This is a genomic window from Devosia limi DSM 17137 (assembly GCF_900128975.1).
Taxonomy (GTDB): Bacteria; Pseudomonadota; Alphaproteobacteria; order Rhizobiales; family Devosiaceae; genus Devosia; species Devosia limi.
In genome coordinates, this window is sequence record NZ_FQVC01000003.1 from 280,979 (window position 1) to 337,398 (window position 56,420).

Here is a 56,420-nt window from a genome sequence, read left to right on the forward strand (position 1 = left end):
GCGGATGTTCATTTTTCACCCAATTAATGAAAATGAGCACGATGTCGGCCAACGCCCACAGTCTTGCCGCTAAATGGTAAGCGGCGCACACGCCAAGTCGGCAACCGATATTCGGCGAACCCACTCATGTCGGCGTGCTGCCGGAGCATTCAGCACACCGCTTTCGGCGATGTCGCCATGCGGTAGGTCATGCGACGGCTAGTTCCTTCAGCAGGTTGGCATCGGCCTTTGCGCGGGCGCAAAAGCAACGCCTCATTCCCAGGATGCAACCTCTAGGCAACGGTGCCGAGGTTCCGGACCCACGACAATCAGTGCACCCTGCCCCAGGGCCGGAATGAACGCGGCATCCACCGGTCGATATCTCCGCAGGCCCTTTTGATCGTCTCTCGGTCGCGGTCATGCGTCAGGCAGTGAACGAAACGTGTGCCAAGTTGGCTGAGAACTTCTTTTCGGTACGTCCCCGGGGCGCTGGGTCGCTATCGTAGCGCGACGCGTTCGGATTGCTCCGCACCGACACCTGAGGCGACAAACGCTGGCCCGGCATCAGCTTCGGGACGACCTGTTGTCGCCAAGGCGACACCAGAAGACAATCTTGAGCTACAGCGGTGATCTCACCTCAGCTGGCTGCCCGGCCGCTGAACCGATGTGGCACAATCAAGCTTTGTTTTTTGGCACGTCAGTATTTATCGAAGGACACAGTTCCGCATTTCCGTAGGATTTCCGACTGATTTCCCTTTATCTTCAGTGCGTCTCAAGGTGAGCTAATGGTGCCTACAGCACAGACTCAGCTACAGCATTCGGGCGTACATCCGGACTGGCAGGCTTGATGGCTGAGACTGATCTCTATCTTCCCCTGAAGGCCTTCATGGAAGGCGCGGGTTATTCCGTCAAAGGCGAGGTCAATGGCTGCGACCTGGTCGGCGTGAAAGACGGCGATCCGTCCGTCCTCATCGTTTGTGAAATGAAACTGAGCTTCAATCTGGAGCTGGTCATGCAAGGCGTCAATCGCGCGACGATCTGCGACGAAGTCTGGCTGGCGGCGCGATCCTCCAAGACCGGCAAAGGTCGCGAGCATGACGCCCGGTTCCGCAATCTGTGCCGACGCCTCGGCTTCGGGCTCATTGCCGTTTCCGCATCTGGGCAGGTGGACGTTATCGTCGCCCCCCTCGCCGCGATGCCGCGCCGCGATCCCAAACGGCGCTCCCGCCTCCTGGAGGAACACAAGCGCCGGATAGGCGATCCCCAGAAAGGTGGCGGTCGAGGCAAGCCGATCATGACCGCTTATCGGCAGGATTGCTTGCTTTGCGCATCGTCCCTGCTGGCTGGCCCCCAAAGCCCCAAACAGCTCAAGGCGGTGGTGGCGCGCGCGCCGACAATTCTGCGCCGCAATGTCTATGGCTGGTTCGTCCGCGAAAGCCGGGGCGTCTACGGCCTGACCGAACTCGGCCGGGCTGCCATGGCACCCCCGCAGGGCGATACCATGCCCGGCACCGAGACCCCATAGGCCCCCTCGCGGCGAGCGTGGTCGACTACCGCACCGGCAGCTTTCGCCAACGAAAGTCCAGCCGGCCCGGCCCCGCTTCGATGACGACTCGAGACGCGTCGACGTGATCCGCCGTCAACCGGTGCTCGCCCAGCCCCGAACCGACGAGATTGCCTGCCCAACCACGTCATGCAGTCTAATCCGGAACAGGGGCAGGATTGTGCCCCAAGGGGCGGCAACACCGGCACCGCCCATCTTCCCTGGGGCGGCGCGTCCAAACAAAAGCCCGCAGCAACAGCTGCGGGCTTTTTCATTCTTTGTCCACCGCCGCTAGAGCAGCGCCTGCTCATTCCGCCCCATGAAGCGGAACGCGATGTAAACCGCAGCGCCACTGAGCACCAGCAACACCGTCGACAACGCCGCGGCCGTGCCGAAATCACCATCCAGGATCAGCAGGTAAATGCGCACCGGCATGGTCATGGTACTGCCGACATAAAGCACCAGCGACGAGGACAACTCGTTGATCGCCGTCACGAAGCTCAGCATGCCACCGGCAATGATCCCCGGCACGATCATCGGCACGGTAATCCGCAGGAAGGCCTGGAACGGGCTATAGCCAAGGGAAACCGCCGCCTCCTCCATGCTCGGCGAGATTTGCCGCAGCGACGAGGCTGTCGTGCGCACCGTATAGGGCAGACGGCGGATGAAGATCGACAGGATGATGATCGTCGCCGTACCCGTCAGCACGATAGGCCCGGTATTGAACGCCGCGATAAAGGCGATACCGATGACGATGCCCGGCATCACATAGGGCACCATGAACGCCCCATCGAGCAGCGCCGTGTTGAGATTGGTGCGCCGCGCCACCAGCACGCCGACCACGGTCCCCACCAGCACGATCAGGATCACCGCCGCGATCGAGAAGGTCAGCGAATTGCGCACGACATCACCGAGATTGAACAGGATGCGCTGATAGCTCTGCAGCGCAAAACCCTCCTGGAACACCGGCCCATTGGTCTTGCGGAACGAATAGATCACCGAGACGATCACCGGCATGGCGCCGCAAAGCCCGATGAAATAGACGCCGAAATGCGCCAGCCAGTTGCGCCAGCCATTCAGCTGGATGCGGGTCGGCTTGTTGATCATGTTGCCATGATAGACGTTGCGCCGCGACATGTAGCGCTGCAGCATGACAAACACCATCGACACCAGGATCAGCACCACGCTGATCGTGGTCGCCATCGACATGTTCGATCCCACCTCAGCCGAATAGAGCGTGAACGCCTCGGTCGCCAGCACGTTGAACCCACGGCCCAGCAGGCGTGGGGTACCGAAATCGGCGATGGCGTGGATGAGCGCCAATAGCCCGCCCGCCGTCAGCGCTGGAAACACCATTGGGAACGAAATCCTGAACGTGCGCTGCCAGGGCGTCAGTCCCAGCCCCTCGGCGGCCTCTTCCAGGGAGCGGTTGACATTGCTCAGTGCCCCCGAAACCATCAGGTACACATAGGGATAGAACTTGAGCGAGAACACCACGAGAATGCCACCGACGCCATAGATGGGCGGCATATTGATACCCATGTCACGCAGGAAACCGCGCACCACCCCGCCCGCGCCGAACAGCACGATCCAGGAATAGGCCCCGATGAACGGCGGCGACACCAGCGCCAGGATCGCCAGCAGCGACACGAACTTGCCGCCGCCAATGACGAAGCGCGATACGCAGAACGCCATGATCGAGCCCAGCAGCAAGGCGCCCGCCATGCCGCCCACGCCTACGATCAACGTATTGAGGAACGCCACCCGGAACCGCGGCTCGGTCAGGAACTTGGCGTAGTTGGCAAGCGTGAAATTACCGCTCTGGTCATACAGGCTCGAGACCAGCACCGACCCCACCGGGATGAACAGCAGCACGAACAGCAGCAGCCAGGTCAGGACCATTACCACGGTCCAGAAATTGAGACGGGGCATGGCGCTATCCTCCAGTGCTGAGGCGCGCGCCATCGGCGCCAAACGCCATTGGCACGTCACGCGGCACCAGCACGCTCACCGGCTCACCGGTTTCCCGCGACGCCGCCATCCCCGGATTGGCCACCTGCACCACGATCATCCCCAGGGGAGTGTCGACCTGCACATGCGCTTCGCGACCGAGATAGGTGTATTTGGCCACTGTGCCCGGCACTGCCACCATGTCGTCGCCACTGGCAGCACCAGTTGCGTCCAGCCCCAGACGCTCGGGCCGCACTGCCCAGCTCGCCGCTCCCGGCGCGTTCAGACCCAGTTGCCCCAGCAACCCGTTCAGCGCCGCGCCTGCCGTCAGCACATTGAGCGTGCCAACGAATTCGGCCACGAACCGCGTCTGCGGATTGCCATAGATTTCCTCGGGTGTACCGACCTGCTCGATCCGCCCGGCATTCATCACGCAGATGCGGTCGGATATGGCCAGGGCCTCTTCCTGGTCATGCGTCACATAAATGGTGGCGATATCGACCTGCTTCTGGATATCGCGGATTTCCTCGCGCAGTTCGATGCGCAGCTTGGCGTCCAGATTGCTCAGGGGCTCGTCCATCAGCAAGAGGCGCGGCTTGATCACCATGGCGCGCGCCAGCCCGATGCGCTGCTGCTGTCCGCCCGACATCGCCGCTGGCAGGCGGTCGGCCATTGCACCCAGCCGCACGGCATCCAGTGCCTCTGTCACCCGCGCCTTGATCTCGGCAGCCGGCACCTTGCGCGGCTTCAGCCCAAAGGCAACATTGTCGAAGACGCTCAGATGCGGAAACACCGCATAGTCCTGGAACACCATGCCGATATCGCGCTGATGCGGTGGCACGATGCGCAGGTTTGAACCATCCAGCGTGATCTCGCCCGCAGTCAAATCGTTGAAACCGGCGATCGATCGCAACAGCGTGGTCTTGCCGCAGCCACTCGGCCCCAGAAGCGTGAAGAACTCCCCCTTCCCCACCGCGATGGAAACGCCGTTCAGCGCCATGAAGGTCGCACCGAACTGCTTTGTCGCGTTGGCGACCGTCAGATAGCTCATGCGTTTCTCCCCCGCACATTCCAGCGCCCTATATGACACCGACAAACTTTCGTATTGCAACAATTTTTGCAGTGGTTCAGGATCATTTCGATCTTGGTTTGATCAAAACCGAAAAGGGAGGATCCGAATGAACATTCGTAAGCGTACATTTCTGGCAATGTCTGCCGCACTGATTGCATCCACCAGCATCAGTTCGATTGCCTTCGCCCAGGAAGGTCCGGTGGTCATTTACACCGCGCACAAATCGTCCATCGTCGACACGCTGCTGCCCGTCTTCGAGGCGGAAACCGGTCTCAAGGCCGAAGTGGTGAAGCTCGGCTCCGGCGATATTGCCAAGCGCGCCCGGGCCGAATCTGGCGCCCCGGCCGCCGACGTCATCTGGTCGATTTCGGGCAGCCAGCTCACCGAACTGGCCGACCTGCTCGAGCCCTATACCCCACCCGAATTCGATCAAGTCGATCCCCAATTCATCAAGGATCCTTCCTGGACCCCTTACACAGCCGTGGTCTACGTTCTGGCGGTCAATACCGACATGCAGCCGCTCGATACGGCGCCCAAGACCTGGGCCGAACTGGCCGATCCGAAATGGTCCGGCCAGATCGCCAGCGCGCGCGCCGATGGGTCGGGCTCGGCCATGCAGCAGCTGCAGACCGTACTCACAGTCTTTGGTGATGAGGGCTGGAACAAATATGCCGAGATCGCCAAGAACTTTGTCTTCTCCGACAGCTCTGGCGCCGTGCCGCGCTTTGTCGCCGACGGCGAAACCGCGATGGGCCTGACGCTGGAAGACAATGCCCTTGAATATGTTCAGGGCGGCGCACCGATCGCCATCGTCCACCTGGCGGATGGCACTGCGGCTACCCCCGATGGCGTTGCCCTGGTCAAGGGTGGCCCCAACCCCGAAGGCGGCAAGGCCTTTATCGATTGGGCCATGTCGAAGTCCACCCAGGAAAAGCTGGCCAACGATATCGGCCGCCGCTCGGTCCGCCTCGACGTTGCTGGCCCCGCCGGCACGCCCAACCTGGCCGATCTGACCCTGGTCAATGTCAAACCGCTTGGCGATTTCGGCGGCGCTGAAGCTGTGCTCGGCCAGTGGCGCACTGCCATCGGCGAATAAGCTCAACTCCCTCCGAACACGACTAGAGCAGGACCAAATGAGGCAACTGGAAGCTTTCACGCTGGGTAAGAAGTTCGGTCACCCAGAGACCAATGAAGATAGCCTCGTGGTCATGCCAAACATGGGTTACGCCGTCATCGACGGCGTAACCGACCGGAATGGTACGCGCTATGGTGGCATGCTGTCGGGCCAATATGCCTCCCGCACCGTGCAGCGCGCCATTGAGGTGTTCCTGCTCGCCCAGGGTCAGCGCGACAAGCCCGAGCTGCAATTCCAGGGCGCCCAGCATTTCGTCGATTATCTCGGCGCCGCCATCCATGCCGGCTATGTCGAGCACGGCGCCCTTGCTGCCGTCGAAGCCGACTGGAAGCTGCGCGGCGGCTGCACCGTCATGGCCGCCATGCTGATTGGCGACCGGCTCGAAGTCGTGGCCGTCGGCGATAGCGGCATCCGCATCAACGGCCATGATACCCTGCAAGTGCTCAAACCCCTCGACGACGTGACCGCCATCCTGCGCCGCGAGGCCTGGCACTATTTCGCCGCGCTCGGCCATTCCATCCAGGAATGCGACAAATTCTCCTCGGCCATGACCTGGCAGGGCACCCAGAACCAGCTGTCTGGTGCCGTCACCGCCAATCCCGAGATCGTTGCGACTATAGAGACGCGCGCCCTCACCGCCTGCCGCGCCCACCTTCCCGCTGTGCCCGAGCATGAATTGCTGCTGTTGATCCAGCACGGTATCGCCCATGGTCAGGGCAAGTTCCAGAACATCACCGAGCCGGTCCTGGGCTATGGCGGCATTGATGGGTTCGCCGTCCCGAACCGCTATGTCGAATCCCGCTCCTATGCCCTGGCCGACATCGAAACCATCGAGCTATTCTCCGACGGTTACTTCAAGCCGGGCACCGGATTCGGCGTTGCTTCCTGGGAAGCTGCCTTCGATGAAGTGGAGGCCGAGGATATTCACAAGATCGGCCGCTATATGAGCACCAAGGGCACGACAGCCTCCCAATTGACCGATGACCGCTCCTATCTGGGCGTGCGGTTGAAATGAGCGGCGAAACCGCCCCCCGCCTGCGCGCTGCGGGCGATTCCGCGCCTGGCGAAGGCGGCCGGCCTGCGGACCGCCGCCAGGCTATCCTCGAGGCCGTCCGAACCCATGGCGCCGCCTCGGTCGCCGAGCTTGCGGCCCGCTTTGACGTCACCTACCAGACCATTCGCCGTGACCTGCGGACGCTGGAAGATCAGGGCCTGCTGCACAAGGGCTTTGGCGGCGCCTTCGCCTCCCCCGGCGTTGCCCATCACACCCATGACGAGCGCCACACCATCCAGGTCGCGGTCAAGCGCCAGCTGGTCGCTGCGCTCGAGGAGTTCCTGGTTCCCGGCGCCACCATCTTTGTCGGCCTGGGCACCACCTTCGATTCCCTGCACGAAATCCTGGCGCGTCATCCCGGCGTGCTGATTGCCACGCCCAATCTCGAAGTCGCTCATTCCTGCGCCCTCAAGACCGATGCCACCGTCTATGTCTATGGCGGCTATGTGCGCAACAAGGACTCCTCGGTGCTGACCATTGCGGACGACAGCCGCCAGCGCTTCAAGTTCGACGTCGCCGTCATCGGCGCGAGTGCCATCGACCGTGAAGGCACGGTGCAGGAATTCGATCCGATGGAGGTCGATCTCGTTCGCTCCATCCTGCCCCATGCCCGCCAGGTGATCCTCGTCGCCCATAGCGAAAAATTCGAGCGCCGCGCCCCCCATGTCGTCACCCAATTGGCCAATGTCGACGTGCTGATCACCAATGGCGACCCCGCCATCCGTTTCGACGACCCGGCCACCCTCGCCGCGCTCCGCGTCATTACGCTGGATTGAAGCTACCGGGCTTCCCGTGGCTGCATCCCAACCGGTTGCGGTGCGCGCGATGACGACGGACAATTAGCCCAACATCACGGATATTCCATTTGTTGCCTGCAATTCCGACCGCTACGGCTTTGCGTCATGATGCGTCCATGGGATCGATTTGATTGACAGAACAGACTGATCACACCCTCAGCAGCCTGGTCGACAAGCTCGCCGACCGCGCCAGCGCCGGCGAAGGCATCAAAGTCGCCACCATCCAGGACATTGCCGGCCGCCGCTTTGCCGGGCCCCTGCTGTTCTTCCCGGCCATGGTGGTGGTCTCCCCCCTCAGCCTGATCCCCACCCTGCCGACCGTGATCGCGGTGACGGTCATCCTGATCGCCGCCCAGATCATCCTTGGCCGCAAGACCATCTGGCTGCCGCAAAAACTCGCCAATGCCTCGATGTCACCCGAGCGCACCCTCAAGGTGGTCGAGTTCATGCGCCCTGCTGCCGGCTGGATCGGCAAGGTCAGCAAGCCGCGCCTGCGTTTTCTGGTCAATCCTCTGGGCATCCGCCTCGCCGCCGCGGTCTGCGTGCTGGTCGCGCTCACCATGCCGCCGCTGGAATTCTTCCCCGGCGCCTCCACCGGCGCCGGCGTCATCATCGCCACCTTCGGCCTCAGCATAACCATGCAGGATGGCCTGTTGCTCCTGCTTGCCCTGGCCCTCGTCTATGGCGCCGCTGCCATGTTCATCTGGCTGATCTTTTAGCCCGAATTAGCTGCCTGACATGACTGCCCCACCCACAATGTCATCCCGGCGCAGGCCGGGATCCATTCTGAAGGCCAGCCGCATCACCCAGCCTGCAAACAGGCCACAGCTTGGATTCCGGCCGGTTTCTGCCGACCTAGACGATGCAACTGCCCCCTAAAGCATCAACGGCAGCGGCCCGTCATTCTTGACCTCCTCGATCACTGCATAGGTCCGTGTTTCCTTCACGCCCGGCATCGCCAGCAGCACCTCGCCCAGAAACCGGCGATAGGTGTTCATGTCGGCCAGCCGTGTCTTGATCAGGTAGTCGAACCCCCCGCCCACCATGTGGCATTCCAGGATTTCCGGGGCCCGCCGCACCGCCTGGGCAAACATCTCGAAAGCGTCCGGCGTGGTCTTGTCCAGCGTCACCTCGACAAACACCAGGAGCCCATAGCCCAATTGGTGCGGATCCAGCCGCGCCCCGAACCCGGTGATGAAGCCCTGCCGCACCAGCCGCTTGAACCGGTCGCTCAGCGAGGTCGGCGGCAGCCCCAGTCGCTGCGCCAGCTCCGCATTCGACACCCGCCCATCCAGCTGCAATTCCATGAGGATGCGCCGGTCCGTTTTATCCAGTTCCGTCATTTCCACGCCATATCGTCGCCATTGGCGTCAAATATACGAAATCCCCTGCGATTAATCCAATGGAGATACGCCGGTAAAGCCCTAGCATGCGCTGCAATAGCGGGTGCCCCATCCGCCCCTCCTTTCAGGCCGAGATATGACCCAGTCACCAGCCCGCCCGTTTGCCGCGTTTGACCCATTCCTGCGCCAGCCCGATCCACTGCGCGACGCTATCGCCGCAGCCACGCGCCGGCCGGAAACCGAATGCGTGCCGCCTTTGGTTGAAGCCGCGACGCTCCCCGCCGAGGCCCGCGCCCGCATTGCCGCCACGACCCGCCAGATCGTCACCGCCATCCGCACCGACAAGAGCCTGTCGCCCATCGAAGGCCTGATGCAGGAATATTCGCTGTCGAGCCAGGAAGGCGTGGCGCTGATGTGCCTGGCCGAAGCGCTGCTGCGCGTGCCTGACAAGGCCACCCGCGATGCGCTGATCCGCGACAAGGTTGCCCCCGGCGACTGGGGCGCCCATCTCGGTGGCGGCCGCTCCCTCTTCACCACCGCAGCCACCTGGGGCCTGCTGGTCACCGGCAAGCTCACCGACAGCTTCAATCGCGAAGATGGCCTGGGCACCGCACTGACCCGCCTGATCGCCCGGGGCGGCGAGCCGGTGATCCGCAAGAGCGTCGATCTGGCCATGCGCATCATGGGCGAGACCTTCGTGCTCGGCCAGACCATCGATAAGGCGCTGGAGCGCAGCCGCAGCAAGATGGCCGAGGGCTTCAGCCATTCCTATGACATGCTCGGCGAAGCCGCGACCACCGCTGCCGATGCCGCCCGCTACCTCGCCGATTACGAGCGCGCCATCCATGCCATCGGCCAGTCCACCGGCGGCAAGGGCCCCTATGAGGAGCCCGGAATCTCGATCAAGCTCTCGGCGTTGCATCCACGCTATCGCCGCGCCCAGAAGGCCCTGGTGATGGATGAGCTGCTGCCGCGCCTCAAGACGCTGGCCGTGCTCTCCAAGCGCTACAATATTGGTCTCAATATCGACGCCGAGGAAGCCGACCGCCTCGATATCTCGCTCGACCTGCTCGAAGCCCTCTGCCTGGATCCCGATCTCAAGGACTGGAACGGCCTTGGCTTCGTGGTCCAGGCCTATTCCAAGCGCTGCCCCTTCGTCATCGATTTCCTGATCGATCTCGGCCGGCGCTCCGGCCATCGCCTGATGGTGCGCCTGGTCAAGGGCGCCTATTGGGATAGCGAGATCAAGCTGGCCCAGATCGAAGGCTTTTCGGGCTTCCCGGTCTATACCCGAAAGATCTACTCCGACATCGCCTATGTCGCCTGCGCCAAGAAGCTGCTGGCCGAGCCCGAAGCCGTGTTCCCGCAATTCGCCACGCACAATGCCCAGTCCCTGGCCACCATCATGGAACTGGCCGGTCCCGATTTCTTCATCGGCAAGTATGAGTTCCAATGCCTGCATGGCATGGGCGAAAAGCTCTATGAGCAGGTCGTCGGCCCGCTCAAGCGCCCCTGCCGCATCTATGCACCTGTTGGCTCGCACGAAACCCTGCTCGCCTATCTGGTCCGACGCCTGCTCGAAAACGGCGCCAACAGCTCCTTCGTCAACCGCATCGCCGATGAAGCTGTCTCGATCGAAGAACTGGCAATCGACCCGGTCGATCAGGCGCGCGCCATCACCCCACTCGGCGCCCCCCATGCCGGCATCCTCCTGCCCGCCGATACCCGTGCCCCCTCCCGCACCAATTCGGCCGGTCTCGATCTCGCCGATGAAGGCACGCTGCGCCAACTGACCAATGCCCTGCAGGACAGCGCCGCCCGCCAATGGCTGTCGAGCCCGCGTGAAGGCGCCGGCGAGGTCGTCGAAATCCTCAATCCAGCCAATCACGCCGACCGCGTTGGTACCATGACCGTGGCCAGCGCTGCGACCATTGCCAATGCCTTCCTCACCGCCTCGGCTGCCGCCCCCGCCTGGGCCGCCACTGCCCCGGCTGAGCGCGCCGAAAAACTGTTCCGCGCTGCCGATCTGATGCAGGAGCGGATGCCAACCCTGATCGGGCTCGCCATCCGCGAGGCCGGAAAATCCGCGCCCAATGCCATCGCCGAGGTCCGCGAGGCCATCGATTTCCTGCGCTATTATGGTGCCCAGATCCGTGATGGTTTCACGCCTGAGCACCTGCCGCTCGGCGTCGCCGTCTGCATCAGCCCGTGGAACTTCCCGCTGGCCATCTTTACCGGCCAGGTCTGCGCCGCCCTGGCCGCCGGCAATGCCGTCATCGCCAAGCCAGCCGAGGAAACCCCGCTGATCGCCGCCGAAGGCGTACGCATCCTGCACGAGGCCGGCATTCCCGCCGATGTGCTGCATCTGCTGCCCGGTGACGGCGCCGTCGGTGCCGCCCTCGTCGCCAATCCCGCCACCAGCGCCGTGCTGTTCACCGGCTCGACCGATGTCGCCCGCCTGATCGCGCGTCAACTGGCCAGCCGCACCCTGCCCGATGGCCGCCCGATCCCGCTGATCGCCGAAACCGGCGGCCAGAACGCCATGATCGTCGATTCCACTGCTCTGACCGAACAGGTCGTCAATGACGTGCTGGCCTCGGCCTTCGATAGCGCCGGCCAGCGCTGCTCGGCTTTGCGCATCCTCTGCCTGCAGGAAGACATCGCCGACCGCACGCTCGTCATGCTCAAGGGCGCCATGGCGACCCTGTGCATCGGCAATCCCGACCGCCTCGCCACCGATATCGGCCCGGTCATTTCGCACGAAGCCCAGCAGCGCCTGCTCGACCATATCCGCGCCATGGCCGGCAAGGGCCTGGCCATCGAGAGCCTGCCGCTCAGCCCCGAAACCGCCGAGGGCACGTTCGTCGCCCCCACCATCATCGAGCTGCGCGAACTCAGTGACCTGCCGGGCGAGGTCTTTGGCCCCATCCTGCATGTCTATCGCTTCCGCCGCGACCGCATGGAACAGCTGATCGATGACATCAATGCGCTGGGTTATGGCCTGACCTTTGGCCTGCACACCCGCGTCGACGATACCGTCGACGAGGTCACCAGCCACATCCACGCCGGCAATATCTACGTCAACCGCAACGTCATCGGCGCCGTGGTCGGTGTGCAGCCATTCGGCGGCCATGGCCTGTCCGGCACCGGCCCCAAGGCCGGCGGACCGCTCTATCTGCGCCGCCTGCTGCGCCAGGCTCCGCTGCAGCCCATGGACGTTACCTCCCTCGGCATGCCTGCCGCCTCGATCTATGCCGATTGGCTGGATCAGCACGGTCAGGCCGCCGAGGCAGAACTGGCCCGAGCCTATGCCGACGCCTCCCCGGTAGGGGGTGACCTCGACCTGCCCGGCCCGGTCGGCGAAACCAATGACTATCGCCTGGACCCACGCGGTCGCATCCTACTGCTGCCCGAAACCGCTACCGGCCTCGCCCTGCAACTGGCTGCCATCCTCGCCACCGGCAACACGGCTGTCGTCGTCGCTCCCGCCAATCTGACCGCCACGCTGGGCGCGCTCCCGGCCGAAGTCGCCAGCCAGATCAGCACCGCCGCCAGCATTGACGACGCCACCGATATCGCCGCCGCCCTCATCGAAGGCAGCGCCGAACCCGTCCGCGGCGTCGCCGTGCAGCTGGCCGCCCGCAACGGCGCCATCGTCACCATCCAGAGCGCCACCGCCGCTGGCCTGCTCGACGGCAGCCAGGCCTACGATCTGTCGCTGCTGGCCAACGAAGTGTCCATCAGCATCAACACCGCCGCCGCCGGCGGCAATGCCAGCCTGATGGCGATTTCCTGAGCGCACTCAAGCGGGCCCTCGCTCCTCCGGGAGTGAGGGCCCACCACCGAAGCGCACCACCCCACCGGCCGTATTCCCCCACGGGGTCATTCCCGCGCAGGCGGGAATCCATTCTTCCCCCTCACCACCCCAGGCGCCTCACCTCCGCGGCAATACTCGCCCCCCTCACCCAATCCATCCACCCAGCTCATCCTCGATATGGATGAGGATAATCTCGTCGAAACTCGTCTCCCCGACGAACCCCAACCGCCTCGCCCGCTCCGCCTCGAACGCCTGCGGCCACCCCGCGACAATCCCGGCAGTCGTCGCATCCGGCACCCGCTTGATCCGCGCGACCGCATCGCGCCCGGCTACCCGCTCCAGTGCCGCGATCTGCTCGCCCACTGTTGCCGCCAGTCCCGGCATGGTCAGGTTGCGCTGATTGCCCAGCAGCGCCGTGTCCATCGCCGCCGCATGCAGCAGGAAGCCCACGGCCGCCCGCGGGCTGGCAAACCAGTGGCGCACGCTTTCGGCCACCGGCAACTCCGCTTCCTGCCCCGATAGCGGCTCGCGAATGATCCCCGAGAAAAACCCCGATGCCGCCTTGTTGGGCTTGCCCGGCCGCACCGCGATGGTCGGCAGCCTGATCCCCACACCATCGAAAAGCCCGCGTCGCGAATAGTCCGCCAGCAATAGCTCGCAAATCGCCTTCTGCGTCCCATAGCTGGTTAACGGCGTCTGCTCATGGCTATCCCCGATCACCGCCGGCAGCGGCTCGCCAAACACCGCGATCGAGGATGTGAACACCACGCGCGGACAATAGGACTGCACCTCCCCGGCATGCCGGATCGCCTCGAACAACAGCCGCGTGCCATCGAGATTGATCCGATAGCCCTTCTCGAAATTGGCCTCTGCCTCTGCCGAAACCACCGCCGCCAGATGAAAGATCAGCTCCGGCTGATCGGCCAATAGCGTCTCGGCACTCCCCGGCCGCGACAGGTCCGCGGCCACGCATTTGACCGCCATGCCCGTCACCGGCGGGTCCGGCTCCTGCAGATCGGCCAGCGTCAGCCCGCTGATCGGCACGCCCCCAACCGCGCCGTCCCGCACCAGCGCCGCCACCAGCTTGCGCCCCACCATGCCGGCAGCCCCAATAACCAGAACATTCATGCCTGCTCCTCCAGGCCCCAAGCAGTGCATTGCCCGACCGAGCTGTCCACCCCGAACAACAAAAAACCGGCGCCCATTGGACGCCGGTTGAATGCTCTTGCGATGCGGGGGCCGCTTAGTTGAAGCGGTAACGCACCGTGCCGCGCACTTCATGCACCAGCACATTGTCGATATTGTAGGGTACGGTCGTGCCGGGGTTGCTGAGCTGGTTGATATAGAGCCCGCGATAGCCGAGATCGGCAACCACAGCGCCAAAATCATAGCCAACGCCGGCCATCGCCGCAGCGGCGAAGCTGGTATTGGTCGACCAGATATCGGACGGCGCGCCAGCCGGGCTGGTGGTGGTGAAATTGTTGAAGGCCACACCGGCGCCCGCGCCGACATAACCGAACATGCCGCCGCCGGCACCATAGCCGTCCCCGCCAATGCCGAAATCGTAATAGGCGTTGGCTAGCGCCACGGTCGAGCGCAGCAGCAGCTTGTGGACGCCCGGGGACAGAACCGGCGCAGCGGAGGCGGGGATGGTCGCCTGCACACCTTCATTGCTCAGATAGTCGACGGTCACGTCGAAGCGCAGGCCGGTCCCGGTTTCATAACCAAAGCCGGTACCAAACGAATAGCCATAGCCATAGCCATCGGTCGCAAAGGACGGTGGCACTACGGAGGGATGCGTCACTTCCTTGGCCCAGGCCAGGTTCACCGCGCCACTGCCGCGCAGATAGAAGGAGCCGGTATAGCCGTAGTCCACATCCGGAACATCAATGACAGGGGGATAAAAAGGCATGTCGGCGGCAAATGCCGCACCAGTAGGAACGGCGGCTCCTGCCACCAGAATCGCAGCGATCAGCTTGCGCATAATGAGTCCTCGGAATTGCCACGACACCAGTCGATTGATGGCCAATATCGGGCAATTTTCTTAAATCTCACTTAACCCTACGACTTAACCCTAACCCCAGCATAACGACAGTATTCGACGCCACCCGCACAACCCCAACTACCCCCGACTTGCGACACCTAAATCTCTTTCGCCCATCAACAAAAAGGCCGCAGCGCAAATCGCACTGCGGCCTTCGATGTCTTGGCGTTTATTAAGAGCGTCAGGCGATTTCGCGGATCGCAGCTTCGATCTGGGTGACCACGGTGTTGACCAGCGCGGCGTCATCCGCCTCGCCCATCACCCGGATCACCGGCTCGGTGCCGCTCTCGCGGATCACCAGCCGCCCGCCGGTGCCCAGCATGGCCTGGCCATCGGCAATCGCCTGGATCACCTGCTTGTGCTGCAGTGGCTTACCGGACTTGAACTTCACGCTGCGCAGCAGCTGCGGCACCTTTTCAAAGCGGGCGCAGATTTCCGAAATCGAACGTTCGTCCTGCTTCAGCACCGCCAGCAATTGCAGCGCTGCCACGAGGCCATCCCCCGTGGTGGTGAAGTCGGAGAGGATGATGTGGCCCGATTGCTCGCCGCCGACATTGAAGCCCTTGGACCGCATGGCTTCGAGCACGTATCGGTCACCCACCTGGGTGCGCTCCAGCGTCAACCCGATAGAGCCGAGATAGCGCTCCAGCCCCAGATTGCTCATGATGGTCGCGACGATGCCGCCACCGACCAGCATTTCGCGCTGCATCCAGCTCTGGGCGATGACCGCCATGAACTGATCGCCATCGATCACCTGGCCGTTTTCATCGACGATGATCACGCGATCGGCGTCGCCATCCAGCGCAATGCCGATATCGGCGCGGGTTTCGCGCACCTTGGCGGCAACGGCCTCCGGCGCCGTCGATCCGACCTTGTGGTTGATATTGAAGCCATCGGGCTCATTGCCGATGGTGATGACCTCCGCGCCCAGCTCCCACAGGGCCACCGGGGCTACCTTGTAGGCGGCGCCATTGGCGCAGTCGAGCACCACGCGCAGCCCCGAGAGGTCGATATTGCGCGGCAGGGTGCGCTTGGCATATTCGATATAGCGCGTCCGCGCTTCCTCGTCGCGGTGGGCGCGACCAATGTCACGGCCATGCGCCAGGAACCCGCTCATGTCGCCATCGATCATGCGCTCGATTTCAAGCTCGATCTCGTCGCTCAGCTTGTAGCCATCCGGACGGAACAGCTTGATGCCATTGTCCTCGAACGGATTGTGCGAGGCTGAAATCATCACGCCGAGATCGGCGCGCAGCGAGCGCGTCAGCATGGCAACGGCCGGCGTCGGCATCGGCCCGAGCAGATACACATCCATGCCCACGGCGGTGAAACCGGCGGTCAGGGCCTGTTCGATCATATAGCCGGAGCGCCGCGTATCCTTGCCGATGACCACGCGGTTGCGGTGATCGCCGCGCACAAATTTCTGTCCCGCCGCCATACCCACGCGCAGGGCCAGATCCGGCGTCAGCTTGGAGCCATTGGCCAGGCCGCGAATACCGTCCGTGCCGAAATATTTTCTTGCCATCATCCGCCTCTGTTTTACCCGGCTGGCGTCTGGTCAGTCGGCTGCAAGCATGTATTGGCGCGCAATATCGTAAAAACGCGTCAAAAAAAAGGGGCGCCGTGGCACCCCTTTCCAATTCGGTGGACGACCTTAACTGCCCGGCTGCGGCTCAAGCCCGGCTTCGGGCGGCGAATCGGGGCGCTTCTTGCCTGATTTGCCTGCCGAGGGCACACCCGACGCCTTGGGCGCCTGATCGCTATCATCGGGACGGATTGGCTGCTTGCCATCCATCAGGTCGCGCAATTCATCGCCGGTCAGCGTCTCATATTCGAGCAGCGCCTGGGCAATGGCCTCCCACTCATCGTGGTAGGTGGTCAGGATCTGCTTGGCCGAAGCCTCGCCATCCTCGATCAGCTTGCGCACTTCCTGGTCGATCAGCTTGGCCGTGTCGTCGCTCATATTGGTCGACTGGGTCATCGAATGACCGATGAAGACTTCCTGTTCGCTCGATTTGTAGCGGACGCGGCCGAGCTTCTCGCTCATGCCCCACTCCATCACCATCGACCGGGCGAGGCTCGTTGCCATCTGGATATCGCCAGACGCACCCGAAGTAACCTTTTCCGGGCCGAACTTGATGATCTCGGCTTCCCGACCACCGAACAGCATGGTGAGGCGGGCCAGGGCCTTCTCACGACTGAACGAATAGCTGTCGCTTTCCGGAAGCGTCATCACCATGCCCAGTGCCCGGCCACGCGGAATGATCGTCGCCTTATGGATCGGATCGATCCCGGCAACCTTGAGCGCGATGATGGCATGGCCAGCTTCGTGATAGGCGGTCAGCTTCTTTTCGTCTTCCGACATGGCCATGGTGCGGCGCTCGGCGCCCATCATGATCTTGTCCTTGGCGTCCTCGAATTCCTGGTGGGTGACGAAGCGCTTGTTGCGCCGCGCTGCCAGCAGAGCGGCCTCGTTGACGAGGTTCATCAGATCGGCACCGGAGAAACCGGGCGTACCGCGAGCCAGGGTCTTGAGATCCACATCTGGCGCCAGCGGCACCTTGCGGACGTGAACCTTGAGCACCTTTTCGCGGCCCGACACGTCCGGATTCGGCACCACGACCTGACGGTCGAAGCGGCCCGGACGCAGCAATGCCGGATCGAGAACGTCGGGACGGTTGGTCGCGGCAATCAGGATAATGCCTTCATTGGCCTCGAACCCGTCCATCTCCACCAGCAGCTGGTTGAGGGTCTGTTCGCGTTCGTCGTTACCGCCGCCCATGCCGGCGCCACGCTGGCGACCGACAGCGTCGATTTCGTCGATGAAGATAATGCAGGGCGCGTTCTTCTTGGCCTGCTCGAACATGTCACGCACGCGAGACGCGCCGACACCCACGAACATTTCCACGAAGTCCGAACCCGAAATGGTGAAGAAGGGCACATTGGCTTCGCCGGCGACCGAACGGGCCAGCAGCGTCTTACCGGTACCCGGAGGGCCCACCAGCAGCACGCCGCGTGGAATCCGGCCACCCAGGCGCTGGAACTTGCCGGGATCGCGCAGGAATTCGACGATTTCCTCGAGGTCCTGCTTGGCTTCGTCCACGCCGGCCACGTCCTCGAACGTCACCTTGCCATGAGTTTCGGTCAGCAGCTTGGCGCGCGACTTGCCAAAGCCCATCGCGCCGCCGCGGCCACCGCCCTGCATCTGCCGTATGAAGAAGAACCACACGCCGATAATGACGATGAAGGGGAGCCAGGAGCTGAGCAGGATGGTCCAGAACGGGCTGGCCTCGGGGGCCCGCGCCGTGATCGAGACATTTTTCTGCTCAAGGCGCGTGATCACGTCAGCGCCATCCGGCAAAATGGTTTCGAAACGCGTGCCGTCGGCCAGCGCTCCAGACACGACATTATCGGTAATGGTGACGCTCTGAACCCGCCCGGCGTCCACATCGGTCACAAACTGGCTGTAGCTCTTGTCGGCAACCGAAATCGAGCGGGTCGACGACTGAAACACCTGAAACAGGCCCATCAGCATGAAGAGAATGACCAGCCAGATGGCGAAGTTGCGGAAGTTTCCGTTCATATATCCTGTCCCGGATGGCTGGCGCGCGGGAGGGCCAGCAGTAGAGCCGAATGTATGTCCGGCATTAGGGCGTTACAAGGGCATGACCTGCGGTCCTTTTGACGCCCCGTCCAGTCATTTTGTCGACAATGGGTTAATACGCCATCACGAGCCCGTCGTTCCACGCAAAAGTAGCGGCTAGCGGGACGCCCCCAGCCCCGGCAAGGTCTGCCGCCATTGCAGCCCAAGCCCTAGTCGATCAGCAATTGCACGACAATCCGGTCATCGAATGTCCAGCCCCCGAGCGACAGCACGCCCCCGGCCGCATCGCGCACAATCGGTGCGGTGCGGATTGCCTCGGCCGGAGCCGTCACCTTGAAGCCCAGAAACTCCTGCAATCGGTGGCGCGGCAGATAATCGGCCACCCCGGCAGTCAGCCCGAGATCGTCCGAATTGTTGATGATCAGAAAGCGTTCATCCCACACCAATTGCGAGCGTGGCGGCACCACGACATCACTGGGCAGTGCCCGCCCCGGCTCGCGCGCCACGATGATGGTGCCCTCATGGGTCCGCACCACGCAGCCCAGCACGGTGACGCCCTTGCCTACAGCGTCGCCATAGAGCGCCTGTTGCAGGCGTTCCACCTGTCCCAGCGCCCGCGGCTTCTGCCGCCCGCCGACGATCTTGAGCACCCGCCCCAGGAGCCGCACAGCCACAGCCGGACTGAGATCTGCGAAAGCCGCCAGTTCCAGCCGCGCCGAGCCAAAGCCGTCGAGCCCGACCAGCGCGGTGAACTGCTCGTCGGCGACCCGGGCAATGGCCATATCGGCCTCTCCCATACGCTGGGCGAAACGCGCCAGCGTTTCGGCATCCAGCCCCAGCGCGGCCAGTTGCGGCAGCGCCCGGCGCCAGCGCACCCGCTCATAATGTTCGTCATGATTGGATGGGTCCTGCGCCGGCACCAGGCCTTCCGCCTTGACCAGTGCCTGCAGATCCTCCGGCGCCACGCTCAGCAGCGGGCGATAGACCCGCACGCCCTCGACAGTGGCGACCGGCGCCATGCCCTTCAGCCCCTCGATGCCGCTGCCATGGGCCAGCCGCATCAGCAGCGTCTCGGCCTGGTCATTGCGGTGATGGGCGGTGAGCAGCACGGGCACGCCATCCGCCGCCATCGCCGCCCCCATCAGCCGGTAGCGCGCCACCCGCGCCGCTTCCTGCACGCCTGTCTTGGGCTTGTTGCCTTCCCACCGCAGCCCAGTCGCCGCGATACCCAATGATCTGGCTGCCGCCAGCACCATCGCAACCTCGCCGGCCGCATCCGCCCGCAAGCCATGGTCCACGGAATAGACGTGCAAGCTCGGTCGCCCCGGCGCGGCACGCGCCCAGTCATGGGCCAGCAGCATCAGCGCCAGGCTGTCGGCGCCGCCAGACACGGCAAGGCCGATCGCGGGGTAAGCCGCGACCGGCGCAAACAGGCCATCTCGCTCGGCAGGATCATCCAGACGTGGTGTCACGCTGGCGGACACTCCGCCTTGGCCTTTTCGCCGGCAAGTTGCGCCAGGAAGTCCGGCGTCAGCGTCGTATAGCGCTTGTCGATCTCCGAGAATGTCCGGCAGGCGGTCTCCCGCTCCCCGGCCCCGGAAATCGACATCCCGAGCTTGAGCAGCAATTCAGGCGCTTTGGGGCTGTCGGGCGCCTTCTGGAAGGCATTGAGCAATACTTCGGCGGCTTCGTCATAGGCCGCGCGTCGGATCAGCACCTCGCCCAGCAGGTTAGCTGCATCAGGCATCTGCGCATTATCGGGATACAGCCCCAGGAACTGGCGCAACTGGTCCTCGGCAAAGCCATATTCGTTCCGGCTCATGGCCTCGGCTGCCGCGGCAAACTGCGCATCGGCATCGGGATTGCCGCTGGGCTTCTGGTTGGGATCAAAGCTCAGGTCGAGCGGCTCGCCAGTGCCCAGCGCCGCGCCGGCAACGCCACCGCCAGTGCCGATCAATGGATCGCTCGAAGCGCCCACCGCGTCGCCCGGCGTCGTGCTGCCGTCGGTGAAGGTGGGATCGAACTCGGCTTCACCGGGCAAGGGACGAACACCCTGCTCGGGAATCTGGGTCGGAGCGGCGGCTTCCATGTCCTGCGGCAACGCCTCGGGCTGCGTCACGCCGCCCGGTTGGGTTGCCGCATCAGTTTTTCCCCCAGCACCGCCTTCCAGTGCCTGGAAACGGAACTCGTTGTCTTCCGTCATGCGTTCGATCAGCGTCTGCATCTGCGTCAGCTGGAACGTCAGTCCATCCATCTGTCCGTTGAGGGTGCGGATCTGCTCTTCCAGCTGCTGGATGCGCACCATCAGCTGGGCGGCATCCTGCCCCTGGGCGACATGGATACGATCGGGCGTTGCATCGCTCATCACCGCGCCGAGCGCGGCGGGTGGCAGCATCTGGCCGGCGGCCATCGCCGCACCTGGGCTTGCCACCCCAAGCAGCAGCGCCGCTGCCAGGGCAGCCGGCATGCGCCCGGTCATTCTACTGGTCGTCAATTTCAACTTTGAGCCTCCGTCCATACCGCATCACTCGCGGGCACCATGGTCATTGAAGAGCAGCGAATAAAGCCAAATTTTGGTCAAAAGAAAGCGCCGGGGCCAATTACATGGCTCCCGGCGCTCTTGCCTCCAGTTTGCACTGGATCGATAGGCTTTCCGTTGGGGAAAGCCGCTATAGCTACTGCACGACCGTCACGGCCCGGCGGTTCTGGCTCCAGCACGAAATGTCGTTGCAGATCGCAACCGGACGCTCCTTGCCGAACGACTTGGAGCTGATGCGCTGGGCATTGACGCCGCGCGACACCAGGTAGTTCACCACGATGGAAGCACGGCGCGCGCCCAGGGCGATATTGTATTCGCGGGTACCGCGCTCGTCGGCATGGCCTTCGATCATGATGCGGTAATTGCCATACTGGTTGAGCCAGGCGGCCTGCTTGTCGAGGGTCGCCGAAGCTTCGGCGGTCAGCGAGGACGAATCGGTCTCGAAGAACACGCGGTCACCGACCGACACCAGGAATTCCTGCTGGCTCCCTGGAGCACCGCCACCGGGTCCGAGATTACCAACGCCGGTTGGCATGGTGTTGGGCGTGCGCGAACACGCCGCGATGGCGACGACGAAAAGCAGCATTGCGGCGGCGCGCAGCGCAGTACTGATGGGTGCGGTGATGGCCACTGGAGGCTCCTGAAAGGCAACAATCTTAATCACGGCATTTACCGCGCTTAATCTTAAGGCCGGGTTTTCTGATATGGTTAATTGTCGCCGATAGCGGCGCGAATGTGGCGGGAATCCGGGCTTTTCTGTGATGATGCAGAATAGCCACAAGGCGGGGCACGATCACGTTAAGGTTAAGTGCGACAACCGTTTAGCCGCCACGACCACTGCGCCAATCATCCCCACCCGAGCCTCGCCCTCGGGCTTGTCCCGAGGGCGCGTGGCAGTGGTCCAATGTGACGAAAACCCCAAGGGGTGCCCGCTTACATCCGCAAGGGCGACCAGGCTGGATCGGAGGCATAGCTTTCAGTCGGAATGGTCTGCAGGTTGCGACCCCAGATATCGACGGTCTGCAGCTTGGGGCCGTCATTGCCGCCCGGATCCTGGAAGAACATGATGACGCGGCCATTGGGCGCCCAGGTCGGGCCTTCCGCGTGATAGCTCGAATAGAGCAGGCGCTCGCCTGACCCATCGGGCTTCATGATGCCAATATTGAACTGGCCACCCGACATGCGGGTAAAGGCGATCAGGTCGCCCTTGGGGGACCAGACCGGGGTCGAATAGATGCCCTGGCCAAAGCTGATGCGCTGCGCCTGCCCACCACTGGCGCCCATCATGTAGAGCTGGGGCGAACCGCCACGATCGCTTTCGAACACGATCCGGCTGCCATCGGGCGAATAGGACGGACCGGTATCGATAGCCGCGCCCGAGGTCAGCTGGGTCGGCTGGCCGCCGCCGACGCCAATCGAATAAATATTGGTGGCGCCGTTCTGCTCCACCGAGAACGCCACGCGCTGCCCATCGGGCGAAAAGCGTGGCGCAAAGGTCATCGCCCCGAGCGAAGCCAGCCGCTGTTGCTGGCCGGTCGAGAGCTGCAACAGGTAAACCTGCGGATTGCCCTCCTCGAAATTCATATAGGTGACCATGTCATTGTTCGGCGAGAACCGCGGCGTCAGCGCCAGGGTCCGCCCGTCGGTCAGGTACTGCACATTGGCGCCATCCTGATCCATGATGGCGAGGCGCTTGACGCGATTGGCCTTGGGGCCGCTTTCAGCCACATAGACCACGCGGGTATCGAAATAACCGGACTCCCCGGCCAGCGATTCATAGATCGCGTCCGAGATGATGTGGGCGACGCGGCGCGAGCTGTTGGGATCGGTATTGTAGGACTTGCCGACGACCTGGGCGGCCTGCTGGGTATCCCAGACCCGCACCGACGAGGAAATTTGCCCGCCGCGCTCCACCGAGCCCATCACCAGCGCATCGACATTGGCGGTGCGCCAGGTGGCAAAGTCCGGGGTATTGTTGACGTCGCCCACCTGCACCGGCAGTGACGCCGGATCCAGCGGCAGGAACAGGCCCGAGCGGCGCAGATTGGCGCGCACGATATCGGCAATTTCCTTGCCGAAGGTTGGATCCGACGAGGCGAAATTGGGAATGGCGATCGGCAGCGGCTGGAAATTGGCGCCCTCCACCAGAATCTGCAGCTGTGCCATGGCCGTGTTGCTGGCCGCCAGGGCAGCGCCGCCGGCAAGTCCGAGTTTGATGGCGTTGCGCCGGGTTAGCAAAGTCATCTTTGTCTCCATCTCGTCATCCCAGCCTGAGCCAGGGGCCTGTTCATCCAATGCTGCGACCCAGGCCTAATCAAGGCCTGAGGGTAATGTCGATCTGCTTCCACTCGTCATAGGCTTCGGCCTTGAGGCTGAACGGCGCGGCCTGCATCACGGCGCGCTGCGCAGCGCGCGCCATTGCTGCACCAACGGACGAGGCGTCCTGCTCCAGCACCTGCGGCGTCCCCACCAGCGTGCCATCCCGATTGAGATTGATCCGCAGCTTGACGCTCAACCCGCTATCGCTTTCGCTTGGCAACAGGTTCCAGAATTGCCTGATCTTGCCGGAAAGCCCATCGAGTTCGGACTGGCTGAGCCGCGCAGAGGTCCCGGTTGGCTTGCCCAGTGTCGGCGAGCCCCCCTGGCCCGTCGTCGCCCCGGTGGACTGATCGGTGTTGATTATGGCGGAAATATCATCGGCCAGCTTGGCATCGAGCTGGGTTGATGCCTGTTCCCGCCGCGCTTTCTCCGCCGCTTCAGCCGCCGCGAGCTTCTTTGCCTCTTCCTCGCGCTTGCGGCGCTCGGCTTCCGCGGCAGCAAACTGGGCACGCTTCTGCTCGAGATTGGCCGGGCGCGATGCCGGCTGCGGTGCAGGCGGCTGTGGCGCCGGCGTCGGCTCGGGCGTCGGTGCCGGACTTGGCACTGGCGTCGGTGTCGGCTCGGGAGCGGGCGTGGGCTCCGGTGTCGGTTCGGGCTCAGGCGCCGGGGTCGGTTCCGGCGTTGGCTCGGGCACCGGCTCGGGCACTGGTGCCGGGGCTGGCGTGGGCTCGGGCGTCGGCTCCGGTACGGGTTCGGGCTCCGGCTCTGGCGCTGGTTCGGGACGCGTGGCCGGGGTGGGTGCCGTATTGGTCACCGGGACCGGGGTCGGGCGCTCTGCCGGCTTGGGCTGGGCCTGGTCCTGTTCGGTATTGCCGGTCGGCTGCGCCAGCTCGGGCGGAACCTCTGACTCAACGGCAGACGGGGTCTGCGTCTCGACCACTTCGCTGTCGAGCGTGCCAACGCGGATATTGGAGAAATCTTCGATCGGCACCAGGTCCACCGCAATCGATTCGGACGCTGGCTCCAAAGGCTGCGTCATCCCCAGATTGATCAAACCTACGGTCAACACAACGATGTGAGCGAGTGCCGATACGGCGAGGCCGGTGCGCATCTGCGGGTTACCCCGGTTCCCGCTCGGTGATCAGACCGATCTTGGTAAAACCTGCGCCGGACAGGATGCCCATGACGCGCATCACCGAACCATAATTGGCACTGGTGTCGCCGCGCAGGAAAATCCGCTCTTCGGTACCATTGACCGCCAACGCGCTGACCGTGCTGATCAGGTCGGCCTCGGCAACGACATCCTCGCCGACATAGATCACACCCTCTGGCGTCACGGCCACGGTGATCGGCTGGGTCTGGCTGTTGAGCTCCTGGGCCTGCGTCTTGGGCAGGTCGATCGGCACCCCCACCGTCATCATCGGTGCGGCGACCATGAACACGATCAGCAGCACCAGCATGACGTCGACCAGCGGCGTCACGTTGATTTCACTCATCACTCCGGCGCGGCCGCGACGACGGCGACGGCCACCGCCACCCCCGCGTCCACCCCCTGATCCACCCATGCCCATGCTACTTGCTCCGGGCTTCGAGCTGGCGGCTGAGAATAGTCGAGAATTCGTCGGCAAAGCCTTCCAGACGCCCGATCATCTTGCCGGCATCGCTGGAGAGCTTGTTGTAGGCGATAACCGCCGGGATAGCCGCGACCAGGCCGATAGCCGTCGCAAACAGCGCCTCGGCAATCGGGCCAGCAACCACGGCCAGGTTGGTGCTCGACGATGCAGCGATGGCGGTAAAGGCATTCATGATGCCCCAGACGGTGCCGAACAGCCCGATGAACGGGCCGGCCGAACCGACGGTGGCGAGGAACCCCAGATTCTTTTCCAGCTGCTCGCTTTCGCGCGCAATGGCCACGTCCAGCACCTTGTCCAGCCGCTGCTGCATGCCCACGAAGGAGGATGCGTTCTGCTCGTGGCTACGCTTCCATTCCTTCATCGCCGCCACGAAAACCGACCCCAGCCCGCCGCTCGTCTTCTCGGACTGCTGCTGGTAGAGTTCTTCAAGCGACTGGCCCGACCAGAACACGCGTTCGAAGCGGTTCATCTCGGCCTGTGCCCGGCGATAGTGCATTGTCTTGTCGATGATGATGGCCCAGCACCAGATGGAAGCGCCCAAAAGCCCCAGCATCACCGACTTGACGATCCAGTCGGCTGCCCAGAACAGCCCCCAGATTGAAAAATCCATGTGCGGAGCGGCAGCTCCCACAGCATCCATGGCTTCCATGAAGTGATCCTTTCGGCCCGGCCCACATGCCCGACCCCCGTGGGCTCAGCCGATGGGGTCGAAATTTGTCAAATTTAAGAGAAATGCCCGGATATCCGGCCTTTGGTGGCGAGAGAGCCGGGCCCGTGTCCCTTTGCCGCAATTATGGTCAAGGATTGGTTAACAAAGGTTCACGTCCCCGGCCTCTAGCCCAGAAGTGAAGGAACCGCTGTTCAACTCTCCGCGTTCCCGGCCGTCGCAAACCCATTTGCGGCTTCACCGCAACAGCGCTTGCTGCCCCATCGCATTCGCTCTTGCGGGTCATCAAGAGGAGGATTGTCATGACCATCCGCATCGCTTCGCTCGCGGCGCTGAGCCTGGCCGGCCTGATGCTGGCTTCGGCTCCCGCCTATGCTGAAATCATCGATATGAGCGCCATGCTCAATGGCGCATCGGAAGTGCCCGCCACCGATTCCGCCGCTACCGGCGAACTCAAGGCGACCTATGATACCGACACCATGGAGCTCAAATGGACCATCACCTATGACGGCCTGACCGGCGAGCCCACCGCGGCCCATTTTCACGGCCCCGCAGATGCCACCGCCAATGCCAGCCCCACCGTGCCGATAGAAGGTGCCCTTGCCAGCCCCATCGAGGGCACGGCCACGCTGACCGAGGAACAGGCCGGCCAGCTGCAGGAAGGCATGTGGTATTTCAACATTCACACCGCCGCCCATCCCGACGGCGAAATCCGCGGCCAGGTCACCGCCGCCGCCATGTAGCTGGCGACGCCCGGGATGGCCCAGCGCCATCCCCCCCGATGTCATCCCGGCGAAGGCCGGGATCCATTCTGAAAGCCCTCAACCACAACCAGCGCCCGACGCGCCCACAGCATGGATTCCGGCCTCCGCCGGAATGACGCCGTTTTCAGTATCCCCTAGTGAAAACCTCAGCCCTTCGTCACCAGCGCCCGCACCACCGCTGGCAAGCGCGCCGCGCTGCCATCCGCACGGATCGCCACCACCACCACCTTGGCCCGCGTCAGCACCTTGTCATCTCGAATAATTGTCTGCGCCAGCGTCAACCGCGCCCCGCTCATCGCCTCGACCACAGTCTCGACGCTCAGCAGGTCATCGATATGGGCCGCCCCTTCAAAATCGATAACCATCGAGCGCACCGCAAAGGCGATACCCTCCCCCGCCAGCTCGGAATGATGGATCCCCGCTTCCCGTAGAAACTCCGTCCGTCCCCGTTCGAAGAATTTGAGATAGGCAGCGTGATAGACATTCCCCGAAAAATCGGTGTCCTCATAATAGATGCGGACGGGAAAACGATGCGTCACGGTCTCGGCTCTCCTAGTTCGATCAATACCAGCTCGGGCCGCGTGCCAATCCGCAGCGGCAACCCGGAATAGCCCAGGCCGGCGCTGACGATCAGCTGCTTGCGGCCCGCGCTGAAATGGCCATGCACATAGCGGCTGCCATGCCGGGACGGCACGACCGGGGTGCGCCCGAACAGGCTGATCTGCCCGGCATGCGTATGGCCCGATAGTGTCAGCGCCACCCGCTCGGGCGTATCGGGAAACAGATCCGGCTCATGCGCCATCAGGATGATTGGCTCATCGCTCGTAACCTGCGCCAGCGTGCCCTCGAGGTCATCGGCACCCAACCCCCGGACATAGTTGCGCCTGCCCTTGGGCATGAAGGCATACTGGTCGCCCAGCCCCGCCAGCCAGAAGCCGCGCTCACCCATCCCGATGCGAACCGCCCGGTTGATATAGACGTCGATCCCCGCCGCAGCGAGCGCAGTCTCGGCCGCTGTCGGCCGCTGCGCCACGCGCTGGTCGCGATGCCGCTCATAGTCGTGATTGCCCAGCACCGCATGCACCCCAAGCGGCGCCGCCAGCTGCGCCAGCGCCCCGGCCCAAATTTTGGGCGGCAGCGGCTGGCTGAACCGCGGCCCCGGCGCATAATCGCCCAGCAGCAGGATCAGGTCCGGCGCCAGCCCATTGGCCTCCGCGCAGATGCCAGCCAGGCGGCGTTCGTCCATGAACGGCCTACAGGCATGAATATCGCTGAGTGCAACGATGCGCAGGGCCAGGTCTGCGGGCCATCCGGACAGGCGCGGAGCGTAGCGGGCAATATGGGTCATGCGGCCCGGCGCTCCCATCCGGTCATGCCCGGCGTTCCGCCCGGGTCATGTTCATCTCGGCGTAGAGGACGCTCACGCTCACGCCAGAACCCGTTCATATTGGCGTCGCCGGCCGTTCATCATGAACGATATGGACGGGTCCAGTCGGCATTTTGCGCAGCAGGGCCGGCAGCCAGCGTGGCAATAGATTGATTGCCTCCAGCGCTGTCCCCGCCAGCGGCACCCAGTGATTCCTAAGCTCGTGCCCCTCATCCCAGCGCACCAGCCAGGGCGATTGACCATTGGGCCGTGCCGTCTCCGGCAGGGTCGCCCAATAGAACAGCCCGATCTCGTGAAAGTCCTCGCCACCCCGGGAATAAAAACTTTCCGACGTCGCCAGCAGATCGCCAACGGCCCCCGGCATACCCAGCTCTTCACCTATCTCCCGCTCCAGCGACAGAGCGCTCGCTTCTCCCAGTTCCACCCGCCCGCCGGGCAGCATCACATGGTCGTCATCATCCTCGCGCGAGACCAGCACATGTCCATCGACCACGATGACCGCCGCCACCCGATAGTTGAACCGCTGCTTGCCGAACGGGAAGCTCAGCATCTGTCGGTCGCTCATTCGCCCTCTGGCTCCTCGAACAGGCTGGTCTGCATGCCGACAAAGCCCTGCGGCACACTGCGCCCCATATGCTGGAATGCCGTGCCCGTCAGCATCCGCCCGCGCGGCGTGCGCTGGATAAACCCTTGCTGGATCAAATAGGGCTCGACGATTTCCTCGATCGCATCGCGCGGTTCGCTCAGCGCCGCCGCAATGGTTTCGATACCCACCGGCCCGCCATTATAGAAGTCGGCAATGGTGGTCAGATAGCGGCGGTCGAGCTGATCGAGCCCGCGCGCATCCACGTCGAGCCGCAGCAGCGCCTTGTCGGCAATCGAGCGGGTGATCTCTGCCGCCCCGTCCACCAGCGCAAAATCGGTCACCCGGCGCAACAGCCGCCCGGCAATACGTGGCGTGCCGCGCGAGCGCCGCGCAATTTCCATCGCCCCATCCGGCGCCATCGGCATGCCCAGCAGCCGCGCCCCGCGCTGAACGATCAGCACCAGTTCTTCGGGCGTATAGAAATTCAGCCGCACCGGAATGCCGAAGCGATCGCGCAGCGGCGTCGTCAACAGACCCGCCCGCGTCGTCGCCCCCACCAGGGTGAACTTGGCCAGGTCGATCCGCACCGACCGCGCTGCCGGCCCCTCGCCAATGATCAGGTCGAGCTGGAAATCCTCCATCGCCGGATAGAGGATTTCCTCGATTGCCGGATTGAGCCGATGAATCTCATCGATAAACAAGACATCGCGGTCTTCCAGATTGGTCAGCAGCGCCGCCAGATCCCCCGCCTTGGCGATCACCGGGCCCGATGTCGCCCGGAAACCCACACCCAATTCGCGCGAAATGATCTGCGCCAGCGTGGTCTTGCCCAGGCCCGGCGGCCCCACGAACAAGACGTGGTCCAGCGCCGCCCCGCGCCGCTTGGCCGCCTCGATAAACACTTCGAGATTGGCCCGCGCCGCGGCCTGCCCGACGAAATCGGCGAACCCTGACGGCCGCAGCGACACATCCAGTGGATCGTCGCGTCCGGCGGCGGGGGAGGTAATGCTGCTCAATTACTCAACTCCCGCAGGCCCAGCCGGATCAGTTTTTCGGTCGCAACCTCCTCGCCCTCGCGCGCCACGATCCGCGCCAGAGCCGCCGAGGCCTGGGCGCTGGAATAGCCCAGATTGGTCAGCGCCGAGACCGCATCGGCCACATTGCCCGCCGCATTACCTTCGCCCAGCGCCGTCTGCAGCCCCAGCGTACCCGCATCGATCCCGCCACCCGCCGGCACCTTGCCCTTGAGTTCGGTGACCACCCGGATCGCCAGCTTGGGCCCGACCCCATTGGCCCGGCCGATCATCGCCTTGTCCTGCAGCGCAATGGCGCTGGAGATCTCCGACGGCGACAACACCGACAGGATGGCCAGCGCCACCCGTGCCCCAACGCCCTGCACTGTCATCAACAGGTTGAACCAGGCTTTCTCCGCCTCGCTCGAAAACCCATAGAGCCGGATCATGTCCTCGCGCACGATGGTCTCGATAAACACCACGCCCGCCTCGCCGACCCGCGGCAGGGCCGCAAGCGTCCGGCTCGAACAGAACGCCTCGTAGCAGACGCCACCGCAATCGATCAGCACATGGTCGTCACCAAAACTGTCGACCAGTCCCTTGAGCTTGCCGATCATGCCATGGCCCTCAGCCGTTGCGCCGCGACGCGGTGGTGGGCGTGGCAAATGGCGATCGCCAGCGCATCGGCCGCATCCGCCCCCTTGAAATCTGCCGCCGGCAGCAAGGTCTTGACCATCAATCCAACCTGCCCTTTTTCCGCATGGCCGGCGCCAACCACCGATTTCTTGACCAGGTTGGCCGCGTATTCAGCCACCGGCACGCCACGCGCTGCCGGCGTCATCAGCGCCACGCCCCGCGCCTGCCCCAGCAGCAGCGCCGAACGGGCCCCGGCATTGACGAACGTTTCTTCGACTGCAGCCTCATCGGGCGAAAACCGCTCAAGCAACAGCGTCAGCTCGGCAAACAGAAATGCCAGGCGGTCCGCCAGCGCGCCAGCCACCGGCGGTGTCACCGTGCCACAGCCAATAAAGCGCAGCCGATTGCCCTCGGTTTCGATAACGCCCCAGCCGCAGCGCCGCAGTCCAGGATCGATCCCGATGATTCGCACAACATTGTTCATGACTTCACCTTTATTCGCGCCCGGCAAACCTACCAAGCTCAAAGTGAACAAAGAGGCAACAAGCGAGATGGAAAACCGGTGGATTACTGCGATTAGATAAATTTGAAATCAGTTCGCAAACACCATCTTTAACCTACCGCTCCTAGTGTCCGGCCGGGAATGCAAGGATTGGGGCGTATGACGGACATCCGCAGGAAATTGCCAAAGCAAACTTGGCGTCGCATCTGGCGATTCACAGGTCTGTTGACGGCTGCTTCGACCGTGCTCTCCATTGTTTTGACCAACCTGTTCATGGAGGCCTTCTCGCAGGGCCTCAATACTGCCGGCGTGGCGATTTCCCTGCTGATGCCGCTCGCGCTCGGCGCGCCGATGATGTTCTACCTGACCCTGCGGCACGAGCAGTTGCGCCACGCCAACCGGCAGCTCGAACTGCTCGCGACCATTGATGGTCTCACCGACTGTTTCAATCGTCGCGCCTTTACCAACCTGGTCTCGCGTCATCTCGAACGCCGGGTCGCGCCCGGCACGGAGGGTGGCGCCTTACTGATTGTCGATGCCGACGAGTTCAAGTCCGTCAATGACCGCTTCGGCCACCTGCATGGCGACGAGGCGCTGCGTCTGATCGCCAATGCCATCCGCATGAGCGTGCGCATCAACGACGTGGTTGGCCGCATGGGTGGCGAGGAATTCGGCATTTATCTGGTTGGCGCCGATCTCAGCCGGGCCGATGAAGTGGCCGAACGCATTCGCCGCACTGTTTCCCAATTGCAATTCGCCCCCGATGCCACCCCCTGTCCGCTATCGGTCAGCATCGGCGGCGCCGCCTTCAGCCGCCGCCAGGGCTTTTCCGAACTGTATCGCCTTGCCGATCAACGTCTTTACGAAGCCAAGAATACCGGTCGCGACCGGGTTGCCTTGATGCAGGCTGCCTGAGCGCACCGCGACGCCCTCGATTTATGAATATTGCCAATGCGCGGGCCCGGCTCCTCTCGAGTTGGCGCCATCATTTCATTTTTCTCAGCGAGTTCGCCCATGCCCCCCCAGACTGTGACGGCCCTGCAGAGTTGGTCGAGCGTCGGCAAATGGACACTTCTGGGGACAATTGCCTCTGTCGCGATCAGCGCCATCGTCAATGCGTTGATCTTCAGCGATCTGGGTTCGGAGGCGCTGCGGCGCAGCATCCTCAGTGCGCTGATCCTGCCCGTCCTCATCGGCATGCCGCTGTTTCTGTATCTGAGCCTGCGCCTGCGCGGCCTGGCCATCAGCAATATCAAGCTGGGCCTTGTCGCCCGCACCGACAGCCTCACCGCCTGCCTCAATCGCGGCGCCTTCGCCGCCAAGGTCGACACCATCCTCGCCCGCCCCAATACCGAGCCCAGCGGCGCGCTGCTGATGATCGACGCCGACAATTTCAAGGCAATCAACGACCTGTTCGGTCACGATGCAGGCGATGAAGCCCTGACCATTATCGCCCGCACCATTCGCGCCACGCTGCGCCCCGGCGATCTGGTGGGGCGCATGGGCGGCGAGGAGTTCGGGGTCTATCTGCCGCGGGTTGATGTCGCCGAGGCCCACGCCGCTGCCGAGCGCATTCGGGCCTCGATCTATCAGGCCGACTTCGCGCCAAATGGCGGGCGCCATACCCTTTCGGTCAGCATTGGCGGCACCGTCTTTGCTCGTCGCGCCAGCTTTTCTGAACTGTTCCGCATCGCCGACCAGCGCCTCTATGGCGCCAAGCAGGCCGGCCGTAATCGCGTCACCATCGTCGATGCCCTCGACCATCCCGACATCAACCATTCCGACATCGCGCTGGCACAGGCGTACAAAAAAGGCGGCGCTCACCGCGCCGCCTTCGATTATCTGGACCGCACTGGCGCTTAGGCGTCGAGCTTGGCCATGTCCTCGTCGCTCATCTCGTAGTTGGAATAGACGTTCTGCACGTCATCGTCTTCTTCGAGCGTGGCGATCAGCTTCATCAGCGTTGCGCCCTTTTCGGCATCGATTGGGGTGCGGGTCTGCGGCTCCCAGATGGCCTTGACCGATTCAGCTTCGCCCAGCACCTTTTCCAGTGCCGCGGCCACTTCCACCATCGCCTCGAAGGAGGTGTAGATATAGTGCTGCTCTTCGTCGCTCTCGACGTCGTCGGCGCCCGCTTCGATCGCCGCTTCCATGATCTGGTCGGCCGTGCCGGCCTTGAGCGGATAGGTGATCTCGCCAATCTTGTCGAACATGAAGCCGACCGAATTGGTTTCCCCCATGGCGCCGCCATTCTTGGAGAAATACGAGCGCACATTGGAGGCGGTACGATTGCGATTGTCCGTCAGCGTCTCGACGATCAGCGCCACGCCACCGGGGCCATAGCCTTCATAGCGGATTTCGTCATAGTTTTCGCCGTCACTGCCTATGGCCTTCTTGATGGCCCGCTCGATATTGTCGCGCGGCATCGACAGCGCGCGGGCATTGGCCACCGCCAGGCGCAGCCGCGAGTTGAAGGCTGGGTCCGGCATGCCGAGCTTGGCAGCGACGGTGATTTCACGCGCCAACTTCGAGAAAACCTTTGAACGCACCGCGTCGCTCTTGCCTTTGCGGTGCATGATATTCTTGGCGTGTGAGTGGCCTGCCATTCCGTGTCCCCGGAGCTTCTGACTGAGAATTTGCCCGCTTATAGGGGGAGCATGGCAAAAAATAAAGTCGGCAGGTTGCTGCCAGGGTCAGGGGCGCTCGCGAACGGTCAGCCCGGATCGTGCCGGTTCCAGATGGTCGCGTCGATCTTGCCGGCCAGTTCGGGATAATCGTCAGCCGAGAACAGCGGCTGAATATTGGCCTTGCGCTGAGCGACATAGTCCTTGGTCAGCTTCACCACCGTGCCCGAGAGCAGCATGATCGCGATCAGGTTCACTGTCGCCATCAGCCCCATCGAGGCATCGGCGGCATTGAACACCGTGACCACGCTTTCATAGGCGCCCCACACCACCATCGCCAGAACGCCCAGCCGCAGCGCGGTCAATCCGGCCTTATTGCCCATCTTGAGGAAGGTCATCGCATTTTCGGCATAGGAGTAATTGCCGATGATCGAGGTGAAGGCGAAAAACAGGATCGCTACCGCGATAAAATACTGCCCGGCCCCCCCGATATGCACCGTCATCGCCGCCTGCGTCAGCGGTGTCCCGGTCAATTCGTTGCTGGTGACCATCACGCCCGACAGCAGGATCATCAGCGCCGTCGCCGTGCAGATCAGCAGCGTATCGATGAACACGCCGAGCGCCTGCACGAAGCCCTGCGAGGATGGATGATGCGGATCGGGTGTCGCCACCGCCGCGATATTGGGGGCCGATCCCATGCCCGCTTCGTTGGAGAACAGGCCCCGCTTCACCCCGTTCAGCATCGCCGCCGCCAACCCGCCCGCTGCCGCATCGATACCGAAGGCATTGCGCACGATCATCGCCAGCAGGGCCGGCACTTCGGTGATGTGGATCGCCACCACGTAGAGCGCCACCAGCAGATAGGCGACGGCCATGAACGGCACGAGGACTTCCGCCACCCGCGCGATCTGCCGGATCCCGCCAAAAATGACCACCGCGGTCAGCGCCGCGAGCGCCACCCCGACCCAGATCTTCTCGACCCCGAACGCCCCGTTCATGGCATCGGCAATCGAATTGGCCTGCACCGCATTGAACACCAGCCCGAAGGCCAGGATCAGGCAGACCGAAAATACCGCCCCGGCCCAGGGTGCATTGAGGCCTCGCGCGATATAGAAGGCCGGCCCACCCCGATATTCGCCGTTCGCATTGCGGGTCTTGTAGAGTTGGGCCAGCGTTGATTCCGCATAGGCCGTCGCCATGCCGACCAGCGCCACCATCCACATCCAGAAGATCGCGCCCGGCCCGCCCAGATACAGCGCCACCGCCACCCCGGCCAGATTGCCGGTCCCGACCCGCGAGGCCAGGCTCGTGCACAGCGCCTGGAACGGGGTGATCCCCGCCTTGTCGCCGGCCCTGGAGCCGATCACGGCCCGAAACATTTCCCCGAAATGCAGGAACTGGACGAAGCCCAGCCGCACCGTGAAAAACAGGCCCACGGCCAAAAGGCCATAGATGAGCACATAGCCCCAGAAGATCTCGTTGAGGAAGTTGATGATCGGATCCAGCACGGCCATTTCCCTTCATGCGATGAAGACAAACGTCACGGCGCGCAACACAGCGCCTCAGGGCATGCGGGTCCTCGCAGTCAATGGGTGGGGCCCAAGCTGTCCAGAATGCAATGGGAGCCGATAACCTCCATCACCGCAAGCGAAATCTGCGCCGGCAACCGGGCAGGCCGGTGGCGACTAGAACTCGGGCAGCGCCTGCGCCAGCGATCCACCGATGCGCAGCGGCAATACCTTGCTCGTCAGTCCGGTGCGTGGATCGGTCTGGATCGCCACGCCGCACAGCGTCGCCTCGCCTTCGGCCGGAGTGAACCGCCCATTGGGAATGCCGGTCAGGAAGCGGTTCAGCGGCTCGTCCATCTCGGTGCCGATGATCGAGTCAAAGTCCCCGCACATCCCGGCATCGGCCATCAGTGCTGTACCACCGCGCAGCACCCGGTGATCGGCGGTCGGAATATGGGTGTGCGTTCCAACGACAAGGCTGACCTTGCCGTCGAGAAACTGCCCCATGGCCTGGATTTCCGACGTGGCCTCGGTATGGAAATCCACCACGATGGCATCGGCCTGCTCGCCCAGTGGACACGCCGCCACGGCCGCCTCGACTGCCCGGAACGGGTCATCGATCGGCGGCATGAAGACCCGGCCCTGTGCATTGATCACCAGCACGCGATGACCATTGCGGCCCTCCACGAACATGGCGCCGCGCCCCGGCGTGCCCGGCGGCATGTTGATCGGCCGGATCAGCGTGTTCTCGCGCTCGATATAGGAAATCGTCTCGCGCTGGTCGAACGCATGGTCGCCCAGCGTCACGATATCGGCCCCGGCATTGCGGATGGCGTTGAAATGCGCCTCGGTCAGCCCCTTGCCATGGCTGGCATTCTCGCCATTGACCACGACGAAGTCGAAGCCGAACCGCTCGATAATGCCCGGCAGGCGCTCATTGACCGCATCGCGGCCAGAACGCCCCATCACGTCGCCCAGAAAAAGCAGCTTCATGCGCTGGCGCCAAAATGGCGCACACCGGCCTCGGTGACGATGATATCGAGTGGAATGTCGTGTTCCTCACGCGGAATAGTGTCGATTTCCTGGGCGGCAAAGGCCAACCCGATGAGCAGGGGCTTCTTGGCGAGCCCGGCCAGCGTGCGGTCATAATAGCCACCGCCATAACCCAGCCGCGTCCCCATGGCGTCAAAGCCCAATAGCGGCATCAGCACCACGTCCGGCACGGCCTGCGGCGCCAGTTCGGACGGCGCCAGCGTGCCGAACCCGGCGGGATAGAGCGCGGCGCCCTGCTCCCACACCCGCAGTTCCAGCGGCTCTTCGGGCCCCATCACCACCGGCAGCACCACGGGCTGCAGGCTGTCCATCAACCGCACCAGAATCGGCTGGCAATCCAGCTCGTCGCGGATGCGCCAATAGGCGGCCACGATCTGTCCCGGCTGCAGCGTCAGGGCGTTGAAGAAGTGTTCGGCCGCTGCCAGCGCGGCGTCGGCCCGGTCGGACGGCGTCAGGGCTGCGCGCGCCGCGTGAGCCTTGATCCGCAGCGCTGCTTTGGCTTGTTCGATAGTGTCGTCAACCATGCAGCGCTGCTTACCCGTCTTCCAAAATCAGGTGCCACCCTGGCCGTGTGATACACGATCCCGGGAACCTACTTTACGTAGGTGGGCGCCGTATGTCTGAGCCCAGGAGCTCAGTCAGGGACAGCTCCCTTAGGATCGTTAAGGCCCCGGGGATATAGGTATCCATCACGCACCGGGCAGCCCCACAGATATAGTGTGTTCCCCCCTCCGGTGCAAAGCGCCATTTGCGTTCAAACCCGCATTTGTGACGATCCCTGTTGCCGCAGCCGCTTGCCCCGCCGCAATACCCCCTCTAGCCTTCCGTCAATGACCAAGCTGGCCCGATCCATCAGCCGTTTCGGACGCTCCTGCGGCAGGCTTCTGCTCTGCCTGCTCCTCTGCCTGCCCGTCACGCCCCCGGCCTTCGCCGTCTCCGATGAGCCCGATGATGACGCCGCCTGCTTCACCCTCGGGCTGGCCCCGGTCTGCATCAGCGAAACCAGCTATACCGCCGATGTCTGCAGCGCCATTTCCACCTTTGCCGACCACTGGCAATTGCCCGAGGCCTTCTTTGCCCGGCTGATCTGGCAGGAAAGCCGCTTCGATCCGCAGGCCATCAGCCCCGCCGGGGCCCAGGGCATCGCCCAGTTCATGGCCGGCACGGCCCGATTGCGAGCCCTGGCCGATCCATTCGATCCCGCTGAAGCGCTGGCCCGCTCCGCCGAATATCTGCGTTTTCTCGAAGGCAAATACGGCAATCTCGGCCTTGCCGCCGCGGCTTACAATTCCGGCGAGGGCCGCATCTCGCGCTTCGTCAATGCCGGAGGCGGCGTGCCCTTCGAAACCCGCGACTTCGTCCGGATCATCACCGGCCGCTCCATCGACTACTGGATCGATGCGGCGCCCGAGCCCGTCGACTACGCCCTTCACCCCGAACAGGGCTTTCACGACGCCTGCATCCAGATGGCCGCCGCTGTCCCCATGCCCGATCTCGGCGGCACCTTTGGCAGCTGGCAGCCCTGGGGGGTGCTGATCGCCCAGAACTTCTCCCGCGATATTGCCCGCCAATCGTTCCAGCGCACCCAGACTCGTTTTGGCGCCATTCTCGGCCCCGAAGAACTGATGCTGATTTCGGTCCGCAATCCCAATTTCGGCACCCGCACGCGCTTTTCCGCCATGGTCGGCCGACAGACCCGCCAGGAGGCCGAAGCCCTCTGCGCCCGCCTGCGCGCCGCCGGTGGTCAGTGTATCGTCCAACGCAACCGCAGCTGAGCCCACTACCCAGCATTTGACAGTGTCGCCCTACGCGCGCCTCGCCTACCGGATCATCCTCAACGGACCGAACGCAGATGCCAGCGCGAATGACACCGCGCGGGTTACAAACCCCATCACTACCGGAATTCCAGCCTAGCCCTGCGGCAGCGTCGCCGTATCGTCGATCGCATTGGCGACCGCTTCCAGCTTGCGGGCAGCTTCACCCAGCTTGCTCGCAAACTGGTGCTCGAGCGTTTCCGCCTCTGCCGCGATTTCCTGGCCGGCGCGGGTCAGCACCGTCACTTCGGTCTGCAATTCGGCGATCTTGCGCTCGGCCTCGACCAGCTCGTCCAGCACCGCAATCCCGGCCATCACCGTCAGCCGGTTATCGCCGATCTCGCCGACCGAGCCTTTGAGCCCCTCGACCTGTTCGTTGAAGCGCGCCGCCAGTCCGATCAGATGCTTCTGCTGGCCCTCTTCGCAGGCCATGCGATATTTGCGGCCATTGATCTCGACATTGACTTCGGGCACGCGGATTACTCCTGAGCTGGGTTGAGATTCAGGTTAGACCGAGCCGAAAATGGCGGGCTTCGAGAACCGGAGCGCAGCGTATTGCGGGTACGTGAGCACCGGAAGCGCAGAAGACGGGTACTTGCAGGCCGGTATGACCTGAATATCAGCCCAGCTCATTTCGCCAGCACTTCGCGGACCGTCTCCATGGCCTCGACCAGGCGGCGCGACACGTCGTGAGCGCTGTCATCGAGGCGCTTGGCGCGCGCTGCGGTCTTGTCCAGTTCCGTCGCCAGACGGGCCCGTTCGGTCACCAGGCGCTGGGTATCGACTTCGATGCGGTTAAGCGAACGCATGCGGCTGTTCAGACTTCTGACACTGGTCTCCAGCCTGGCCATGGCCCGGTCGAACCGTGCATTGGCTGCTTCGATCCCGTCTTCCAGCCCTGTGTCACTCATCGCAATCAAGCCTCAATGCGCCGCGATTCCGGCTCCAATACTAAGCCCCACGACACGCCCCAATGCAACCGCCAATGGGGTGCTCATCCCACCTATTGCTATAGTCTGGACCGCCTTGCCGCCCCGCGGCATCATTGACAGGCAAGCCGAACCTGTTATGCCTCGAACCCGCCTTTGGGAGGAGCCCGAGCGGCTTTTCTCCCCTGTTCCGACGCCAGCAAAAGAGCGAACGCCCGATGACGAACACAGCCCACCAGAACGATTTGGCCAACGCGATCCGGTCCCTCTCTATGGATGCGGTCGAGAAGGCCAATTCCGGCCATCCGGGTCTGCCCATGGGCTGCGCTGATATCGCCACCGTCCTGTTCACCAAGGTGATGAAGTTCGATCCCGCCGACAGCAAATGGGCTGATCGCGACCGCTTCGTCCTCTCGGCCGGTCACGGCTCCATGCTGCTCTATTCCTCGCTCTACCTCCTCGGCTACGAGGACATGACGATCGATCAGATCAAGAATTTCCGTCAGCTCAATTCCAAGACCGCTGGCCACCCCGAATACCATTTCGCCCAGGGCATCGAGACCACCACCGGCCCGCTCGGCCAGGGTGTGGGCAATGCCGTCGGCATGGCCGTGGCCGAAGCCAAGCTGGCCGCCGAGTTCGGCGCCGATCTGGTCGATCACCACACCTGGTGCCTCGCCGGCGACGGCTGCCTGATGGAAGGCATCTCCCAGGAAGCAATTTCCCTGGCTGGTCACCTCAAGCTCAACAAGCTGACCATCATCTGGGACAATAACAACATCACCATCGACGGCGCGGTATCCAACTCGGACTCCACCGACCAGATCGCCCGCTTCAAGGCATCGGGCTGGAACACCATCGAAGTCGACGGTCACGACCAGGATGCGGTCGAAAAGGCGCTGCTCGCTGCCAAGGCATCGGATCTGCCAACGCTGGTTGCCGCCAAGACCACGATCGGTTTCGGCGCCCCCAAGAAGGCTGGTTCGGAAAAGGTGCACGGCTCGCCCCTCGGCGCCGAGGAACTGGCTGGCGCCAAGGCAGCACTCGGCATCACCTATCCCGCTTTCGAAATCCCGTCCGAGACGCTGTCGGCCTGGCGCGCTGCCGGCACCCGCAGCCAGAACGTGCGTGGCGAGTGGCAGTCCCGTCTGGCGGCTTCCGCCAAGAAGGACGAATTCGAGCGCCGCATGAATGGCACGCTCCCAGCTGGCTTTCTCGAAGCCATGGACACCTACAAGAAGAAGCTGTCCGAAGATAAGCCCAAGGTTGCTTCGCGCAAGGCCAGCCAGATGGCCCTCGAAGTCATCAACAAGGCCGTCCCCGAGACCCTGGGCGGCTCGGCCGATCTCACCGGCTCCAACCTGACCAATACGCCCGAGACCCTGCCCTTCACCGCCGAGGACCGCACGGGCCGCTACATGCGCTATGGCATCCGCGAGCATGGCATGGCCGCCGCGATGAACGGCATTGCACTGCATGGCGGCCTGATCCCCTATGGCGGCACCTTCATGGTCTTTACCGACTATGCCCGCCCGGCCATCCGCCTCTCCGCTCTGATGGGCCAGCGCGTCATCTATGTGATGACCCACGATTCCATCGGCCTGGGCGAAGACGGCCCGACCCACCAGCCGGTCGAGCATCTCTCGGCCCTGCGCGCCATTCCCAACCTTCTGGTCTTCCGCCCGGCAGACGCGGTCGAAACCGCCGAATGCTGGCAGCTGGCCATGGAGAGCGAAACCGCTCCGGCGATCCTGGCACTCTCGCGCCAGAACCTGCCGACCGTGCGCACCGAATACACCATGGAAAACAAGTCGGCCCGCGGCGCCTATACCCTGGTCGGCGATCTCGATGCGGAAGCCGTGATCTTCGCCACTGGCTCGGAAGTCGCCATCGCCATCGAAGGCATGAAGGCCCTGGCCGAAAAGGGCATCTCGGCCCGTGTCGTCTCGGTGCCGTCCATGGAACTCTTCGCCAAGCAGCCCGACGCCTACCGCGCCGAAGTGCTCGGCAAGGCCAAGGCCCGCGTTGCCATCGAAGCCGGCATCTCCATGAGCTGGGATAAGCTCCTGGGCGACAAGGGCCGCTTTGTCGGCATGAACTCGTTCGGCGCTTCCGGCCCCATCGACGACCTCTATGCGTTCTTTGGTCTTACGCCAAAAGCCATTGTTGAAGCCGTCACCGCACAGTTGTAAGAGACCCAAACTCTCCCCTGACTTCAATTTCTAGGAGCTCCCATGGCAGTTCGCGTCGCCATCAATGGTTTTGGCCGCATCGGCCGCAATGTCCTGCGCGCCATCATCGAAAGCGGCCGCACCGACATTGAAGTCGTGGCCATCAATGATCTCGGCCCGGTCGAGACCAATGCCCACCTGTTCCGCTTCGACAGCGTTCACGGCCGCTTCAAGGGCACCGTGACCGTTGATGGCGACACCATCGATGTGGGCCGCGGCCCGATCAAGGTGACCGCCGTTCGCGATCCGGCCGATCTGCCGCATGCCGAACTTGGCGTCGACATCGCGCTGGAATGCACCGGCATCTTCACGTCGCGCGACAAGGCCGCTGCCCACCTCAAGGCCGGCGCCAAGAAGGTGCTGATCTCGGCTCCCGGCGATGGCGCCGACCTCACGGTCGTCTACGGCATCAACCACGACAAGCTGACCAAGGAGCACATCGTTGTCTCCAACGCGTCGTGCACCACCAATTGCCTGGCCCCGCTCGCCTATGTGCTGAACGAGACCGTCGGCATCGAAAAGGGAATGATGACAACCATCCATTCCTATACCGGTGACCAGCCGACCCTCGACACCATGCACAAGGATCTCTATCGCGGCCGTGCGGCTGCGCTTAGCCAGATCCCGACTTCGACCGGCGCTGCCAAGGCCATCGGCCTGGTCCTGCCCGAGCTCAAGGGCAAGCTGGATGGCGTCTCGGTGCGCGTCCCGACCCCCAACGTGTCGCTGGTCGACTTCAAGTTCATCGCCAAGCGCAACACCACCGCTGACGAGATCAACGAAGCCGTGCGCAAATATGCCGATGGCTCGCTCAAGGGCATCCTCGGCTACACCATCCACCCCAATGTCTCGATCGACTTCAATGGCGACAGCCATTCCTCGACCGTCGCACTGGACCAGACCAAGGTGATGGATGGCAATTTCGTCGCCGTGCTCTCCTGGTACGACAATGAATGGGGCTTCTCCAACCGCATGGCCGACACCGCTGTCGCCCTCGGCAAGACCCTCTAGGCTTTCGACTCCACCATTTTTCAAGGGCGCCCCAACAATGGGGCGCCCTTTGTCATGCTGACAGGATCTGGCAGCATGAGCCCCTAAGCACCAGCGCAGGAGGGCCCTATGGACAAGATCAATTTCAGCCGTGCGCTCACGCATTATCAGGCCAGCAGGACGATCGAGCTGATCGACGTGCCCGCAATGACCTTCGTCATGGTGGACGGCCACGGCAATCCCAACACCGCGCCCGCCTATAGAACCGCCATCGAATGGCTCTACTCCACCAGCTATGCACTGAAATTCGCCTGCAAGGCGTCGCTCGGCAAGGACTATGTCGTGCCGCCGCTGGAGGGGTTGTGGTGGGCCGATGATCCCCATGACTTCGTCGCCCGCCGCAAGGAGAATTGGCGCTGGGCCATGATGATCATGGCGCCCGATTTCGTCACGCCAGCCATGTTTGACGCCGCCACCGCTAAGTCAGCCAGGAAATTGGGCGAGCCGCCCCCGACCTTTCGACTGGAGCGCTATGCCGAGGGCCTGAGCCTGCAGGTGTTGCATACTGGCTCCTATGATGACGAAGGGCCCGTGCTGGCACATCTGCACGATGTCGAGATGCCGACGCGACGCCTGGTCCGCAATGGCCATCATCATGAAATCTATCTGAGCGACGCCAGGCGCACCGCGCCAGAAAAGCTCAAGACCATCCTCCGCCAACCCGTCCGTCCCGCCTGACCCGCTGCTTGCCAAACACATCTGCACCAGCAATTGTCGCCGGGAAAAAGCAACGGCGACACCGAGCATGAGCCTTGATCGTTCAATCCGCTGGCGTGGTCTCGATCCCACTACGCTCGAGCATTGCCACGTCATCTCCACCGAGCGCGACACCCGCATTCGCGGCACGATCATCACGCCCGATTACGGCCTGTTCTACCGCATCAAGCTCGACGACACTGAGCGCGTCCGCACGGTAAAACTCGAACGCACCGACGGCGCCGTGCTGGAGCTGTTTTCCGATGGCGCCGGCAATTGGTCCGATGATCGCGCCGAGCCGCTTTCAGCGCTCAAGGGCTGCCTGGATATCGACATCTGGCCGACACCCCTGACCAATTCCCTGCCCCTCTGGCGCTGCCAATGGACGCCCCAGCAACCCCAGCGCTTCGCCATGGCCTGGATCGACGGCGATGCGATGACCGTCAAGCGCAGCGAGCAGATCTACACCCAGCTCGACGCCACCCACTTCCGCTTCCAGTCCGCCGATTTCGAGCGCGTGCTGGAGGTCGATGCCGACCACCTGGTCGTCGACTATCCCGGCCTGTTCACCCGCACACTCTAGCGCCGGAACGTCCATGCGCCGGCCTGCGTCTCCCCCACCGGGTCATTCCCGCGCCGGCGGGAATCCATTCTTTTCCCGCCGCTGAGCCTGCTAGGAAATATCCTGCCGGCACACGAAACCCACGCTGGTGACTTCCCCCATTCGCGCTGCTCTGCTACGCCAAGCCCTTAAAGCGCCGGGGTCGAATGGCGCAAAGTACAAAGGGCGATACCATGACGTCGGCATTCAAAACCCTCGACAGCCTCGATCTCAACGGCAAGCGCGTGCTGCTGCGGGCCGATCTCAATGTTCCTGTTGCCGATGGCAAAGTGACCGATGCCACCCGCATCGAACGGCTGGTGCCCACCATCCGCGAGATCGTCAAGCATGACGGCAAGGTGATCCTGCTCTCCCATTTCGGCCGCCCCAAGGGCAAGGTCGATCCCGAATTCTCGCTCGAGATCGTCTGCGCTTCCGTCGCCGACCTGACCGGCCATCCCGTGGGCTTCATTCCCACCGACTGGACCGATATGACCGCCGCCATAGCCGCTATCGAAGCCGCCCCCGCCGGCAGCGTCTTCGTGCTGGAAAACACCCGCTTCCACCCCGGCGAAGAAGCCAATGACGTCGAACTGGCCAAGCGCATGGCCAGCCTGGGCGACATCTATGTCAACGACGCCTTCTCGGCTGCCCACCGCGCCCATGCCTCTACCGAAGCGCTGGCGCACCTGCTGCCCGCCGCCGCCGGTCTCGCCATGGCAGCCGAGCTGGACGCGCTCGAGGCCGGCCTCGGCAAGCCCAGAAAGCCCGTAATCGCCATTGTCGGCGGCGCCAAGGTTTCCTCCAAGATCGACCTCCTGGAAAACCTCGTCGCCAAGGTCGATGCCCTCGTCATCGGCGGCGGCATGGCCAATACCTTCCTGCATGCCCAGGGCCATGGCGTCGGCAAGTCCCTCGCTGAAAAGGATTTGGCCGAGACCGCGCTGCGCATCATGGACAAGGCCATCGATAGCGGCTGCGCCATCATCCTGCCCATCGACGCTGTCGTCGCCTGGCACTTCAAGGCCGATACCCCCACGCGCCTCTATGGCGTCGACGCCATCGATCCCGACGGCATGGTCCTCGATATCGGCCCGATCTCGATCGACCGCATCAACGCCGCCATCGATGATGCCAATACCGTCATCTGGAACGGCCCGATGGGCGCTTTCGAGATGAACCCCTTCGATGCCGGCACGGTCGCGATCGCCAAGCACGTGGCCAAGCGCACCCATGACGGCAAGCTGATCTCGGTGGCCGGCGGCGGCGACACCGTCGCAGCCCTGGCCCATGCCGGGGTCAAGGACGACTTCACCTATGTCTCGACCGCGGGCGGCGCCTTCCTCGAATGGATGGAAGGCAAGCCCCTGCCCGGCGTCGAAGCGCTGAAGGCCTGATGCCGCAGCACCTGATCGCTCCGCCCATCCGGACGGAGCGATTGCTGCTGCGGGCCTATCGCCGCGACGACTTCCACCATCTGGTCGAAATCTATCAGACCGAGCGCTCCCGCTATATCGGTGGGCCGCTCGCCGAAATGCAGGTCTGGCAGGGTTTCATGAACACGATCGGCCATTGGCCGATCATGGGTTTTGGCGCCTGGGCGATCGAACTCGCCGCGACCGGCGCATGCATTGGCGAAGTCGCCATTACCCGGCCGCCCGAATTCCCCGAAACCGAACTCGGCTGGGTATTGTTTGGCGCTCACGAAGGCCATGGCTACGCGCTCGAGGCGGCCACGGCCGCCCTGAGCTTTGCCCGCGCGCTCGCCCTGCCCAGCCTGGTTTCCTATGTCGATCCCGACAATCATCGCTCCGCGCGCCTCGCCCAACGCCTTGGCGCGGTCCACGATCCCGCCGCTGCCACGCCCAATGGCGATCCCTGCCTGGTGTTTCGCTACGCTGCGGCCTGAACCGGCCGCGCCATCGCCGGACAATCCCCGCCTTTCGTCGTATAACCGGACGTCTAATCGTCCCCGCGAAAACGAAAGTCTAATATCGCGGTAGTTCCCAACTACCGAGGTCAAGCTGTGACGAAGTCGCTGAACGCTATCGCCCAGAAACTCATGGAGCCCGGCAAGGGCATTCTAGCGGCAGACGAATCCGAGGGCACCATCGGCAAGCGCTTTGCCAAGATCAACCTGCCCAACACGCTCGAACTGCGTCGCGACTATCGCGAAATGCTGTTCCGCTCGACCCCAGCCATGACCCAGTACATTTCCGGCGTCATCCTGACCGAAGAGACCCTGGAACAATCCGCTGCCGACGGCACCCCGTTCCGCGCCATGATGGCCGATGCCGACGTCATCCCCGGCATCAAGGTCGACCGCGGCGCCTTCCCGATGCCGGGCGACAATGGCGAAAAGATCACCGAGGGCCTCGATGGCCTGCGCCAGCGCCTGGCGCGTTATGCCGAACTTGGCGCCGGCTTCGCCAAGTGGCGCGCCGTCATCACCATCAATGACGTTGCCCCCACCCGCAACAATATCCGCGCCAATGCCCATGCCCTGGCCCGTTATGCCATTCTCTGCCAGGAAGCCGGCATTGTCCCCGTGGTCGAGCCCGAAGTGGTTGGCGATGGCGATCCCGGCAATCACTCGCTGGAGCGTTGCGCCGCCGTCACCGGCGATGTGCTGGAAAACACCTTCAAGGAACTGCGCCTCGCCGGCGTCGATCTCGGCGGCATGCTGCTGAAGCCGAACATGGTGCTGCCCGGCGTCAATTCCCGCGATCGCCCGAGCGTGGAAGAAGTCGCCCGCCGCACCGTGGCGGTCCTGCGCGAACATGTGCCGGCCGCCGTTCCCGGCATTGCCTTCCTTTCCGGTGGTCAGACCGATGAGGAGGCCACGGCCCACCTTTCGGCCATGAACCAGATCGCCGGCAAGCCCTGGCTGATGACCTTCTCCTATGGCCGTGCCCTGCAGAACGTCGCCTTGCGCACCTGGGCTGGCCGTCGCGAAAACTTCCCGCAGGCCCAGGCGGCCTTCGCCCACCGCGCCCACATGAACTCCCTTGCCGCCCTCGGCCAGTGGAGCGGCGACCTGGACAAGGCTGCCTGATCGCCAGCGCATTCGCTCCGAGCCTGTTGGGCGCGTCCTCTGCCGGGGGCGCGCCCTTTCCCTGTCCTGCGGCACCTCGCCAAGGCTTGTTCGCCCCCTCCACCCCAGTCCATTGCATCTGCAGGCATTTATCCCCTATGGAGGGGCGTCCCTTTTGTCGCCAAAATGGCGCGTCATAGACCCACTGCGTCAATTGTCTGGAAGCCCATGGCAGCCCAACTTTTTCTCATCACTCCCGTCGCCGCCGATCCGCAGACCTTCCCCGCCACGCTCATGGGGGTGCTCGCATCAGCGGAAGTTTCGGCCATCCTGGTGCGCCGGGGCGATCGCGATGACGCGGCCTATACCACTCTGGCACGCGCAGTGGTCAATGTCGGCCAGGGCGCCGGTTGCGCTGTCCTGGTCGAAGACGACCTGGACCTGGCCAAACGCCTCGGTGCCGATGGCGTCCATGTCACCGCCGGTCCCGCGGCGGTCGCGGAAGCCGCCGCCGCCCTCAAGCCCGCCATGATTGTCGGCGCCGGAGGCCTCGCCTCGCGCCATGACGCCATGACGATTGGTGAAATGGACGTCGATTACGTCTTCTTCGGCCCGCTTGATGGCACGGCCGACACCGAGGCTGCGGATCTGGCAGCCTGGTGGGCCGAAACCTTCGAAGTGCCCGCCGTGTTCAGCGATCCCGCCGCCACGCCCGAGACGGTCGATAGCCAGGGTGCCGAATTCCTCGCGCTCTCCACCAGCATCTGGGCGGCCGCTACCCCCGGCCCGGCGCTGGCTGCCATCGCTGCGGCGCTGGAGTAAACCCGATGTCCCGTCTGCTCACGGCGCTGGCCGTATCCCTGCTGCTTGCCACCAGCGCCATGGCGCAGGACGGGCAGGATGCCGCCAACCCGGCCGAGGCTATCAGCAATGAGATTTTCGGCGGCCCCCGCGTCGCCGCCGATGCGGCTTTCGGCGCCTTCCAGCGCGGCTATTTCCTGACCGCGCTCGAACTGGCCTTGCCGCGCGCCGAAAAAGGCGATGCCGCCGCCCAGACCCTGATTGCCGAAATCTATGCCAAAGGCCTTGGCGTGGCGCAGAATGAACAGCGCGCCGCCGGCTGGTATCAACTGGCGTCCAACAATGGCGACGTGCTCGCCACCTTCGAACTGGCCCTGCTCTATCAGGAAGGCGCCGGCGTCCCCCGCAACCGCGCCCGTGCCGCCGAACTGTTCAAGAAAGCCGCCGATGGCGGCTATGTGCCGGCCAAGTACAATCTGGCGCTGCTGCATGTCGAAGGCATCTATGCCGATCCCAGCCTCGTCACCGCCGCGACCTTGATGAAGGAAGCCGCCGATGCCGAACTGCCCGAAGCCCAGTATGACTATGGCGTCATGCTGCTCGAGGGCGCCGGCGTCGCGCCCAATCCGGTCGAGGGGGCCCGCTATATTGGCCTCGCCGCCGAGCAGGACCTGATCGCCGCCCAGATCGACTATGCCACCCTGCTCTATATGGGCCAGGGCATCGAAAAGGACGTCACCGAGGCCGCTCGCTGGTATGCCCGCGCGGCCGAAGGCGGCAATGCCGTCGCCCAGAACCGCTATGCCAAGCTGGTTGCGTCGGGCGAAGGCGTTACCCTCGATCTGCAGGAGGCCGCCATGTGGCGTGCCCTGGCCCGTCGCCAGGGCCTGAGCGATCCCGCCCTGGATCGCCTGCTGGTGTCGATCCTGCCGGCCGATCTCGCCAAGGCCGAGGAACGCGCGCGATTCTGGCCATCGACCCCGCCGGTTCCGGTCGATCCCGATGCGCCCGCCACGGTGCCCGAAGCCGTGTCGGAGACGGTTCTGCCGGCTCCCACCGATGCGGCGGAAGCGCCCGAGGCGGCCGTCATTGCACCGACGCAGTCCAATTCCATCGCGCCGATCCCGGCGACGCGCTCTACCCCGCCCAAGCAAGACCCTTGAACCGCGCCCCATTCTGGGGCAATAAGCGCCCCACGCTCCCAGAACCACCTTTTGTCCAGTCGCGGCGGCGCGATTGTCCAATGCCGATGGTTCTGCTCCCCCAGCTCACCTGAAAACACAGAGACCATGGCCAAAATCAACGGCAACGAAATCCGCCCCGGCTTCGTCATCAATCACCAGGACCGTCTCTGGGTCGCGGTGAAGGTCGATCACGTCAAGCCCGGCAAGGGCGGCGCCTATGCCCAGGTCGAGCTCAAGGCCATCCTGGGCGGCACCAAGCTCAACGAGCGTTTCCGCTCTGCCGAAACCGTCGAGCAGGTCGATCTCGAATTCCGCGATTTCACCTATCTCTATGAGCAGGGCGATAGCCTGGTGTTCATGGATCAGGACAATTACGAGCAGGTCGAACTGGCCAAGGATTTTGTCGGCGAGCGCGCCGCCTTCCTGCAGGACGGCATGAAAATCACCCTCGAAATGCACGAAGACACCCCGTTGGGCATCAAGTTCCCGGCCAATGTCGTGCTCGAAGTCAAGGAAGTTGATCCCGTGCAGAAGGGCCAGAGCGTCTCCAGCCAGTTCAAGCCGGCAATCCTGGCCAATGGCCTGCGCGTCATGGTGCCGCCCTTCATTGCCGTCGGCGAGCGCATTCTCGTCGACACCACCGAAGCCACCTATATGCGCCGGGCCGACTGACCATGGCACGCTCAGCAATCCTCAACGTCATGGTTCAGGCCGCTTTCAAGGCAGGCAAGTCGCTCACCAAGGATTTCGGTGAAGTCGAAAGCCTGCAGGTCTCGCGCAAAGGCCCGGCCGATTTCGTCTCCAAGGCCGATCTGCGCGCCGAGCAGATCGTCTATAGCGAGCTGCTCAAGGCCCGCCCCACCTATGCCTTCCTGATGGAAGAAGGCGGCGAAGTCGCCGGCACCGATGGTCAGCACCGCTGGATCATCGACCCGCTCGATGGCACCACCAATTTCCTGCATTCGATCCCGTTATTTGCGGTCGCCATTGCGCTCGAGCGCGCCAATGAGATCGTCGCCTCGGTGATCTACAATCCGATCCTTGACGAACTCTATACCTGCGAAAAGGGTGGCGGCACCTGGCTCAATGACCGCAAGCGCCTGCGCGTTGCCGGTCGCAAGCACCTTGCCGATGCTGTGATCGCCACCGGCATCAAGACCCAGGGCACCGCCAATGACACCCTGCAGCTGCGCCAGCTGGCCCATATCAATCCAGCCGTTGCCGGCATCCGCCGCTCCGGCTCGATCTCCCTGGACATGGCCTGGCTGGCCTCGGGCCGCTACGACGCGGTCTGGGAAGCCGGGCTTGCCCCTTGGGACGTGGCCCCGGGCATGCTGATGGTCAAGGAAGCCGGTGGTTTCGTCTCCGACTATGCTGGCACCAATGGCTCGGTCTGGAACGGCCAGGTCGTCGCCGGCAATGAGAGCCTGCAAAGCGCCCTGCTCAAGGAAATCCGCTCGGTCCAGTAAGACCCCGCGCTTAAAATCAAAAAGGCCCCGTTTCGGGGCCTTTTTCTTGTCAGCCACGCGAGTGCTGTCGCCGGTGATAAAGCAGTGCCGCCCGCAGGCAAATGCCCAGCGGCACCGCCGGCAGCGGCCCATCCGCCCGCACGATCAGCGCGCGATTCCCCTCAAACTCAAACACATCGCCGAACTGCTCCCGATAGAAATCGACCAGGCTCGTCCGGCAATTGACGAACACAGCCGCCGCCCCCGGCGCCATCTTGGACACCCCCAGCCGGATGGTCGTACCGCTGCCGCTCGCCGCGGTGAGATAAGCCGGCTCCCCCCATTTGAGCGTTTCGCTCAGGGCTCCAACGCCCTCGGTCTCTGCGGCCACCGCAAATATCAGCGCCCGCACCGCCAGCAAGCGGGCCTGCACGGCTGGGGGATGGCGCGCCAGGGCAGCGGCGATCTCGGCTGGCAGGTCCGGCACGCTCACTGCCTTTCCCGCAGCGGCAGGTGAATATCGGTCCGCAATTCCGCCTGCGGCGTATCTCGCGGATCGTTGAGATAGGCCTCAAAGATCGGCGCATCGTCTGGCTCATAGCCCGAATTGGGCAGCCACACGCCGAGGAACCAGCGATAGGCCCCGCGCATCGCCGCATAGGGACCGGTATAGCGCAGGCGCGCATAGGTGCCGCCGCGCAGCACGCTCTCCACCATTGGGGCGTCGATAACCACCGCGTCGGCCACCGGCAGGCAGGCCCGCGATCGCAGCGCCGCCTCATCGCCCAGGTCGGGATCATCGAAGAACACTCCGATCATCGCCGGATTGACGGGCACCGCGTTGCGCGCCGCCAGCGCACCAAACAGCTTCCCCATCGCCCGGTCGATTTCCATATATGACCCTTGATGGTCGATCCCGGCGCAGCGCCGCGCCGGCAGGGTCATGATATCCACTGGAAACCCACTGGCATCCCCAGCCGCTCCGGCCGCCTGGAACGCCACATGTGCCCCTGTCGACCGATAGGCCGCCGGCGTGCTGCCAAAGGCCTCCTTGAAGGCCCGACCGAAACTGTCGCTGGACCCATAGCCGGCCCGCCCCGCTACCGTGGCAATATCCAGTTCGCTATTGGCCAGCCGATCGGCCGCCCGCTGCAGCCGCAATCGCCTGATGCTCGCTGCGATGGTTTCCCCCCGCATGGCCGCATAGATCCGGCTCCAGTGATAGGGCGACAGGCACGCCACCTCGGCCAGCCGGTCGAAGGAAATCTCGTCTTCCAGATGGGCATAGACATGCTCCATCACCCGGTCGAGACGATCACTGTAGCGATCGTGGGATAAGTGTGTGGTCATCGGCAAACTCCCTGCTGTCAGGCTACCCTGGCACGCCCCCGGCCGACAAATCCTGCGGAACTGGGTCCGCAATCAGCGCACGCGGCGCACCGCGAAGCCATCGGTCGCGCCATCTCACCGCGCGATACAGCCTTTTTGCGTCTGCGCGCCGCTGGGCGGCCGCCACGTTAACCTTTGTGATTGTCATGCCAATCGGCTCTGACTAGTCTTGCCCGGTGATTTGGCCCGCGCGCGGGGGACTAAGGTAAGGCAACGATGACGCAAGGCTACGATCCCTACCATCTCGCCAGTCCAACGGTTTACCTCATCAAGATCGTCATCTTCCTGATCCTGGTGGCCTTGGTGGGCGCGATTCTGGCCTCCACCATCGTCACCTTCTTCTGGGCGAGCCCGTTCATCAATTCGATGATCTTCTTCACCCTGGGCGTCGGCATCTTCCTCAGCTTCCGCCAGATCATCCGGCTGTTCCCCGAGGTCAAATGGGTCAATTCCCTGCAGGACGGCAATGTTGCCAATGTCCGCAATCCCATTCTGCTCGCCCCCGTCGCCGGCATTCTGCGCGAGCGGATCGGCGAGGCGATCATCACCCCGTCCTCGATGCGCTCCATCCTCGACAGCGTCGGCAACCGGCTCGACGAGGCTAAGGATACCTCACGCTACCTGACGGGCCTCCTGGTCTTCCTCGGCCTGCTCGGCACCTTTTACGGCCTGCTCGAAACGGTGACCTCCGTCGCCGGCGTCATCAATGCGCTCGACGTCACCTCGGGCGATACCACGACGTTGTTTTCCAACCTCAAGGAAGGCCTTGTGGCCCCGCTGGGCGGCATGGGCACCGCCTTCTCGTCCTCGCTGTTCGGCCTCTCCGGCTCGCTCGTGCTGGGCTTTCTCGATCTGCAGACCAGCCAGGCGCAGAATGCCTTCTATACCGATCTCGAGGACTGGATGACCTCGATGACCGAGCTCGACCACCCGGTCACCGCCATGCAGGCCAATTCCATGGGCATGCAGGGCGCCGACATGCAGGCCATGATCGACCGCCTCGGCAATACCATGCAGAACCAGAGTTCCTCCCAGAACGCCATTCGCGCCATGGCCGAGCTGGCCCGCGGCATCGATGGCCTGGTCAAGCATATCCGCACCGAGCAGGACGATTTGCGCCGGCACATCGTCGAGCAGGGCGAGACCAACAAGAAGCTGCGCGACCTGATCGAGGCCATGCTGACCGAAGTCGACAACGAGCGGCGGAACTAGTCGATGCCGGGCGCCCGCTCCCGCCGCCGGATCGAGACCAATTACTGGCCCGGCTTTGTCGACGCCCTGTCGAGCCTGCTGCTCGTCATCATCTTCATGCTCAGCCTGTTCATGCTGACGCAATTCTTCCTCGGCCAGGAAATCCAGGGCAAGGACACCGCCCTGTCACGCCTCAATAGCCAGATTGCCGAGCTGACCGACCTGCTGCAACTGGAGCGCGCCAATTCCAGCGATCTGGAATCCACCATCGCCAATCTGACCGCAACCCTGTCCAGCGCCGAAGCCGCCAATGCCAGCCTCACCGGGCAACTGGCGGGCATCGGCTCGGGCATTGCCGGCAAGGACGAAACCATTGCCGGCCTCAGCAACGACTTGTTGGCTGCCCAGGAACTCTCCGACGAAGCCAACGCCCAGGTCGCGCTGCTCAATCAGCAATTGGCTGCCCTGCGCACGCAGATCGGGGCGCTGGAAAATGCCCTCGAAGCCTCCGAGAGCCGCGACAGCGAATCGCGTACCCAGATCGCCGATCTCGGCCGCCGCCTCAACCTGGCTCTGGCCCAACGCGTGCAGGATCTGTCGCGCTATCGCTCCGACTTCTTCGGCCGCCTGCGCGAAATCCTCGAGGGCCGCGCCGATGTCCGCGTCGTCGGCGACCGCTTCGTCTTCCAGTCCGAAGTGCTGTTTGATCCCGGCCAGGCCATTGTCTCGCCCGAAGGCACGCCCGATCTCGACGCGCTGGCCGAGGCCATCCTGCAGCTCGAAACCGAAATTCCCGAGGATATCAACTGGGTGCTGCGCATCGATGGGCACACCGACAAGCGCCCGATTTCCAACGCCCAGTTCCCCTCCAACTGGGAACTCTCGGCCTCGCGCGCCATTTCGGTCGCCAAATATCTGGTCTCGCGCGGCGTCTCCCCCAACCGGCTGATCGCCGCCGGCTTCGGCGAATTTACCCCCCTCGACCCCGGCGACACCGAAGAAGCCTTCCGCCGCAACCGCCGCATCGAATTCAAGCTGACCGAGGGCTAGCCAACCCACCGCGTCATTCCCACGCCGGCGGGAATCCATTCTTGGGACAAACGCATGAGCAGCAACGGCCGCTTCTTCGTTTACATTCTCGCCAGCGGCAAGAACGGCACGCTCTACACCGGCGTCACCGGCAATCTCATCGGTCGCGCTTACACCCATCGCAACGACCTGCTGGACAGCTTCACCCACCGCTACTCGGTGCATGACCTCGTCTATTTCGAACAGTTCGAAGATCCGATCAGCGCCATCACGCGCGAAAAACGTATCAAGAAGTGGAACCGGGACTGGAAGGTTCGATTGATCGAAGAGTCCAACCCGCAATGGCTGGACCGCTTTCACGACATCGCCGGTTGGCTGGACTGAATAAAAGCAGAATGGATTCCCGCCTGCGCGGGAATGACTCGGTGGGGGAACGACCTGGTGTTTTTCACGGAGTCATTCCCCCGCAGGCGGCAATCGCCGTCTCAGCGCCGCAGGGACCCCGCCCTACGCGACTTCATCGATCCGGAACTGCAGCTTGGCCAGTTCGGCATAACGCCCGCCCTTGGCCACCAATTGGTCATGCGTGCCCTGGTCGATAATCTGGCCGCTATCCATGACCAGGATCGTATCGGCGTCCCGGATGGTCGCCAGCCGATGCGCGATCACCAGCGTCGTGCGCCCCTGCATCAGATGCTCCAGCGCGATCTGCACCAGCCGCTCGCTCTGCGCATCCAGCGCGCTCGTCGCCTCGTCCAGCAGCAGGATCGGCGCATTCTTGAGGATCGCCCGGGCAATCGCCAGGCGCTGCTTCTGGCCGCCCGAGAGCATCACGCCGCGTTCGCCCACCATGGCGCCATAGCCATCGGGCAGGTCCATGACGAAATCATGCACCAGTGCCGCCCGCGCCGCAGCCTCGACTTCGGCATCGCTCGCATCGGGTTTGCCGAAGCGGATATTCTGCGCCACCGTGCCGGCGAAAATCGTCGGCTCCTGCTCGACATAGGCAAAACGCTGCCGCAATTCGAGCGGACTGACCTCGCGCACATCCAGCCCATCGACCTTGATCGCGCCGCTGGTGACATCATAGAACCGCTGCAGCAGCGACAGCACGGTCGACTTGCCCGAGCCCGAAGCGCCAACCAGCGCCACGGTCTTGCCGGCCCCCACCATGAAGCTCATATTGCGCAGCACCGGCTCTTCGCCATTGGCCTGATAGGAGAACGTCACGTCCTCGAACGCCACGGTCCCCAGCGGCGGCACCGGCATCGGCTTGGGATGGGCCGCCACCTTGATCTGCGGTTCGGTATCGAGAATTTCGATCAGCCGCTCGGTCGCGCCGACCACGGTCTGCAGCGTGCCCAGCACTTCGCTGACATTGGTCAGCGCGCTTGCCGCCATCAGGGCATAGATCATGAACTGGGCCAGCTGGCCGGCCGTCACAGCGCCGTCGAACACCGAGCGGGCGCCCCACCAGACCAGGAACACGATTGCCGCCGTGCCCAGGAACATCACCAGCGCCACCAGCGCCGAGCGGGCGAACAGGCGCTTCACTTCGGCCGCATAGCTGGCCTCGCTGCGCTGCTCATAGATATCGGCCTGCGCCGCTTCCTGGGTGAACGCCTTGACCGTGCGGGTCGCGCCCAGCAATTCCGTCGACATCGCCGACAGATCGGCCAGCGCGTCCTGGGTCCGGCGCGACATGCCGCGCAGCCGCCGCGAAAACGCCAGCACCGGGAAAATGATCGCCGGCACCGCAATCACCACCGCCAGCGTCAGCATGGGGCTGGTCAGCACCATCATGATCAGGGCGCCGACAATGGTGACCAGCGAGCGCAGCGCCAGCGAGGCGCTCGAGCCCACCGCACCACGGATCACCGCGGTATCGCCATTGAGGCGGCTGGTCAGTTCGCCGACGCGGTGCGTATCGAAATACCGCGCATCCAGGCTGAGCAATTGCACGAAGACGGCATGGCGCAAATCCGCCACCACGCGCTCGCCGATTACCGAGATGAAGTAGAATCGGGCGCCACTGCCCACCGCCATCACTGCGGCGATGATCATGATCAGCCAGCCATAGCGGGTAATGTTATCGAGGTTCTGCGCCACGAACCCCTGGTCGACCACGCCCCCCAGCAATGCCGGAATAGCCAGCGATGCGCCGGTCGAAACCAGCATGAACACCACGGTCAGCGCCAATCGGACCGGATAGCGCAGCACGAACGGCAGCAATCGCCGCAATGGGCTCAGCTGTGGCCGGCCTGCGTCCCCGCTGGGGATGATGTTTTCGGGATTGGTCTCGACTGCGACGGCTTGGTCTGTCATGGCTTGGTAATGCCATCCTGATGGATGCGGCCTGCGCAAAGGCCGGGCCATGGTTGTGGCCCGATACATATGCACTGCCACTTGTTGCCGCAACCGCTTTGTCCGGGACAAAATAGCCGGTCACGCGCCCTTGCGGTTTGGGCGCGCATTGGGTAATAAGCGCCCCAACACCAGTTTCCATGCTCTCCGGGCGCCCTGTCGCCCGTTTGATTTGAGGCCTGACGATGAAGAACGATATCCATCCGGACTACCACCTGATCAATGTGGTCATGACCGACGGCACCAAGTACCAGACCAAGTCGACTTACGGCAAGGAAGGCGACACCCTTCAGCTGGACATCGATTCCAAGACTCACCCGGCATGGACCGGCGGCACGGGCCAGCTGCTCGATCGCGGTGGCCGTGTTTCGCGCTTCAAGGAGCGCTTCAAGGGCCTCGGCATCTAAGCCAGTCCGCTTCAGTTTCGAAAAGCCCGGCCTCTGTGCCGGGCTTTTTGTTGCCCTGCCCCAGAGGACCGCCAATGCGCTATGGGCTGTTTGTCGCCGCCGCTGCTTTTGAGATTGCTGGCTGCTATCTGGTCTGGCAGGCGCTGCGCACCCATCAGGTCTGGCTCTGGCTGCCCGCCATTATCGCCCTTGGCGCCTTCGCCTGGCTCTTGACCCTGACCGGTACCGACTGCGCCGGCCGCGCCTTTGCCGCCTATGGTGGCATTTATGTCGCCGCCTCGGTGCTGTTCATGCTCGGCGTGGAGCGCATCCGCCCCGATCTCTGGGATCTGCTGGGCGCCGCCATCTGCCTGGCCGGCGCCGCAATTATCTTCTTCGGCCCGCGCAGTGCCTAGGCCCACGTGAACGCGCTGACATTCATCATCAGGGCCGGCCGAAGGCAGCCTTGAGCCGCGACAGCTGGTCGGCAATGCCATTGGCCACGCCGGCATCGCGCTCCGGCAGCTTGCCGCGCTCCAGCGTATCGAACTGCATCACCCGGTCGAACAGGCGGTCGCCCTTGTCGATGTAGCCGCGCAGCATGTCCGGCAGGTGTTCATAACCCGGCCCGCCGCGCTCCGATGGCGTTGCCGAGAATTTGACCTTCTCTTTTTCCGAGCGGGCATTTTCCGGCGTGATCTCG

56 protein-coding genes and 1 other RNA gene (1 of these 57 cut by a window edge) are annotated in these 56,420 nt (G+C 63.6%); 26 read left to right on the top strand and 31 right to left on the bottom strand.

Annotation, left to right across the window (positions count from 1 at the left end):
* The first annotated feature begins 826 nt into the window (after nt 1-826).
* Nucleotides 827-1,504 carry a DUF2161 domain-containing phosphodiesterase gene (locus tag BUA69_RS06880; RefSeq protein WP_046133720.1) on the top strand — a complete coding sequence of 226 codons (678 nt, stop codon included), beginning with the start codon at nt 827-829 and terminating at the stop codon, nt 1,502-1,504.
* A gap of 309 nt (nt 1,505-1,813) precedes the next feature.
* Here BUA69_RS06880 and BUA69_RS06885 read toward each other — a convergent pair whose 3' ends face one another.
* Together BUA69_RS06885 and BUA69_RS06890 are read right to left on the bottom strand one after the other, a co-directional pair.
* Nucleotides 1,814-3,454: an ABC transporter permease gene (locus BUA69_RS06885; protein WP_052950348.1), complete on the bottom strand. Its 1,641-nt coding sequence runs from the start codon at nt 3,452-3,454 to the stop codon at nt 1,814-1,816.
* A 4-nt stretch (nt 3,455-3,458) separates the two neighbouring features.
* Entirely contained in the window at nt 3,459-4,523 is a 1,065-nt protein-coding gene (locus tag BUA69_RS06890; protein ID WP_046133718.1) for an ABC transporter ATP-binding protein, read from the bottom strand.
* Between the two features lie 127 nt (nt 4,524-4,650).
* Here BUA69_RS06890 and BUA69_RS06895 point away from each other — a divergent pair, with 127 nt between their 5' ends.
* The 4 genes from BUA69_RS06895 (at nt 4,651) to BUA69_RS06910 (ending at nt 8,249) form a co-directional block, all read left to right on the top strand.
* A complete protein-coding gene (locus BUA69_RS06895) occupies nt 4,651-5,640 on the top strand; it encodes an extracellular solute-binding protein (RefSeq protein WP_052950347.1) in 990 nt (329 codons plus the stop codon).
* A 37-nt stretch (nt 5,641-5,677) separates the two neighbouring features.
* Nucleotides 5,678-6,694 (top strand): hypothetical protein, encoded by a 1,017-nt coding sequence (locus BUA69_RS06900; protein WP_046133717.1) that lies wholly within the window; start codon nt 5,678-5,680, stop codon nt 6,692-6,694.
* Nucleotides 6,691-7,509, top strand: coding sequence for a DeoR/GlpR family DNA-binding transcription regulator (locus tag BUA69_RS06905; protein ID WP_052950346.1), 819 nt, complete (start codon nt 6,691-6,693; stop codon nt 7,507-7,509). The genes BUA69_RS06900 and BUA69_RS06905 overlap by 4 nt, the downstream gene beginning before the upstream one ends.
* A 152-nt stretch (nt 7,510-7,661) precedes the next feature.
* Nucleotides 7,662-8,249, top strand: a complete 588-nt coding sequence (locus tag BUA69_RS06910; protein ID WP_052950345.1) for an exopolysaccharide biosynthesis protein — start codon at nt 7,662-7,664, stop codon at nt 8,247-8,249.
* A 156-nt stretch (nt 8,250-8,405) separates the two neighbouring features.
* Here the strand turns inward: BUA69_RS06910 and BUA69_RS06915 are convergent, their stop codons facing one another.
* Nucleotides 8,406-8,873: an Lrp/AsnC ligand binding domain-containing protein gene (locus BUA69_RS06915; RefSeq protein ID WP_046133716.1), complete on the bottom strand. Its 468-nt coding sequence runs from the start codon at nt 8,871-8,873 to the stop codon at nt 8,406-8,408.
* Between the two features lie 136 nt (nt 8,874-9,009).
* Here BUA69_RS06915 and putA point away from each other — a divergent pair, with 136 nt between their 5' ends.
* Complete coding sequence (gene putA / locus BUA69_RS06920) at nt 9,010-12,669, top strand: bifunctional proline dehydrogenase/L-glutamate gamma-semialdehyde dehydrogenase PutA (protein ID WP_046133715.1); 3,660 nt, start codon at nt 9,010-9,012, stop codon at nt 12,667-12,669.
* A gap of 165 nt (nt 12,670-12,834) precedes the next feature.
* On the opposite strand, the gene denD is transcribed toward putA, so the two are convergent.
* The 11 genes from denD to tolQ all read right to left on the bottom strand — a co-directional run bounded on the left by denD (nt 12,835) and on the right by tolQ (nt 25,470).
* On the bottom strand, nt 12,835-13,818 hold the full coding sequence (gene denD / locus BUA69_RS06925) for a D-erythronate dehydrogenase (RefSeq protein ID WP_046133714.1): 984 nt from the start codon (nt 13,816-13,818) through the stop codon (nt 12,835-12,837).
* Nucleotides 13,819-13,933: 115 nt separating this feature from the next.
* Complete coding sequence (locus BUA69_RS06930; protein WP_046133713.1) at nt 13,934-14,674, bottom strand: outer membrane protein; 741 nt, start codon at nt 14,672-14,674, stop codon at nt 13,934-13,936.
* Nucleotides 14,675-14,915: 241 nt separating this feature from the next.
* The gene (glmM, locus tag BUA69_RS06935; protein WP_046133860.1) at nt 14,916-16,259 is read right to left on the bottom strand and encodes a phosphoglucosamine mutase; all 1,344 of its coding nucleotides are present in this window, start codon (nt 16,257-16,259) and stop codon (nt 14,916-14,918) included.
* A gap of 129 nt (nt 16,260-16,388) precedes the next feature.
* A complete protein-coding gene (ftsH, locus tag BUA69_RS06940; RefSeq protein ID WP_046133712.1) occupies nt 16,389-18,317 on the bottom strand; it encodes an ATP-dependent zinc metalloprotease FtsH in 1,929 nt (642 codons plus the stop codon).
* A 230-nt stretch (nt 18,318-18,547) separates the two neighbouring features.
* Nucleotides 18,548-19,810 carry a tRNA lysidine(34) synthetase TilS gene (gene tilS / locus BUA69_RS06945; protein ID WP_143154444.1) on the bottom strand — a complete coding sequence of 421 codons (1,263 nt, stop codon included), beginning with the start codon at nt 19,808-19,810 and terminating at the stop codon, nt 18,548-18,550.
* Entirely contained in the window at nt 19,807-20,838 is a 1,032-nt protein-coding gene (locus tag BUA69_RS06950) for a tol-pal system YbgF family protein (RefSeq protein ID WP_143154445.1), read from the bottom strand. Before BUA69_RS06950 ends, tilS begins: the two co-directional genes overlap by 4 nt.
* 175 nt (nt 20,839-21,013) lie before the next feature.
* Complete coding sequence (gene pal, locus BUA69_RS06955; RefSeq protein ID WP_082093697.1) at nt 21,014-21,463, bottom strand: peptidoglycan-associated lipoprotein Pal; 450 nt, start codon at nt 21,461-21,463, stop codon at nt 21,014-21,016.
* A gap of 347 nt (nt 21,464-21,810) precedes the next feature.
* On the bottom strand, nt 21,811-23,121 hold the full coding sequence (gene tolB / locus BUA69_RS06960; RefSeq protein WP_244468681.1) for a Tol-Pal system beta propeller repeat protein TolB: 1,311 nt from the start codon (nt 23,119-23,121) through the stop codon (nt 21,811-21,813).
* A gap of 70 nt (nt 23,122-23,191) precedes the next feature.
* Nucleotides 23,192-24,307 (bottom strand): hypothetical protein, encoded by a 1,116-nt coding sequence (locus BUA69_RS06965; protein ID WP_046133708.1) that lies wholly within the window; start codon nt 24,305-24,307, stop codon nt 23,192-23,194.
* Nucleotides 24,308-24,314: 7 nt separating this feature from the next.
* A complete protein-coding gene (tolR, locus tag BUA69_RS06970; protein ID WP_072866495.1) occupies nt 24,315-24,767 on the bottom strand; it encodes a protein TolR in 453 nt (150 codons plus the stop codon).
* A gap of 1 nt (nt 24,768) precedes the next feature.
* A complete protein-coding gene (tolQ, locus tag BUA69_RS06975) occupies nt 24,769-25,470 on the bottom strand; it encodes a protein TolQ (protein WP_046133857.1) in 702 nt (233 codons plus the stop codon).
* Nucleotides 25,471-25,799: 329 nt separating this feature from the next.
* Between tolQ and BUA69_RS06980 the strand changes: the two genes are divergently transcribed.
* Entirely contained in the window at nt 25,800-26,240 is a 441-nt protein-coding gene (locus BUA69_RS06980) for a CHRD domain-containing protein (protein WP_178371392.1), read from the top strand.
* Between the two features lie 167 nt (nt 26,241-26,407).
* On the opposite strand, the gene ybgC is transcribed toward BUA69_RS06980, so the two are convergent.
* The 6 genes from ybgC to ruvC all read right to left on the bottom strand — a co-directional run bounded on the left by ybgC (nt 26,408) and on the right by ruvC (nt 30,367).
* Nucleotides 26,408-26,800 (bottom strand): tol-pal system-associated acyl-CoA thioesterase, encoded by a 393-nt coding sequence (ybgC, locus tag BUA69_RS06985; protein WP_046133707.1) that lies wholly within the window; start codon nt 26,798-26,800, stop codon nt 26,408-26,410.
* Entirely contained in the window at nt 26,797-27,609 is an 813-nt protein-coding gene (locus BUA69_RS06990; RefSeq protein WP_160300087.1) for a metallophosphoesterase, read from the bottom strand. Before BUA69_RS06990 ends, ybgC begins: the two co-directional genes overlap by 4 nt.
* A gap of 94 nt (nt 27,610-27,703) precedes the next feature.
* A complete protein-coding gene (locus BUA69_RS06995) occupies nt 27,704-28,213 on the bottom strand; it encodes an NUDIX hydrolase (RefSeq protein WP_052950343.1) in 510 nt (169 codons plus the stop codon).
* Nucleotides 28,210-29,250, bottom strand: coding sequence for a Holliday junction branch migration DNA helicase RuvB (gene ruvB / locus BUA69_RS07000; protein WP_046133705.1), 1,041 nt, complete (start codon nt 29,248-29,250; stop codon nt 28,210-28,212). Before ruvB ends, BUA69_RS06995 begins: the two co-directional genes overlap by 4 nt.
* The gene (ruvA, locus tag BUA69_RS07005) at nt 29,247-29,864 is read right to left on the bottom strand and encodes a Holliday junction branch migration protein RuvA (protein WP_046133704.1); all 618 of its coding nucleotides are present in this window, start codon (nt 29,862-29,864) and stop codon (nt 29,247-29,249) included. Before ruvA ends, ruvB begins: the two co-directional genes overlap by 4 nt.
* The gene (ruvC, locus tag BUA69_RS07010) at nt 29,861-30,367 is read right to left on the bottom strand and encodes a crossover junction endodeoxyribonuclease RuvC (protein WP_046133703.1); all 507 of its coding nucleotides are present in this window, start codon (nt 30,365-30,367) and stop codon (nt 29,861-29,863) included. The genes ruvA and ruvC overlap by 4 nt, the downstream gene beginning before the upstream one ends.
* Before the next feature lie 243 nt (nt 30,368-30,610).
* Here ruvC and BUA69_RS07015 point away from each other — a divergent pair, with 243 nt between their 5' ends.
* Both BUA69_RS07015 and BUA69_RS07020 read left to right on the top strand, forming a co-directional pair.
* The gene (locus BUA69_RS07015) at nt 30,611-31,300 is read left to right on the top strand and encodes a GGDEF domain-containing protein (RefSeq protein WP_160300086.1); all 690 of its coding nucleotides are present in this window, start codon (nt 30,611-30,613) and stop codon (nt 31,298-31,300) included.
* Between the two features lie 99 nt (nt 31,301-31,399).
* Nucleotides 31,400-32,248, top strand: coding sequence for a GGDEF domain-containing protein (locus tag BUA69_RS07020; RefSeq protein ID WP_072866497.1), 849 nt, complete (start codon nt 31,400-31,402; stop codon nt 32,246-32,248).
* Here BUA69_RS07020 and BUA69_RS07025 read toward each other — a convergent pair.
* The 5 genes from BUA69_RS07025 to ssrS form a co-directional block, all read right to left on the bottom strand.
* On the bottom strand, nt 32,245-32,991 hold the full coding sequence (locus tag BUA69_RS07025; protein WP_046133702.1) for a YebC/PmpR family DNA-binding transcriptional regulator: 747 nt from the start codon (nt 32,989-32,991) through the stop codon (nt 32,245-32,247). The two genes, BUA69_RS07020 and BUA69_RS07025, sit on opposite strands and share 4 nt — an antisense overlap.
* Nucleotides 32,992-33,098: 107 nt before the next feature.
* Nucleotides 33,099-34,514, bottom strand: coding sequence for an alanine/glycine:cation symporter family protein (locus BUA69_RS07030; protein ID WP_046133852.1), 1,416 nt, complete (start codon nt 34,512-34,514; stop codon nt 33,099-33,101).
* 180 nt (nt 34,515-34,694) lie between these two features.
* Entirely contained in the window at nt 34,695-35,510 is an 816-nt protein-coding gene (locus BUA69_RS07035) for a TIGR00282 family metallophosphoesterase (RefSeq protein ID WP_046133701.1), read from the bottom strand.
* Entirely contained in the window at nt 35,507-36,094 is a 588-nt protein-coding gene (locus tag BUA69_RS07040) for a 5-formyltetrahydrofolate cyclo-ligase (RefSeq protein ID WP_046133700.1), read from the bottom strand. The genes BUA69_RS07035 and BUA69_RS07040 overlap by 4 nt, the downstream gene beginning before the upstream one ends.
* Nucleotides 36,095-36,121: 27 nt before the next feature.
* Nucleotides 36,122-36,280: non-coding RNA, 6S RNA (ssrS, locus tag BUA69_RS07045), on the bottom strand.
* Between the two features lie 120 nt (nt 36,281-36,400).
* Between ssrS and BUA69_RS07050 the strand changes: the two genes are divergently transcribed.
* Complete coding sequence (locus BUA69_RS07050) at nt 36,401-37,345, top strand: lytic transglycosylase domain-containing protein (RefSeq protein ID WP_052950342.1); 945 nt, start codon at nt 36,401-36,403, stop codon at nt 37,343-37,345.
* A 135-nt stretch (nt 37,346-37,480) separates the two neighbouring features.
* Here BUA69_RS07050 and BUA69_RS07055 read toward each other — a convergent pair whose 3' ends face one another.
* Both BUA69_RS07055 and BUA69_RS07060 read right to left on the bottom strand, forming a co-directional pair.
* On the bottom strand, nt 37,481-37,858 hold the full coding sequence (locus tag BUA69_RS07055) for a cell division protein ZapA (protein WP_046133699.1): 378 nt from the start codon (nt 37,856-37,858) through the stop codon (nt 37,481-37,483).
* Between the two features lie 155 nt (nt 37,859-38,013).
* The gene (locus tag BUA69_RS07060; RefSeq protein WP_046133698.1) at nt 38,014-38,295 is read right to left on the bottom strand and encodes a DUF4164 family protein; all 282 of its coding nucleotides are present in this window, start codon (nt 38,293-38,295) and stop codon (nt 38,014-38,016) included.
* Nucleotides 38,296-38,531: 236 nt separating this feature from the next.
* Between BUA69_RS07060 and tkt the strand changes: the two genes are divergently transcribed.
* From tkt to BUA69_RS07115, 11 genes are all read left to right on the top strand, one after another.
* Nucleotides 38,532-40,505: a transketolase gene (tkt, locus tag BUA69_RS07065; RefSeq protein ID WP_052950341.1), complete on the top strand. Its 1,974-nt coding sequence runs from the start codon at nt 38,532-38,534 to the stop codon at nt 40,503-40,505.
* Nucleotides 40,506-40,547: 42 nt separating this feature from the next.
* Entirely contained in the window at nt 40,548-41,555 is a 1,008-nt protein-coding gene (gap, locus tag BUA69_RS07070) for a type I glyceraldehyde-3-phosphate dehydrogenase (protein ID WP_046133697.1), read from the top strand.
* A gap of 108 nt (nt 41,556-41,663) precedes the next feature.
* Nucleotides 41,664-42,272: a GyrI-like domain-containing protein gene (locus BUA69_RS07075; RefSeq protein WP_046133696.1), complete on the top strand. Its 609-nt coding sequence runs from the start codon at nt 41,664-41,666 to the stop codon at nt 42,270-42,272.
* A 67-nt stretch (nt 42,273-42,339) separates the two neighbouring features.
* Nucleotides 42,340-42,873 carry a putative glycolipid-binding domain-containing protein gene (locus BUA69_RS07080; protein WP_052950340.1) on the top strand — a complete coding sequence of 178 codons (534 nt, stop codon included), beginning with the start codon at nt 42,340-42,342 and terminating at the stop codon, nt 42,871-42,873.
* 212 nt (nt 42,874-43,085) lie between these two features.
* Nucleotides 43,086-44,288: a phosphoglycerate kinase gene (locus tag BUA69_RS07085; protein ID WP_046133695.1), complete on the top strand. Its 1,203-nt coding sequence runs from the start codon at nt 43,086-43,088 to the stop codon at nt 44,286-44,288.
* On the top strand, nt 44,288-44,800 hold the full coding sequence (locus BUA69_RS07090) for a GNAT family N-acetyltransferase (RefSeq protein WP_046133694.1): 513 nt from the start codon (nt 44,288-44,290) through the stop codon (nt 44,798-44,800). The genes BUA69_RS07085 and BUA69_RS07090 overlap by 1 nt, the downstream gene beginning before the upstream one ends.
* Nucleotides 44,801-44,917: 117 nt before the next feature.
* Nucleotides 44,918-45,946 carry a class I fructose-bisphosphate aldolase gene (locus BUA69_RS07095; protein ID WP_046133693.1) on the top strand — a complete coding sequence of 343 codons (1,029 nt, stop codon included), beginning with the start codon at nt 44,918-44,920 and terminating at the stop codon, nt 45,944-45,946.
* Between the two features lie 207 nt (nt 45,947-46,153).
* The gene (locus tag BUA69_RS07100; protein ID WP_046133692.1) at nt 46,154-46,747 is read left to right on the top strand and encodes a thiamine phosphate synthase; all 594 of its coding nucleotides are present in this window, start codon (nt 46,154-46,156) and stop codon (nt 46,745-46,747) included.
* Between the two features lie 5 nt (nt 46,748-46,752).
* A complete protein-coding gene (locus tag BUA69_RS07105; RefSeq protein WP_052950339.1) occupies nt 46,753-47,889 on the top strand; it encodes a tetratricopeptide repeat protein in 1,137 nt (378 codons plus the stop codon).
* A 126-nt stretch (nt 47,890-48,015) separates the two neighbouring features.
* Nucleotides 48,016-48,582: an elongation factor P gene (efp, locus tag BUA69_RS07110; RefSeq protein ID WP_046133691.1), complete on the top strand. Its 567-nt coding sequence runs from the start codon at nt 48,016-48,018 to the stop codon at nt 48,580-48,582.
* Between the two features lie 2 nt (nt 48,583-48,584).
* The gene (locus BUA69_RS07115; RefSeq protein ID WP_046133690.1) at nt 48,585-49,379 is read left to right on the top strand and encodes an inositol monophosphatase family protein; all 795 of its coding nucleotides are present in this window, start codon (nt 48,585-48,587) and stop codon (nt 49,377-49,379) included.
* 49 nt (nt 49,380-49,428) lie between these two features.
* Here the strand turns inward: BUA69_RS07115 and BUA69_RS07120 are convergent, their stop codons facing one another.
* Both BUA69_RS07120 and BUA69_RS07125 read right to left on the bottom strand, forming a co-directional pair.
* The gene (locus BUA69_RS07120; RefSeq protein WP_046133689.1) at nt 49,429-49,851 is read right to left on the bottom strand and encodes a DUF1801 domain-containing protein; all 423 of its coding nucleotides are present in this window, start codon (nt 49,849-49,851) and stop codon (nt 49,429-49,431) included.
* Nucleotides 49,848-50,708 carry an AraC family transcriptional regulator gene (locus BUA69_RS07125; RefSeq protein ID WP_046133688.1) on the bottom strand — a complete coding sequence of 287 codons (861 nt, stop codon included), beginning with the start codon at nt 50,706-50,708 and terminating at the stop codon, nt 49,848-49,850. The genes BUA69_RS07120 and BUA69_RS07125 overlap by 4 nt, the downstream gene beginning before the upstream one ends.
* A gap of 255 nt (nt 50,709-50,963) precedes the next feature.
* On the opposite strand from BUA69_RS07125, the gene BUA69_RS07130 reads away from it, so the two are divergent.
* The 3 genes from BUA69_RS07130 to BUA69_RS07140 are packed head-to-tail and all read left to right on the top strand — an operon-like array spanning nt 50,964 to nt 53,351.
* Complete coding sequence (locus BUA69_RS07130) at nt 50,964-51,959, top strand: hypothetical protein (protein ID WP_046133687.1); 996 nt, start codon at nt 50,964-50,966, stop codon at nt 51,957-51,959.
* Nucleotides 51,960-51,962: 3 nt separating this feature from the next.
* A complete protein-coding gene (locus BUA69_RS07135; protein ID WP_046133686.1) occupies nt 51,963-52,988 on the top strand; it encodes a peptidoglycan -binding protein in 1,026 nt (341 codons plus the stop codon).
* A 54-nt stretch (nt 52,989-53,042) separates the two neighbouring features.
* A complete protein-coding gene (locus BUA69_RS07140) occupies nt 53,043-53,351 on the top strand; it encodes a GIY-YIG nuclease family protein (RefSeq protein ID WP_046133685.1) in 309 nt (102 codons plus the stop codon).
* 123 nt (nt 53,352-53,474) lie between these two features.
* Here BUA69_RS07140 and BUA69_RS07145 read toward each other — a convergent pair whose 3' ends face one another.
* Nucleotides 53,475-55,292, bottom strand: a complete 1,818-nt coding sequence (locus BUA69_RS07145) for an ABC transporter transmembrane domain-containing protein (protein WP_052950338.1) — start codon at nt 55,290-55,292, stop codon at nt 53,475-53,477.
* Between the two features lie 224 nt (nt 55,293-55,516).
* Here BUA69_RS07145 and rpmE point away from each other — a divergent pair, with 224 nt between their 5' ends.
* Together rpmE and BUA69_RS07155 are read left to right on the top strand one after the other, a co-directional pair.
* The gene (rpmE, locus tag BUA69_RS07150) at nt 55,517-55,738 is read left to right on the top strand and encodes a 50S ribosomal protein L31 (RefSeq protein ID WP_046133684.1); all 222 of its coding nucleotides are present in this window, start codon (nt 55,517-55,519) and stop codon (nt 55,736-55,738) included.
* 74 nt (nt 55,739-55,812) lie between these two features.
* A complete protein-coding gene (locus tag BUA69_RS07155) occupies nt 55,813-56,133 on the top strand; it encodes a YnfA family protein (protein ID WP_046133683.1) in 321 nt (106 codons plus the stop codon).
* Between the two features lie 28 nt (nt 56,134-56,161).
* Here BUA69_RS07155 and rcdA read toward each other — a convergent pair whose 3' ends face one another.
* Nucleotides 56,162-56,420: the final stretch of a protease adaptor protein RcdA gene (gene rcdA, locus BUA69_RS07160; RefSeq protein ID WP_280136797.1), read on the bottom strand. 260 nt of this gene lie beyond the right edge of the window; the window shows 259 of its 519 coding nt (coding positions 261-519); the start codon falls outside the window, past its right edge; it ends in the stop codon at nt 56,162-56,164.

Excerpts from the sequence above, each read along its gene's own strand:
- BUA69_RS06880 (WP_046133720.1), top strand. The coding sequence starts at position 827 with ATGGCTGAGACTGATCTCTATCTTCCCCTGAAGGCCTTCATGGAAGGC.
- BUA69_RS06885 (WP_052950348.1), bottom strand. The coding sequence starts at position 3,454 with ATGCCCCGTCTCAATTTCTGGACCGTGGTAATGGTCCTGACCTGGCTG.
- BUA69_RS06890 (WP_046133718.1), bottom strand. The coding sequence starts at position 4,523 with ATGAGCTATCTGACGGTCGCCAACGCGACAAAGCAGTTCGGTGCGACC.
- BUA69_RS06895 (WP_052950347.1), top strand. The coding sequence starts at position 4,651 with ATGAACATTCGTAAGCGTACATTTCTGGCAATGTCTGCCGCACTGATT.
- BUA69_RS06900 (WP_046133717.1), top strand. The coding sequence starts at position 5,678 with ATGAGGCAACTGGAAGCTTTCACGCTGGGTAAGAAGTTCGGTCACCCA.
- BUA69_RS06905 (WP_052950346.1), top strand. The coding sequence starts at position 6,691 with ATGAGCGGCGAAACCGCCCCCCGCCTGCGCGCTGCGGGCGATTCCGCG.
- BUA69_RS06915 (WP_046133716.1), bottom strand. The coding sequence starts at position 8,873 with ATGACGGAACTGGATAAAACGGACCGGCGCATCCTCATGGAATTGCAG.
- putA (WP_046133715.1), top strand. The coding sequence starts at position 9,010 with ATGACCCAGTCACCAGCCCGCCCGTTTGCCGCGTTTGACCCATTCCTG.
- denD (WP_046133714.1), bottom strand. The coding sequence starts at position 13,818 with ATGAATGTTCTGGTTATTGGGGCTGCCGGCATGGTGGGGCGCAAGCTG.
- BUA69_RS06930 (WP_046133713.1), bottom strand. The coding sequence starts at position 14,674 with ATGCGCAAGCTGATCGCTGCGATTCTGGTGGCAGGAGCCGCCGTTCCT.
- glmM (WP_046133860.1), bottom strand. The coding sequence starts at position 16,259 with ATGGCAAGAAAATATTTCGGCACGGACGGTATTCGCGGCCTGGCCAAT.
- ftsH (WP_046133712.1), bottom strand. The coding sequence starts at position 18,317 with ATGAACGGAAACTTCCGCAACTTCGCCATCTGGCTGGTCATTCTCTTC.
- pal (WP_082093697.1), bottom strand. The coding sequence starts at position 21,463 with ATGCTGCTTTTCGTCGTCGCCATCGCGGCGTGTTCGCGCACGCCCAAC.
- tolB (WP_244468681.1), bottom strand. The coding sequence starts at position 23,121 with ATGACTTTGCTAACCCGGCGCAACGCCATCAAACTCGGACTTGCCGGC.
- BUA69_RS06965 (WP_046133708.1), bottom strand. The coding sequence starts at position 24,307 with ATGCGCACCGGCCTCGCCGTATCGGCACTCGCTCACATCGTTGTGTTG.
- tolR (WP_072866495.1), bottom strand. The coding sequence starts at position 24,767 with ATGGGCATGGGTGGATCAGGGGGTGGACGCGGGGGTGGCGGTGGCCGT.
- tolQ (WP_046133857.1), bottom strand. The coding sequence starts at position 25,470 with ATGGATGCTGTGGGAGCTGCCGCTCCGCACATGGATTTTTCAATCTGG.
- BUA69_RS06980 (WP_178371392.1), top strand. The coding sequence starts at position 25,800 with ATGACCATCCGCATCGCTTCGCTCGCGGCGCTGAGCCTGGCCGGCCTG.
- BUA69_RS06990 (WP_160300087.1), bottom strand. The coding sequence starts at position 27,609 with ATGACCCATATTGCCCGCTACGCTCCGCGCCTGTCCGGATGGCCCGCA.
- BUA69_RS06995 (WP_052950343.1), bottom strand. The coding sequence starts at position 28,213 with ATGAGCGACCGACAGATGCTGAGCTTCCCGTTCGGCAAGCAGCGGTTC.
- ruvA (WP_046133704.1), bottom strand. The coding sequence starts at position 29,864 with ATGATCGGCAAGCTCAAGGGACTGGTCGACAGTTTTGGTGACGACCAT.
- ruvC (WP_046133703.1), bottom strand. The coding sequence starts at position 30,367 with ATGAACAATGTTGTGCGAATCATCGGGATCGATCCTGGACTGCGGCGC.
- BUA69_RS07020 (WP_072866497.1), top strand. The coding sequence starts at position 31,400 with ATGCCCCCCCAGACTGTGACGGCCCTGCAGAGTTGGTCGAGCGTCGGC.
- BUA69_RS07025 (WP_046133702.1), bottom strand. The coding sequence starts at position 32,991 with ATGGCAGGCCACTCACACGCCAAGAATATCATGCACCGCAAAGGCAAG.
- BUA69_RS07035 (WP_046133701.1), bottom strand. The coding sequence starts at position 35,510 with ATGAAGCTGCTTTTTCTGGGCGACGTGATGGGGCGTTCTGGCCGCGAT.
- BUA69_RS07040 (WP_046133700.1), bottom strand. The coding sequence starts at position 36,094 with ATGGTTGACGACACTATCGAACAAGCCAAAGCAGCGCTGCGGATCAAG.
- BUA69_RS07050 (WP_052950342.1), top strand. The coding sequence starts at position 36,401 with ATGACCAAGCTGGCCCGATCCATCAGCCGTTTCGGACGCTCCTGCGGC.
- BUA69_RS07060 (WP_046133698.1), bottom strand. The coding sequence starts at position 38,295 with ATGAGTGACACAGGGCTGGAAGACGGGATCGAAGCAGCCAATGCACGG.
- tkt (WP_052950341.1), top strand. The coding sequence starts at position 38,532 with ATGACGAACACAGCCCACCAGAACGATTTGGCCAACGCGATCCGGTCC.
- gap (WP_046133697.1), top strand. The coding sequence starts at position 40,548 with ATGGCAGTTCGCGTCGCCATCAATGGTTTTGGCCGCATCGGCCGCAAT.
- BUA69_RS07075 (WP_046133696.1), top strand. The coding sequence starts at position 41,664 with ATGGACAAGATCAATTTCAGCCGTGCGCTCACGCATTATCAGGCCAGC.
- BUA69_RS07080 (WP_052950340.1), top strand. The coding sequence starts at position 42,340 with ATGAGCCTTGATCGTTCAATCCGCTGGCGTGGTCTCGATCCCACTACG.
- BUA69_RS07085 (WP_046133695.1), top strand. The coding sequence starts at position 43,086 with ATGACGTCGGCATTCAAAACCCTCGACAGCCTCGATCTCAACGGCAAG.
- BUA69_RS07090 (WP_046133694.1), top strand. The coding sequence starts at position 44,288 with ATGCCGCAGCACCTGATCGCTCCGCCCATCCGGACGGAGCGATTGCTG.
- BUA69_RS07100 (WP_046133692.1), top strand. The coding sequence starts at position 46,154 with ATGGCAGCCCAACTTTTTCTCATCACTCCCGTCGCCGCCGATCCGCAG.
- BUA69_RS07105 (WP_052950339.1), top strand. The coding sequence starts at position 46,753 with ATGTCCCGTCTGCTCACGGCGCTGGCCGTATCCCTGCTGCTTGCCACC.
- efp (WP_046133691.1), top strand. The coding sequence starts at position 48,016 with ATGGCCAAAATCAACGGCAACGAAATCCGCCCCGGCTTCGTCATCAAT.
- BUA69_RS07115 (WP_046133690.1), top strand. The coding sequence starts at position 48,585 with ATGGCACGCTCAGCAATCCTCAACGTCATGGTTCAGGCCGCTTTCAAG.
- BUA69_RS07125 (WP_046133688.1), bottom strand. The coding sequence starts at position 50,708 with ATGACCACACACTTATCCCACGATCGCTACAGTGATCGTCTCGACCGG.
- BUA69_RS07130 (WP_046133687.1), top strand. The coding sequence starts at position 50,964 with ATGACGCAAGGCTACGATCCCTACCATCTCGCCAGTCCAACGGTTTAC.
- BUA69_RS07135 (WP_046133686.1), top strand. The coding sequence starts at position 51,963 with ATGCCGGGCGCCCGCTCCCGCCGCCGGATCGAGACCAATTACTGGCCC.
- BUA69_RS07140 (WP_046133685.1), top strand. The coding sequence starts at position 53,043 with ATGAGCAGCAACGGCCGCTTCTTCGTTTACATTCTCGCCAGCGGCAAG.
- BUA69_RS07145 (WP_052950338.1), bottom strand. The coding sequence starts at position 55,292 with ATGACAGACCAAGCCGTCGCAGTCGAGACCAATCCCGAAAACATCATC.
- rpmE (WP_046133684.1), top strand. The coding sequence starts at position 55,517 with ATGAAGAACGATATCCATCCGGACTACCACCTGATCAATGTGGTCATG.
- BUA69_RS07155 (WP_046133683.1), top strand. The coding sequence starts at position 55,813 with ATGCGCTATGGGCTGTTTGTCGCCGCCGCTGCTTTTGAGATTGCTGGC.